At 58.8% G+C, this 57,671-nt stretch carries 47 protein-coding genes and 5 pseudogenes (1 of these 52 running past the window's edge); 34 read left to right on the top strand and 18 right to left on the bottom strand.

The window, feature by feature from the left end; genetic code table 11:
• Window positions 1-753: the 5' portion of a crotonase/enoyl-CoA hydratase family protein gene (locus tag QK293_RS15260; protein ID WP_282378302.1), read on the bottom strand. Its footprint begins 60 nt before the window's first position; only the first 753 of its 813 coding nucleotides appear in the window; the start codon lies at window positions 751-753; its stop codon lies off the left edge, out of view.
• Between the two features lie 562 nt (window positions 754-1,315).
• Here QK293_RS15260 and glgA point away from each other — a divergent pair.
• The 17 genes and pseudogenes from glgA (at window position 1,316) to QK293_RS15175 (ending at window position 23,102) form a co-directional block, all read left to right on the top strand.
• Window positions 1,316-2,902 (top strand): glycogen synthase GlgA, encoded by a 1,587-nt coding sequence (glgA, locus tag QK293_RS15255; protein WP_282378300.1) that lies wholly within the window; start codon window positions 1,316-1,318, stop codon window positions 2,900-2,902.
• A gap of 13 nt (window positions 2,903-2,915) precedes the next feature.
• Window positions 2,916-4,715: a malto-oligosyltrehalose trehalohydrolase gene (gene treZ / locus QK293_RS15250; protein WP_282378297.1), complete on the top strand. Its 1,800-nt coding sequence runs from the start codon at window positions 2,916-2,918 to the stop codon at window positions 4,713-4,715.
• Window positions 4,708-6,786 carry a 4-alpha-glucanotransferase gene (gene malQ, locus QK293_RS15245; RefSeq protein ID WP_282378295.1) on the top strand — a complete coding sequence of 693 codons (2,079 nt, stop codon included), beginning with the start codon at window positions 4,708-4,710 and terminating at the stop codon, window positions 6,784-6,786. Before treZ ends, malQ begins: the two co-directional genes overlap by 8 nt.
• Window positions 6,783-9,569: a malto-oligosyltrehalose synthase gene (locus QK293_RS15240; protein ID WP_282378293.1), complete on the top strand. Its 2,787-nt coding sequence runs from the start codon at window positions 6,783-6,785 to the stop codon at window positions 9,567-9,569. The genes malQ and QK293_RS15240 overlap by 4 nt, the downstream gene beginning before the upstream one ends.
• 21 nt (window positions 9,570-9,590) lie before the next feature.
• A complete protein-coding gene (locus QK293_RS15235) occupies window positions 9,591-9,911 on the top strand; it encodes a DUF2934 domain-containing protein (RefSeq protein ID WP_282378291.1) in 321 nt (106 codons plus the stop codon).
• A 114-nt stretch (window positions 9,912-10,025) separates the two neighbouring features.
• Window positions 10,026-12,185 carry a glycogen debranching protein GlgX gene (gene glgX, locus QK293_RS15230; RefSeq protein WP_282378289.1) on the top strand — a complete coding sequence of 720 codons (2,160 nt, stop codon included), beginning with the start codon at window positions 10,026-10,028 and terminating at the stop codon, window positions 12,183-12,185.
• 1 nt (window position 12,186) lies between these two features.
• Window positions 12,187-13,173 (top strand): acyl-CoA dehydrogenase family protein, encoded by a 987-nt coding sequence (locus tag QK293_RS15225; RefSeq protein WP_282378287.1) that lies wholly within the window; start codon window positions 12,187-12,189, stop codon window positions 13,171-13,173.
• Complete coding sequence (locus QK293_RS15220; RefSeq protein WP_282378284.1) at window positions 13,170-13,928, top strand: PIG-L family deacetylase; 759 nt, start codon at window positions 13,170-13,172, stop codon at window positions 13,926-13,928. Before QK293_RS15225 ends, QK293_RS15220 begins: the two co-directional genes overlap by 4 nt.
• Window positions 13,925-14,524, top strand: a complete 600-nt coding sequence (locus QK293_RS15215) for an SAM-dependent methyltransferase (RefSeq protein ID WP_282378282.1) — start codon at window positions 13,925-13,927, stop codon at window positions 14,522-14,524. The genes QK293_RS15220 and QK293_RS15215 overlap by 4 nt, the downstream gene beginning before the upstream one ends.
• Window positions 14,521-15,180: a glycosyltransferase gene (locus tag QK293_RS15210; protein WP_282378280.1), complete on the top strand. Its 660-nt coding sequence runs from the start codon at window positions 14,521-14,523 to the stop codon at window positions 15,178-15,180. Before QK293_RS15215 ends, QK293_RS15210 begins: the two co-directional genes overlap by 4 nt.
• Window positions 15,181-15,300: 120 nt before the next feature.
• A complete protein-coding gene (locus tag QK293_RS15205; protein WP_282378277.1) occupies window positions 15,301-16,059 on the top strand; it encodes a PIG-L family deacetylase in 759 nt (252 codons plus the stop codon).
• 248 nt (window positions 16,060-16,307) lie between these two features.
• The gene (locus tag QK293_RS15200) at window positions 16,308-17,108 is read left to right on the top strand and encodes an endonuclease/exonuclease/phosphatase family protein (RefSeq protein WP_282378273.1); all 801 of its coding nucleotides are present in this window, start codon (window positions 16,308-16,310) and stop codon (window positions 17,106-17,108) included.
• 203 nt (window positions 17,109-17,311) lie between these two features.
• Complete coding sequence (locus QK293_RS15195; RefSeq protein WP_282378272.1) at window positions 17,312-19,879, top strand: autotransporter outer membrane beta-barrel domain-containing protein; 2,568 nt, start codon at window positions 17,312-17,314, stop codon at window positions 19,877-19,879.
• 323 nt (window positions 19,880-20,202) lie between these two features.
• The gene (locus QK293_RS15190) at window positions 20,203-21,276 is read left to right on the top strand and encodes an autotransporter outer membrane beta-barrel domain-containing protein (RefSeq protein ID WP_282378270.1); all 1,074 of its coding nucleotides are present in this window, start codon (window positions 20,203-20,205) and stop codon (window positions 21,274-21,276) included.
• 264 nt (window positions 21,277-21,540) lie between these two features.
• Window positions 21,541-21,777 (top strand): annotated as a pseudogene (locus tag QK293_RS15185) (hypothetical protein); the annotation flags it as partial.
• A 93-nt stretch (window positions 21,778-21,870) separates the two neighbouring features.
• The gene (locus tag QK293_RS15180) at window positions 21,871-22,329 is read left to right on the top strand and encodes a sigma-70 family RNA polymerase sigma factor (RefSeq protein WP_282378485.1); all 459 of its coding nucleotides are present in this window, start codon (window positions 21,871-21,873) and stop codon (window positions 22,327-22,329) included.
• A complete protein-coding gene (locus QK293_RS15175) occupies window positions 22,326-23,102 on the top strand; it encodes a transcriptional regulator (protein WP_282378268.1) in 777 nt (258 codons plus the stop codon). Before QK293_RS15180 ends, QK293_RS15175 begins: the two co-directional genes overlap by 4 nt.
• A 61-nt stretch (window positions 23,103-23,163) precedes the next feature.
• On the opposite strand, the gene QK293_RS15170 is transcribed toward QK293_RS15175, so the two are convergent.
• Window positions 23,164-24,465 carry an ATP-binding protein gene (locus tag QK293_RS15170; RefSeq protein WP_282378266.1) on the bottom strand — a complete coding sequence of 434 codons (1,302 nt, stop codon included), beginning with the start codon at window positions 24,463-24,465 and terminating at the stop codon, window positions 23,164-23,166.
• Window positions 24,466-24,469: 4 nt separating this feature from the next.
• Window positions 24,470-25,171 (bottom strand): response regulator transcription factor, encoded by a 702-nt coding sequence (locus QK293_RS15165; protein WP_282378264.1) that lies wholly within the window; start codon window positions 25,169-25,171, stop codon window positions 24,470-24,472.
• Between the two features lie 169 nt (window positions 25,172-25,340).
• Here QK293_RS15165 and QK293_RS15160 point away from each other — a divergent pair, with 169 nt between their 5' ends.
• The 5 genes from QK293_RS15160 (at window position 25,341) to QK293_RS15140 (ending at window position 31,073) form a co-directional block, all read left to right on the top strand.
• Window positions 25,341-26,498 (top strand): efflux RND transporter periplasmic adaptor subunit, encoded by a 1,158-nt coding sequence (locus tag QK293_RS15160; RefSeq protein ID WP_282378262.1) that lies wholly within the window; start codon window positions 25,341-25,343, stop codon window positions 26,496-26,498.
• Window positions 26,499-26,513: 15 nt separating this feature from the next.
• Window positions 26,514-29,612 (top strand): efflux RND transporter permease subunit, encoded by a 3,099-nt coding sequence (locus QK293_RS15155; protein ID WP_282378258.1) that lies wholly within the window; start codon window positions 26,514-26,516, stop codon window positions 29,610-29,612.
• A 193-nt stretch (window positions 29,613-29,805) separates the two neighbouring features.
• Window positions 29,806-30,447, top strand: coding sequence for a DUF1345 domain-containing protein (locus QK293_RS15150; protein WP_282378256.1), 642 nt, complete (start codon window positions 29,806-29,808; stop codon window positions 30,445-30,447).
• 147 nt (window positions 30,448-30,594) lie between these two features.
• Complete coding sequence (locus tag QK293_RS15145; protein WP_282378253.1) at window positions 30,595-30,765, top strand: hypothetical protein; 171 nt, start codon at window positions 30,595-30,597, stop codon at window positions 30,763-30,765.
• A 50-nt stretch (window positions 30,766-30,815) separates the two neighbouring features.
• Complete coding sequence (locus tag QK293_RS15140; protein ID WP_282378251.1) at window positions 30,816-31,073, top strand: hypothetical protein; 258 nt, start codon at window positions 30,816-30,818, stop codon at window positions 31,071-31,073.
• A 64-nt stretch (window positions 31,074-31,137) separates the two neighbouring features.
• Here the strand turns inward: QK293_RS15140 and QK293_RS15135 are convergent, their stop codons facing one another.
• From QK293_RS15135 to QK293_RS15125, 3 genes are all read right to left on the bottom strand, one after another.
• Window positions 31,138-33,375 carry an autotransporter outer membrane beta-barrel domain-containing protein gene (locus tag QK293_RS15135; RefSeq protein ID WP_282378249.1) on the bottom strand — a complete coding sequence of 746 codons (2,238 nt, stop codon included), beginning with the start codon at window positions 33,373-33,375 and terminating at the stop codon, window positions 31,138-31,140.
• Window positions 33,376-33,597: 222 nt separating this feature from the next.
• Window positions 33,598-35,616: a hypothetical protein gene (locus QK293_RS15130; protein ID WP_282378247.1), complete on the bottom strand. Its 2,019-nt coding sequence runs from the start codon at window positions 35,614-35,616 to the stop codon at window positions 33,598-33,600.
• A 1-nt stretch (window position 35,617) separates the two neighbouring features.
• Window positions 35,618-36,508 carry a hypothetical protein gene (locus tag QK293_RS15125; protein ID WP_282378245.1) on the bottom strand — a complete coding sequence of 297 codons (891 nt, stop codon included), beginning with the start codon at window positions 36,506-36,508 and terminating at the stop codon, window positions 35,618-35,620.
• A gap of 261 nt (window positions 36,509-36,769) precedes the next feature.
• Between QK293_RS15125 and QK293_RS15120 the strand changes: the two are divergent.
• Together QK293_RS15120 and QK293_RS15115 are read left to right on the top strand one after the other, a co-directional pair.
• A pseudogene (locus tag QK293_RS15120) lies at window positions 36,770-37,239 on the top strand (LacI family DNA-binding transcriptional regulator); the annotation flags it as partial.
• A 313-nt stretch (window positions 37,240-37,552) separates the two neighbouring features.
• Window positions 37,553-37,654, top strand: a pseudogene (locus QK293_RS15115) (AP endonuclease); the annotation flags it as partial.
• Here QK293_RS15115 and tnpB read toward each other — a convergent pair.
• The 5 genes from tnpB to QK293_RS15090 form a co-directional block, all read right to left on the bottom strand.
• Entirely contained in the window at window positions 37,629-37,775 is a 147-nt protein-coding gene (tnpB, locus tag QK293_RS15110) for an IS66 family insertion sequence element accessory protein TnpB (protein ID WP_282378481.1), read from the bottom strand. The pseudogene QK293_RS15115 and the gene tnpB overlap by 26 nt on opposite strands.
• Window positions 37,776-38,086: 311 nt before the next feature.
• Complete coding sequence (locus tag QK293_RS15105; protein ID WP_282378242.1) at window positions 38,087-38,560, bottom strand: DoxX family protein; 474 nt, start codon at window positions 38,558-38,560, stop codon at window positions 38,087-38,089.
• A 34-nt stretch (window positions 38,561-38,594) separates the two neighbouring features.
• Entirely contained in the window at window positions 38,595-39,359 is a 765-nt protein-coding gene (locus QK293_RS15100; RefSeq protein WP_282378239.1) for a DNA-binding domain-containing protein, read from the bottom strand.
• Window positions 39,356-40,210, bottom strand: coding sequence for a DUF692 domain-containing protein (locus tag QK293_RS15095; RefSeq protein ID WP_282378237.1), 855 nt, complete (start codon window positions 40,208-40,210; stop codon window positions 39,356-39,358). Before QK293_RS15095 ends, QK293_RS15100 begins: the two co-directional genes overlap by 4 nt.
• Before the next feature lie 27 nt (window positions 40,211-40,237).
• Window positions 40,238-40,543 (bottom strand): DUF2282 domain-containing protein, encoded by a 306-nt coding sequence (locus QK293_RS15090; RefSeq protein ID WP_282378235.1) that lies wholly within the window; start codon window positions 40,541-40,543, stop codon window positions 40,238-40,240.
• Window positions 40,544-40,774: 231 nt separating this feature from the next.
• Between QK293_RS15090 and QK293_RS15085 the strand changes: the two genes are divergently transcribed.
• From QK293_RS15085 to QK293_RS15075, 3 genes and pseudogenes are all read left to right on the top strand, one after another.
• Entirely contained in the window at window positions 40,775-41,347 is a 573-nt protein-coding gene (locus QK293_RS15085) for a sigma-70 family RNA polymerase sigma factor (protein ID WP_282378233.1), read from the top strand.
• A complete protein-coding gene (locus QK293_RS15080; RefSeq protein ID WP_282378231.1) occupies window positions 41,344-41,985 on the top strand; it encodes a DUF1109 domain-containing protein in 642 nt (213 codons plus the stop codon). The genes QK293_RS15085 and QK293_RS15080 overlap by 4 nt, the downstream gene beginning before the upstream one ends.
• Window positions 41,986-42,105: 120 nt before the next feature.
• Window positions 42,106-42,294, top strand: a pseudogene (locus tag QK293_RS15075) (NAD(P)-dependent oxidoreductase); the annotation flags it as partial.
• A 77-nt stretch (window positions 42,295-42,371) separates the two neighbouring features.
• On the opposite strand, the gene QK293_RS15070 reads toward QK293_RS15075, so the two are convergent.
• From QK293_RS15070 to QK293_RS15055, 4 genes are all read right to left on the bottom strand, one after another.
• Entirely contained in the window at window positions 42,372-43,559 is a 1,188-nt protein-coding gene (locus tag QK293_RS15070; RefSeq protein ID WP_282378229.1) for an aminotransferase class I/II-fold pyridoxal phosphate-dependent enzyme, read from the bottom strand.
• Between the two features lie 41 nt (window positions 43,560-43,600).
• Entirely contained in the window at window positions 43,601-45,226 is a 1,626-nt protein-coding gene (locus QK293_RS15065; protein ID WP_282378226.1) for a methyl-accepting chemotaxis protein, read from the bottom strand.
• A 345-nt stretch (window positions 45,227-45,571) separates the two neighbouring features.
• Entirely contained in the window at window positions 45,572-46,714 is a 1,143-nt protein-coding gene (locus tag QK293_RS15060; RefSeq protein ID WP_282378223.1) for a glycerate kinase, read from the bottom strand.
• Between the two features lie 269 nt (window positions 46,715-46,983).
• A complete protein-coding gene (locus QK293_RS15055; protein WP_282378220.1) occupies window positions 46,984-48,114 on the bottom strand; it encodes a sugar diacid recognition domain-containing protein in 1,131 nt (376 codons plus the stop codon).
• 168 nt (window positions 48,115-48,282) lie between these two features.
• Between QK293_RS15055 and QK293_RS15050 the strand changes: the two genes are divergently transcribed.
• From QK293_RS15050 to rarD, 3 genes are all read left to right on the top strand, one after another.
• Complete coding sequence (locus QK293_RS15050) at window positions 48,283-49,593, top strand: MFS transporter (RefSeq protein WP_282378217.1); 1,311 nt, start codon at window positions 48,283-48,285, stop codon at window positions 49,591-49,593.
• Between the two features lie 95 nt (window positions 49,594-49,688).
• The gene (locus QK293_RS15045; protein WP_282378215.1) at window positions 49,689-50,702 is read left to right on the top strand and encodes an aldo/keto reductase; all 1,014 of its coding nucleotides are present in this window, start codon (window positions 49,689-49,691) and stop codon (window positions 50,700-50,702) included.
• Between the two features lie 125 nt (window positions 50,703-50,827).
• Window positions 50,828-51,715, top strand: a complete 888-nt coding sequence (gene rarD, locus QK293_RS15040) for an EamA family transporter RarD (protein ID WP_282378212.1) — start codon at window positions 50,828-50,830, stop codon at window positions 51,713-51,715.
• Window positions 51,716-51,778: 63 nt separating this feature from the next.
• On the opposite strand, the gene hppD is transcribed toward rarD, so the two are convergent.
• Together hppD and QK293_RS15030 are read right to left on the bottom strand one after the other, a co-directional pair.
• Window positions 51,779-52,855, bottom strand: coding sequence for a 4-hydroxyphenylpyruvate dioxygenase (hppD, locus tag QK293_RS15035; protein ID WP_282378210.1), 1,077 nt, complete (start codon window positions 52,853-52,855; stop codon window positions 51,779-51,781).
• A gap of 252 nt (window positions 52,856-53,107) precedes the next feature.
• Complete coding sequence (locus tag QK293_RS15030; RefSeq protein ID WP_282378208.1) at window positions 53,108-54,052, bottom strand: EamA family transporter; 945 nt, start codon at window positions 54,050-54,052, stop codon at window positions 53,108-53,110.
• A gap of 79 nt (window positions 54,053-54,131) precedes the next feature.
• Here QK293_RS15030 and QK293_RS15025 point away from each other — a divergent pair, with 79 nt between their 5' ends.
• The 3 genes and pseudogenes from QK293_RS15025 to QK293_RS15015 all read left to right on the top strand — a co-directional run bounded on the left by QK293_RS15025 (window position 54,132) and on the right by QK293_RS15015 (window position 56,212).
• The gene (locus tag QK293_RS15025) at window positions 54,132-55,004 is read left to right on the top strand and encodes a LysR family transcriptional regulator (RefSeq protein ID WP_282378206.1); all 873 of its coding nucleotides are present in this window, start codon (window positions 54,132-54,134) and stop codon (window positions 55,002-55,004) included.
• Window positions 55,005-55,116: 112 nt separating this feature from the next.
• Window positions 55,117-55,461 (top strand): annotated as a pseudogene (locus tag QK293_RS15020) (CSS-motif domain-containing protein); the annotation flags it as partial.
• Between the two features lie 385 nt (window positions 55,462-55,846).
• Window positions 55,847-56,212: a histone-like nucleoid-structuring protein, MvaT/MvaU family gene (locus QK293_RS15015; RefSeq protein ID WP_282378204.1), complete on the top strand. Its 366-nt coding sequence runs from the start codon at window positions 55,847-55,849 to the stop codon at window positions 56,210-56,212.
• A gap of 176 nt (window positions 56,213-56,388) precedes the next feature.
• Here QK293_RS15015 and QK293_RS15010 read toward each other — a convergent pair whose 3' ends face one another.
• The gene (locus QK293_RS15010; RefSeq protein ID WP_282378479.1) at window positions 56,389-56,913 is read right to left on the bottom strand and encodes a DUF4946 domain-containing protein; all 525 of its coding nucleotides are present in this window, start codon (window positions 56,911-56,913) and stop codon (window positions 56,389-56,391) included.
• Window positions 56,914-57,058: 145 nt separating this feature from the next.
• Here QK293_RS15010 and gloA point away from each other — a divergent pair, with 145 nt between their 5' ends.
• The gene (gloA, locus tag QK293_RS15005) at window positions 57,059-57,580 is read left to right on the top strand and encodes a lactoylglutathione lyase (RefSeq protein ID WP_282378202.1); all 522 of its coding nucleotides are present in this window, start codon (window positions 57,059-57,061) and stop codon (window positions 57,578-57,580) included.
• Window positions 57,581-57,671: the final 91 nt, after the last annotated feature.

Here is a 57,671-nt window from a genome sequence, read left to right as displayed (position 1 = left end):
AGTGGATTGCAGCATGGCGGCGTTCCAGGTGGCGACGTATTCGAGGCCGTCGTCGATGCGATGGTCGCGCATGTAGCTGATCATCTCTTTGGTGCCGGCGATCGCAATCGGTGACTTGCTAGCGATCTCGCGGGCAATGCCCATGACACCTTCTAGCAGGCTGGCCGTGTCGCTGTAAACGCGATTGACCAAGCCCATACCACGCGCTTCTTCGGCTCCGAAAGTGCGACCAGTGTAAGCCAGCTCACGCAGCATGCCGTCACCGATGATCCGCGGCAAGCGTTGCAGAGTGCCAACGTCGGCCGCCATGCCGATGTCTATTTCCTTGATCGAAAACTGCGCGTCTTCGGCGGCGTAACGCATGTCGCAAGCAGCAACAAGGTCGATGGCGCCGCCCAGGCAATAACCCTGAATCGCCGCCAGAACAGGTTTGCGGCAATGGTCGACCGCATTGAAAGACGCTTGAAGGGCGAGGATCTTCCGGCGCAGCAGGCGCGCGTTGCGACCCACGTCTTTGCCCAGTTCATTGGCCACGCCGGCCAGCATCATCAGGTCGATGCCGGAAGAAAAATGCTTGCCCGCACCACTGAGGACCACCACCCGAACTTCGTCAGTGTCGTCGACCCACTGGAAAATCTCGATGATCTCGCTCCAGAACGCGGCATTCATCGAATTGATTTTTTCCGGCCGGTTGATCTGCACATGGGCGACTTTATCGGCCAGTTCGACGGTGAACGCGGTGTACTGAGACATGGCAGTGATCCTTTTACCGGGCAGAAAATGAGGCCCGAACTATAACAAGGCATCCAGGCCGGCCGTAAGGTAGCGGTTCGGCCAAAAACGGGACTTGCCAGTTGCGCACCATACCAGTGCGCAAGCATCGCCGCGTTTCGCACATTTATGTGACGTTCTGGATATTTCTTGAGGCTGAATCGAAAAAAAACAGGCCCTTCGTCGGTGCGTTTCACCCTCCAAACGGTACGTCCGTACCTCTTTAAACCGATTGTCGAACAATTTTGCCATCCGGCCTCCCCCGCTCTAAGTTCTGGCCTAGACTCACTTCCGCGGGGCGAAACCGGCGGGTCACAAAGCGGAAAAAAGTCGAAACTTTTGCCGCTCGTGACGAGTCAGGTTAAAGGTAGGTGCGTTGCGACTGGTGCAATCCTTGCAGCGTCTACTCCAGCCATTCTGCTTCAACGCATTGGCAGCGCTTGCTCTCCGATGCGTAGCGCGTTTGCGCCCGGCCACAGGAATTGGCCACGAAATACCGTTTGTGCCAGACCTAAGAATTAGATCAACAACACGGGAGATTCATATGATCAGTGCGGCTTTAGATATTCAGGGAGAATGTGCTCATCAGCAGGTCGGCGAAACGAGCACTGTGAGCGCGCCAAGTCACCAATCGGTCAGCGTCCCAGGCACCAGGACGCTGTCACCAGTGGCCAGTCAGAACCCCAACAAGAAGAAAGTGCTGTTCGTCACCTCGGAGATCGCCGACCTGGTGAAAACCGGTGGTCTGGGCGACGTTTCCGCCGCGCTACCGCGAGCCATGGCGCATCTGCATGATGTGCGTGTGCTGATTCCCGGTTACCCGGAAGTGCTGAACAGCGAAAACCCGATTCATATCATTGGTGAGCTCGGTGGTCACGCCGCGTTGCCCCCCTGCAAGATCGGGCGCATGGACATGCCCGACGGTCTGGTGATTTACGTGTTGATCTGCCCCGAACTTTACGAGCGCGAAGGTTCGCCTTACGGTGCCAACAACGGCCGCGACTGGCCGGACAACCACATTCGTTTCGCCCGCCTGGGTCTGGCGGCCGCCGACATTGCCGCCAATCTTGCACAAATTCACTGGTGCCCGGACCTGGTACACGCCCATGACTGGCCTGCCGGTCTGGCGCCCGCTTACATGCACTGGCGTGGACAACGCACGCCGACGCTGTTCACGATTCATAACCTCGCCTATCAGGGCGTGACCAGTCTTGGGTCCTGCCCGGAACTGGGTATTCCCATGCATGCCTTGCAACAGGAAGGCATGGAGTTCTACGGCAAGATGTCATTTCTCAAGGCCGGCATGGCCTATTCGAGCCACATCACCACCGTCAGCGCCACCTATGCCCAGGAAATCACCACCCCGGCCTTCGGCTGCGGTCTCGACGGTTTTCTCGCCGCCAAGACCCAGCAAGGTCTGCTCAGTGGTATTCCCAATGGCATCGATGAGAGTTGGGACGCGGCCACCGACACGCACCTGTTTCGCCCGTTCAGCATCGGCGACTGGGATGGCAAAGCGGTCAACGCTGCCCACGTTCGTGAGCTGTTTGGTCTGGACGATAGCGAAGGTCCGTTGTTCGCCGTGGTGTCGCGACTGGTGTATCAGAAGGGCCTGGACCTGACCGAAGCTGTCTCCGACTACATCGTCAAATCTGGCGGGCAGATCGCAATCATCGGTCGTGGCGAGCCGGAAGAAGAACAAGCCATGCGTGAACTGGCCCTGCGCTTTCCAGGCCAGATCAGCGTGCGCATCGGTTTCAACGAAACCGACGCCCGTCGCATGTTCGCCGGCAGTGACTTCCTGCTGATGCCTTCGCGTTACGAGCCTTGCGGCTTGAGCCAAATGTACGCCCAGCGTTTCGGTTCGTTGCCGGTAGCACGCAACACCGGCGGTTTGGCCGACACCATTGAAAACGGCGTGACCGGTTTCCTGTTCGACGAATCGACGGCCGAGAGCTATCAGGAAGCCCTGAGCCGGGCCTTCAAGGTGTTTGCCTTCCCCGACCTGCTCAACGCCATGCGTTGCCGCGCCATGGCGGCGCCTTTCAACTGGTGCAAAGCAGTCGAACCGTACGCCGAACTCTATGAAAAGCTAGTCACTAAGGCATTGGGTAAATCGAGCAAACATTAAGAGGTTTTCATAGATGCCGTTACGGACCCTTGAGACCTGGCCCCACGGCGCAATCATGCTGGACGCAGAACACACGCGTTTTGCCTTGTGGGCGCCAGATGCGTTTTACGTCAGTGTCGAACTGGAAGATGGACCATCCTTGCCGCTAGTGCCTCAGGCCGATGGCTGGTTCGTGATCAAGACCCGCTGCCCCGCCGGCACGCGTTACCGCTACAACATCGATGGGGAGCTTGCGGTGCCCGACCCGGCCTCACGCGCGCAGGCCGGCGATATCGATCGCCACAGCGTGGTGGTCGATCCACTTGCTTATCAATGGCAACACAGCGACTGGCTCGGTCGGCCGTGGAATGAGGCGGTGATCTACGAATTACACGTCGGTGCGCTCGGCGGCTTCAGTGACGTCGAGCAGCACCTGGCGCGCCTCGCGGAGCTGGGCATCAGCGCAATCGAATTGATGCCGCTGGCGCAGTTCCCCGGTGATCGCAATTGGGGTTACGACGGGGTTCTGCCCTACGCCCCCCAAGCCTCATACGGCACTCCCGAACAACTCAAACACCTGATCGACACCGCCCACGGCCATGGCCTGGCGGTGATTCTCGACGTGGTCTACAACCACTTCGGCCCGGACGGCAACTACCTGCATCGCTACGCCAAGGGCTTCTTCCGCGAAGACAAGCACACGCCTTGGGGTGCGGCGATCGACTTCCGGCGGCGCGAGGTGCGGGACTTCTTCATCGACAATGCGTTGATGTGGTTGCTGGAGTACCGCTTCGACGGTTTGCGCCTGGATGCGGTGCACGCCATCGAAGACCCGGACTTTCTTCAGGAACTGGCGCAGCGGATCCGGCAGCAGACCGATCCGGCGCGGCATGTGTGGCTGACGGTCGAGAACGAACACAACCAGGCCAGCTTGCTGCAAGAAGGGTTCGACGCGCAGTGGAACGATGACGGCCACAATGCCTTGCACGTGCTGCTGACCGGCGAAACCGACGCCTATTACGCCGACTATGCGCAAAACCCCACTGAGCAACTGGCGCGATGCCTGAGCCAGGGCTTTGTGTTTCAGGGCCACGTGACCCGTCACGGTACAACCCGTGGCGAGCCCAGCGGTCATTTGCCGCCCAGTGCTTTCGTGTTGTTTCTGCAAAATCACGACCAGATCGGCAATCGCGCATTTGGCGAACGACTGCACCAACTGGCCAACCCCGACGCGCTAAAGGCAGCCACGGCATTGCTGCTGTTGTCACCGATGATCCCGCTCATGTTCATGGGCGACGAGTTCGCCGCCGAGCAACCGTTCCTGTTCTTCACCAGCCATCACGGTGAACTGGCGGAGTTGGTGCGCGAGGGGCGACGTAACGAGTTTGCCGCGTTCAGCGCCTTTACCGACCCTCATAAACGCGAACAGATCCCCGATCCGAACGCGCAACAGACCTTTGAAGCGTCCCGGCCCAAACTGACAGCCACTCGACAATCGCCCATGCAAGACCTGTATCACCACCTGCTGCGGATTCGCCATGAGCAAATCGTCCCCTATCTGCCCGGTGCTCAGGCCTTGGGTGCCGAGGTACTGGCCGAGGGTGCTGTGACTGCACGGTGGCGACTGGGCAACGGCAGTGAGCTGCGCATTGACCTGAACCTCAGCGACAAGCCTGTGGTCCATTCCCCACAGGCCGGTGCTTCGTTGTTGTATGAACATCCCTCGAAGTCCGCCGACCTGCTGGATCAGGGCACCCTTGCTCCGTATTGCGCGCTAGTCAGCCTCACGGCCGCGGCCCCTATGCTACCCCGGATGGAGAGCGCCAATGAGTGATGCGCAACTGGAAATACTGGCCAGCCGAGCTGGCCTGGCTGTCGACTGGATCGACGCCAATGGCCGCCCACAGAAAGTCGCTCCATCAGTGTTACGCAACGTTCTTACCGGACTCGGCCACCCGGCCGGCACCGCCCAGGAAATCGACGTCAGCCTGCTGGAACTGCAACAGGTGCAACAGACCCGGCATCTACCGCCGCTACTCACCGCAGATTTCGGCGTCGGCCTCAGCCTGGCGCATTACTTTGAGCCTGAAACACCGTGCGAGATCCACCTTGAAGATGGCTCGCGGCTCAACCTGAAACTGGATGCCGAGGCGATTCTGCCCGGCCTGGTCCCGGTCGGTTATCAGCACGTCAACATTGATGGACAATCATTTACCTTGGCCGTCGCGCCGACGCGCTGCTACAGCGTCGGCGATGCCGTCGACAGTCCGATCCCGCGTGCCTGGGGCCTGAGCGTGCAGCTGTACTCACTGCGTCGCACCGGCGATGGTGGGTTCGGCGATACCCAGGCGCTGGAAGACCTGGCCCGTGTGGCCGGCGAACGCGGTGCCGAAGCGTTGGCGATCAGTCCGTTGCATGCGATGTTCAGCAATGACACCCAGCGTTACAGCCCTTATTCGCCGTCCAGCCGTTTGTTTCTCAACAGCCTTTACGCCGCACCGGGCGCCATCCTGGGCGAACGAGCGTTGCGGACCGCGATTGATGCAACTGGCCTGGCGGCAGAACTCCAGCACCTCGAAGCATCGCCGTTGATTGATTGGCCGGTGGCGGCCGAAGCCAAACATCGACTGTTACAGGCGTTGTACGAAGGGTTTGTCCAGGGCGAACACCCGTTGCATGAGGACTTCAGCAGCTTCCGCCATGCTGCTGGCGAAGCCCTGGAAAACCACTGTCGCTTCGAAGCCGTTCAGGAGACCCGCGCCGCCAAGGGCGAAAACCTCGACTGGCGGCAGTGGCCCGAGCAATGGCAAGACCCGCGCAGCGCTGCCCTGGCCGAATTCGCCGAAGAGTACGCCGCACGCATCGGCTTCTTTGCCTTCTGCCAATGGTTGATCACGCGCTGCCTGGAGCGCGCACAAACCGCCGCTCGCAGCAGCGGCATGAGCATTGGTCTGATTGCCGATCTGGCCGTCGGTGCCGATGGCGGTGGCAGCCAGGCCTGGAGTCGCCAGGACGAATTGCTCGTCTCGCTGACCGTGGGGGCACCCCCGGACATCCTCAACCGCACGGGTCAGGGCTGGGGGATTTCCGCGTTCTCGCCCGAAGGCCTGGTACGCAACGGCTTTCGCGCATTCATTGAAATGCTCCGGGCCAACTTCGCCCACGCCGGTGGCCTGCGCATTGATCACGTCATGGGCCTGCAACGGCTGTGGGTGATTCCCAATGGCGCGTCACCCGCCGACGGCGCCTACCTCTATTACCCGGTGGACGACCTGCTGCGTTTGCTGACCCTCGAGTCCCATCGTCATCAGGCCATCGTCCTCGGTGAAGACCTCGGCACCGTGGCGGATGGTCTGCGAGAAAAGCTTGTCGCGCGTTCGATCCTTGGCATGCGCGTGCTGCTGTTCGAACAGAACAACGCGCACTTCAAAACGATTCTCGACTGGCCGGACAACGCCCTCGCGACCACCAGCACCCATGACCTGCCGACGCTCAATGGCTGGTGGCATGGCCGCGATATCGACTGGACCGCCCGACTGGGTCTGGTCGACGCCCCGGCTGAAATCGAATGGCGCCACCACCGCGAACGTGAGCGCGAAGGCCTGCGTCGGGTGTTGAGCGAGGATCCGCAAAATTTTCGCGAAGAGTCCCATGAAACCGATCAGGTGCTCGACGCCGCGATACGTTTCCTCGGTCATACCCGAGCGCCGCTGGTGTTGCTGCCGCTGGAAGATGCCTTGGGCATCGAACAGCAGGCCAATTTGCCCGGCACCACCGACACGCACCCCAACTGGTCCCGACGTTTGCCCGGCAACAGCGAAGCCTTGCTCGACGACCCGGACGCCGCCCGACGCCTGGAACTGCTCGCCTGTGCGCGACTTCAGGCGGCCGAGCGTGACCAATGAATCAAACGGTTATCCAACCGCTGCGGGCGACGCAGCGGCTGCAATTTCATAAAGGCTTCACGCTGGACGATGCGGTGCCGCTGGTGCCGTATTTCGCCAGCCTCGGCATCAGCCATGTCTACGCGTCGCCACTGCTGAGCGCCCGCGCCGGTTCCATGCACGGCTACGACGTCGTCGACCCGACCACCGTCAACCCGGAGCTGGGCGGCGAAGCGGCGTTGCGGCGTTTGGTCAGTGCATTGCGCGAACAGAACATGGGGCTGATCCTCGACATCGTCTCCAACCACATGGCCGTCGGCGGTGGCGACAATCCCTGGTGGCAGGATTTGCTGGAATGGGGACGTCTGAGCCCCTACGGCGAGTTCTTCGATATCCAGTGGCATTCGCCCGATCCGTTGATGACAGGCCAGTTGCTCTTGCCCTTCCTCGGCAGCGACTACGGCATCGCCTTGCAAGACGGCACCCTGCCCTTGCGCTTCGATGCGCAGAAGGGCGCGTTTTATGTCGAGCACTATGAGCATCACTTCCCGATCTGCCCGACCCATTACGGTGAATTGCTCAGGACCGATGACCCACTGACCGCCGAAGCGCTCAAATCGTTGGCAGACCGTTTCAGCACCCTGAGCTACCAGACCGACGCCCATAGTCTGGCGATACCGCTGAAAGCAGAGCTGCGTGAACTGGCCAGTGATCCGGCGATGCTGCAAGCCATCCAGCAAAACCTCAGCGCTTACGACTCGCTCACCGCCGACGGTTTCCACCGTCTGCACGTGTTGCTTGAACACCAAAGCTATCGCCTGGCCAGTTGGCGCACAGCGGCTGATGACATCAACTGGCGGCGTTTCTTCGATATCAACGAACTGGGCGGCCTGCGCGTCGAACGCCCCGCCGTGTTCGAAGCCACTCACGCGAAAATCTTCGAACTGGTGGCCGATGGTTTGGTCGACGGTCTGCGCATCGACCACATCGACGGCCTCGCTGACCCTCGGGGTTACTGCCGCAAACTGCGGCGGCGGGTCGACAGCCTGTCGCCGGATCGGCACCTGCCGATCTACGTCGAGAAGATCCTCGGCGAAGGCGAAACCCTGCACCGTGACTGGTCGGTGGATGGCACCACGGGTTACGAGTTCATGAATCAGTTGTCGCTGCTGCAACATGCTCCCGAAGGTGCCCACACCTTGGGCGAACTGTGGAATCGATACAGCGAACGGCCCGCCGATTTCCGTCAGGAAGCGCAACTGGCCCGCCAGCAGATCCTCAACGGCTCCCTTGCCGGAGATTTCGAAAGCGTCGCCCAGGCCCTGTTGCAAGTGGCCCGTGATGACCTGATGACGCGCGACCTGACCCTCGGTGCGATTCGTCGGGCGTTGCAGGAACTGATCGTGCATTTCCCGGTGTACCGCACCTATATCAGCCCCCGTGGCCGCTCGCCTGAAGACGATGTGTTTTTCCAGCAGGCCATGGACGGTGCCAGGCTTACCCTCAGCGAGGCCGATTGGCCGGTGCTCGATTGCCTGGCCACCTGGCTGGGTGGCGAATCATGGCGCAAACGTCCGTTGGGCGGGCCGCGCAAGATGCTCAAGCATGCCTGTGTACGTTTTCAGCAACTGACGTCGCCGGCGGCGGCGAAGGCCGTGGAAGACACCGCGTTCTATCGCTCAGCGACGTTGCTGTCGCGCAATGACGTGGGGTTCAGCACCGAGCAGTTCAGCGCGCCGGTGGCCGATTTCCATGCGGCTTGCGCCAATCGCCTCGAAGCATTTCCCGATAATTTGCTGACCACTGCGACCCACGACCACAAACGCGGTGAAGACACCCGTGCGCGCCTGGCGGTATTGAGCGAGCGCAGTGCCTGGTACGCCGAGCAAGTACCGCTCTGGCAGGCCCTCGCCCGGCCTCTGCGCGACGACGACCAAATGCCGACGACGGGTGATGAGTTGATCCTCTATCAAGCGATCCTCGGCAGTTGGCCGCTCGATTTGCGCAGTGACGATCAAGCAGCGCTTGAGCACTACACTCAACGTGTGTGGCAGTGGCAACAGAAAGCCTTGCGCGAAGCCAAGTTGCAAAGCAGCTGGAGCGCGCCGAACGAGGCTTACGAACAAGCGGTTCAGCAATTCTTGCAGCGACTATTGCTGAGCCCTGAAGGCGAACTGTTGCGCGCGGCCCTATGCAAAGCGGCCAAAAGCATCGCCGTCCCCGGCGCACTCAATGGATTGGCGCAAACCTTGCTGCGCATGACCGTGCCGGGGGTGCCGGACCTTTATCAGGGGGCCGAGTACTGGGACTTTTCGCTGGTCGATCCGGACAACCGCCGGCCGGTGGATTACGCCAGCCGTCAGCAGTCCATGCGGGCGCCGTGGGAATTGTCTGAGCTGCTGACTGACTGGCGGGACGGGCGCATCAAGCAAACCCTGATCGCTCGTACGTTAAACCTGCGGCTCGAGCACACCGAGCTGTTTCGGCGAGGGACGTATCAAGCCCTTGAAGTCGTCGGCAGCCAGGCTCATCGGGTGCTGGCATTTGCTCGCTCGCTGCAAGGAAAACGAGCCATCGTGATCGTACCGATACGCTGCGCCGAATGGCTGAAAAACAGTGCCAAACCACGGATTGACGCGCCGCTGTGGGGCGATACACGGGTCAAATTACCATTCACCACCCCTAATGAAAGTTTGAAGGGACTTTTTTCCAGCGTGGCAGTCACACCCCACAGGGAGCTGGACATCAGCGCCGCGCTGGGGGATTTCCCGATCAATCTTTTTATCCAAACCACCCCAACTTGAGTTCAGTTCAGGAGCATTGCGATGAGTACCGACGATAAACGCATCCGCGAATTTGCCTATCAGATCTGGGAATCGGAAGGAAAACCCGAGGGTCACGAAGCCCGCCACTGGGAGATGGCCCGCAAACTGGCTGAAGCCGAAGCCCTGGCACCGAGCAAGGCGCCAAAAGCCGCTGGCAGCAAAACCGCCGGCGCCAAGGCCCCAGCCAACAAATCCAGCAATGGCAAGGCTGCCGAGCCAAAAGCCAAAACCAAAGCCGCCGCGGCATCGAAGGTGATCCCGCCGGGCGGAAAAGCCACCGAAAAAAAGCCTCGAGCAGCGCGTAAACCGCCCGCTGTCTGACGCCTTTCACCGTTGACCCGATTGAATTCGTGGTGAGCCCGCTCGCCACCGAGGGCTCGCTCGCCCTCAAAAAAAACCAGAGCCAAGAACTGTCCCCCCTTTGCAGGAGCACCTATGACCAGTCCAAAAATAGCCGCGCCAGAACCTCACGTCGAGGCCTCGCGAATCCGTGAAGGCTTGCCCTTCCCGCTGGGCGCGAACTGGGATGGCCTAGGGGTCAACTTTGCCTTGTTTTCCGCCAACGCCACCAAGGTCGAGCTGTGCATCTTCGATGATGCCGGCGAGGTCGAACTGGAACGTATCGAACTGCCGGAATACACCGACGAGATCTACCACGGCTACCTGCCCGACGCCCATCCCGGGATGATCTACGGCTACCGTGTCTACGGCGCGTACGACCCGGTCAACGGTCATCGCTTCAACCACAACAAACTGCTGATTGACCCCTACGCCAAACAATTGGTTGGCCAGTTGAAATGGTCCGAAGCGTTGTTCGGCTACACCATCGGCCACCCCGACGCCGACCTCAGTTTCGATGAACGCGACAGCGCCCCGTTTGTACCCAAGTGCAAGGTGATCGACCCGGCCCACACCTGGGGCCACGACCATCGGGTCAGCGTGCCGTGGGACAAGACGATCATTTATGAAACTCACGTACGCGGCATCAGCATGCGTCACCCTTCCGTCCCCGAGAATGTGCGTGGCACCTTCGCCGGGTTGATGGTCGATGACGTGCTGGAACACATCCGCAAGCTCGGCGTGTCGACGGTGGAACTGCTGCCGATTCATGCCTTCGTCAACGACCAGCATCTGTTGCACAAAGGCATGACCAATTACTGGGGCTACAACAGCATCGCGTTCTTCGCCCCCGACCCGCGCTACCTGGCCAGCGGCAAGATCGCCGAGTTCAAGGAGATGGTCGCGCACCTGCACGAAGCCAATCTTGAAGTGATCCTCGACGTGGTCTACAACCACACCGCCGAGGGCAATGAGCAAGGCCCGACCCTGTCCATGCGCGGCATCGACAACGCCTCCTATTACCGCTTGATGCCCGACGACAAGCGCTTCTACATCAACGATTCCGGCACCGGCAACACCCTGGACCTGAGTCACCCGTGCGTACTGCAAATGGTCACCGATTCCCTGCGCTACTGGGCTTCGGAAATGCACGTGGACGGTTTCCGCTTCGACCTGGCGACCATTCTCGGGCGCTACCACGATGGCTTTGACGAACGTCACAGCTTCCTCGTCGCCTGCCGCCAGGACCCGGTGCTGCGCCAGGTGAAGATGATTGCAGAAGCCTGGGATTGCGGCCCTGGTGGTTATCAGGTCGGTAACTTTCCGCCGGGCTGGGTTGAGTGGAATGACAAATTCCGTGACACCGTGCGTGCGTTCTGGAAAGGCGACGACGGCCAACTGGCGGACTTCGCCAGTCGCATGACCGCTTCCGGCGAGATGTTCAATCAGCGGGGTCGGCGGCCGTATGCCTCGGTCAACTTCATCACCGCCCACGACGGTTTCACCCTTAACGACCTGGTGTCGTACAACGACAAACACAACGAAGCGAACGACGAGGACAATCAGGACGGCAGCAACAACAACCTGTCCTGGAACCACGGCGTCGAAGGCCCGACCGACGATCCCGAGATCAATGAGCTGCGTCAGCGGCAGATGCGCAACTTCTTCGCCACGCTGCTGCTGTCCCAGGGCACGCCGATGCTGGTGGCCGGCGACGAATTCGCCCGTACCCAGGAGGGCAACAACAACGCCTATTGCCAGGACAGCGAAATCGGTTGGGTCAACTGGGACCTGAGCGAAGACGGCAAGTCCCTGCTCAAGTTCGTTAAGCGCCTGATCAAGTTACGCCTGGCTTACCCGATCCTGCGTCGCGGGCGGTTCCTGGTGGGCAATTACAACGAGGACATCGGCGTCAAGGACGTCACCTGGCTCGCGCCGGATGGCAGCGAAATGTCCATAGAGCAATGGGAGGAAGGCCATGGCCGCTGCCTCGGCATGCTGCTCGATGGCCGCGCCCAGGAAACCGGTATCCGCCGCAAGGGCGCCGACGCCACCCTGCTGCTGGTGGTAAACGCGCATCACGACATCGTCAATTTCCTTCTGCCAGAAGTACCCGACGGCGGTTTCTGGACCTGCATGATCGACACCAATCAACCGTCGATTCGGGGCCAGGAACGCTTCGAGTTCGGTCACGAGTATTCGGTCACCGGCCGTTCGCTGCTGCTGTTCGAATTGCAGCGTGAGGAAGAAGAGTGAAATGGACCTTCAGGGATTTCTCCAGCGTCAGCCAGCGGATTACGCCGACACTCAAGCCTTAGGCCGGTGCCTGCGCGCGCTGGTGAAGGCGGGTCTCGATCAGCTTCCGATGCCCGGTGGTGGCCAGACACTGGAGCGATTTCAGCGTCTGGCCGAGGTCGGGGGTCATGATCTGGGGTTGTGCAAGTTGTACGAGGGCCATACCGACGCCTTGGCGATCATCCAGCAACTCGGCGGTTCGCCGACGCCTTCCAGTACGTGGGGCATGTGGGCGGCAGAACCACCGCAAGCGCGAGTGCGGGTCAGTCAGGGTCAGAGGGTGGCGTTGAATGGGCGCAAAGCCTGGTGTTCGGGTGCTGCGGTGTTGAGTCACGCCTTGCTCACGGCGTGGGATGAACACGACCGACAACAACTGGTCGCGGTGGCGCTGGACCAACCCGGCGTGACGGTCACTGATCAGGGCTGGCAAGCCGTGGGCATGAGCGCCACCGCCAGCGTCGAGGTGCTGTTTGAAGGCGCTGAAGCGCGAGCCATTGGCAACCCTGGCGACTACCTGCAACGGCCAGGCTTCTGGCAAGGCGGGATCGGTATTGCCGCTTGCTGGTACGGCGCAGCGCAGAGCATCGCCGAGCGCCTGCGCCGTCACTGCGCACGCAGTGAAGAACCCCACGCCCTCGCTCACCTGGGCGCGGTCGACAGCGCGTTGCATGCCGCCGCCCAAGTGTTGCGGACCAGCGCACTGACCATCGACGCCGCCCCCCTGGGCGACGCCGAACGTTTGGCCCGCCGCGCCCGCGCGGTGGTTGAACAGTCCGCCGAACAGGTCATCCGGCATGTCGGCCGCGCGCTCGGAGCCGGCCCCTATTGCAAGGACCGACAGTTCGCCCGACTGATCGCCGACCTGCCGGTATTCCTGCGTCAAAGCCATGCCGAACGGGATCTCACCGCGCTTGGGCAGCAGGTTCTGACGGAGACATGGATGTTATGAAAACCAACCCCATCGTCGGCCAGGGAACGCCTCTGCATCTATGGCAAACCTCACACCATCTGGCGCAGTTGCCAGTGACTGACATCCTGACACTGGTACCGCAAGGCTCGCGTGCAGTGATCATCGCCCCCCACCCGGACGACGAAGTGCTGGGGTGCGGCGGCTTCCTGCAGTTACTCGCCGCGGCTGGTCGGCCGCTGCAACTGATCTCCGTCACCGATGGCAGCGCCAGCCATCCCGGTTCCGAGCGCTGGCCGGTGGAACGCTTGAGCGTGGTCCGTCCGCAGGAGTCGGCCCAGGCTCTGCGTCGACTCGGCCTGCCGCTGCACAGCCTGAAATGGCTGCGCGGTGGTTTTGCCGACAGTCAGGTGGCGGCACGGGAAGTCGAGTTGTGCGAGTTCATCGAACGTCATCTGCGGCCCAACGATGTGGTCTTCACCACGTGGCGCGAAGACGGCCATTGTGATCACGAGGCTGTGGGGCGTGCCAGTGCCGAGGCGGCAAAACGGGTGGGTGCGATGCTGCATGAACTGCCCGTCTGGACCTGGCACTGGGCGACCCCCGAAGACAGTTTCGTGCCTTGGCACCGGGCGCGGAAGATTCTGTTGGCCCCAGCGCTGGTGGCGCGCAAACGGCACGCCATTCATGCCTTCGCCAGCCAACTGGAGGGCGACCCGCACATCGGCTTGCCACCGGTGCTGGCGCCCTATGTTTTGGACCGGTTACTGCAACCGTTTGAAGTGGTGTTTCTATGAGCGTCGAGGATCGCTATTTCGACGGTTTGTTCGCCGGCAACGACGACCCCTGGGCTTTCCGTCAGCGCTGGTACGAACAGCGCAAACGCGCCATAACGTTGGCCGCGTTGCCCCGGCCGCATTACCGCGCGATCTTCGAGCCGGGTTGCGCCAACGGGGAGTTGAGCGCTGATCTGGCGACGCGCTGCGATCGCCTGTTGTGTTGCGATACCGCAGCCGCCGCCGTGGCGCTGGCTCGGACGCGGCTGAGCCTGTTCGACCACGCCGAAGTCCGCCAAAGCCGCGTGCCGGGAGATTGGCCAAACGAACAGTTCGACCTGATCCTGCTCAGCGAAGTCGGCTATTACCTAAACGCCGAAGACCTCAAGTGCCTGATCGAATACGCCACCCGGTCACTGACCGCCGACGGCCAACTCCTGGCCTGCCACTGGCGCCCACCGATCGATGGCTGCCCGCTCAATGCCCGGCAGGTCCATGACTTACTCCATGAACAGTTGCACTGGCCGCGCTTGGTCCTGCATCAGGAGTCCGATTTCCTGTTGGAACTCTGGAGCCGGGAACCGCGCTCCGTGGCCGCTCTGGAGGGCTTGCGATGATTGGCATTTTGATCCCGGCGCATAACGAAGAAGACTTGCTCGAAGAGTGTCTGCAAGCCGCTCTGCTCGCAGCGCAACATGAGTTGCTGAACGGTGAAACGGTCGAAGTGCTGGTGGTACTCGACAGTTGCACCGATCGCTCATCAGAGATTGTCGGCAGCTATCCGGTGCACAGCCTCAAGATCGAGGCGCGTAACGTCGGCCAGGCCCGCGCCGCCGGTGCGCGGTTTCTACTGGATCGAGGGGTGCGCTGGATTTCCTGCTCCGATGCGGACAGCCGGGTTGCCCATGACTGGCTGGTGGCTCAATTGGCCCTCGGCGCCGACGCGGTGTGTGGCACGGTCACGGTGGATGCGTGGCACGCGTCATTCGATGAGTCGGCGCAAACTCGCTATCACCAGCACTATCAGGCACGAGAAGGTCATCGGCATATTCACGGTGCCAATCTGGGGATTAGCGCTGACGCTTACCGGCGTGCCGGTGGCTTCGAACCGCTGGCCAGCGACGAAGATGTGCAACTGGTGCGGCAACTCGAACGCTGCGGGGCGAAGATTGCCTGGAGCCAACGTCCACAGGTGCTCACCAGTGCCCGACTGGACAGTCGTGCTCGGGGGGGATTTGGCGATTTCCTGCGAGACAGGGTGCAGGTCGGATAGAAAACGTACTGGATGGAACATCGAGGCGACGAATAGCCCTACATGAGCAATACTCTGCTCGCGGCAATCCAGGGTTTGGAGCGCTGCACATTGCGATCAACGAGAACAAGGACGTCGCCCATGAAATTGGTTTCCATCAGCGAAAGCAGCCTGCCAGCACAGATCTGGAACAGCGCCCCACAACTGGACAACATTCCTGTCATCAGCACTCAGACCCTGGTTCCCGCCGGCGCTCGCGCTGTGGTGATAGCCCCGCATCCCGGCGATGAAGTCGTGACCTGCGGCGGCCTGCTGCAGTTACTCAGCTCCCTGGGTCATCCTCTGCAATTGATCTCGATTACCGACGGCAGCGCCAGCCATCCGGGCTCGCAACAGTGGTCGGAGAAACGCTTGAGCGTGTTCCGCCCCCAGGAAAGCCTCGAAGCCTTGCGCCGGCTCGGGTTGCCGATGCACAGCCTGAAGTGGATTCGCGGCGGCTTCACCGACAACGCCCTGGCCGAACGGGAGTTTCAATTAACTCAATTCATTGCCCGTTATTTACGCCCCGGGGATGTGGTGTTCAGCACCTGGTGCAAGGATGGCAATGTCGACCATGAAGCCGTCGGCCGGGCCAGCGTCAAGGCCGCGGCCATGGTCGGCGCGTCGTTCAACGAAGTACCGGTCTGGGCCTGGCACTGGCCAACTCGTGAACGAGGGCTCATCCCGTGGCATCGTGCGCGCAAGGTGCGCCTGGATACCTGGACCGTCGCGCGTAAAAGCCACGCCACCCACGCCTACGCCAGCCAGCTCGACGGCGAACCGGCCATCGGCCTCGCCCCACTGCTGCCCCCGGTGCTTCTGGAGCGGATGCGGTTGCCTTATGAAATTGTCTTCGTCTGACATAGCCCTGTAGCAGCTGTCGAGCTTGCGAGGCTGCGTTCGGCTGCGCAGCAGTCGTCATCCAGAACATGCAGTTCGCCTGACACACCGCATTGCCGGGTCTTACGACTGCTGCGCAGCCGAACGCAGCCTCGCAAGCTCGACAGCTGCTACAGCTTTCAGTGAACGGTTATTACGACGAATCGCGCTGAACTGCCCGCCCCCGTATCAGTCGCATACATAAGCAGCCCTGATTCAGAGGAGTGAACGTGACCAGTGATTCCAAGTGGCAGGCCGTCGAATCATCTCCATTGAACACGCCCCCGGCGATTGATCGACTGAGAGTGCTGACAGTCAACACCCACAAGGGCTTTACCGCACTTAACCGACGTTTCATTCTCCCGGAACTGCGTGAAGCGGTACGCAGCACGTCGGCGGATCTGGTGTTCCTGCAGGAAGTCGTCGGTGAACACGACCGCCATTCCTCTCGCTACAACGAGTGGCCGCAGACCTCACAGTACGAGTTTCTGGCCGACAGTATGTGGAGCGACTTCGCCTACGGTCGCAACGCGGTCTACCCCAACGGCCACCACGGCAATGCCCTGTTATCGAAATACCCGATCCGCGAACACCGTAACCTAGACGTCTCGATCACCGGCCCCGAACGTCGCGGCCTGCTGCATTGCGTACTGGACGTACCGGGCCACACCGAAGTCCATGCGATCTGCGTTCACTTGAGTCTGCTGGAAAGCCATCGCCAACTGCAGCTCGAGCTACTTTGCCAACTGCTCGAATCGTTACCCGACGATGCGCCAGTGATTATCGCCGGCGACTTCAACGACTGGCAGCTGCAAGGCAACACAGCCCTCGCCCGACGTGACTACCTGCATGAAGCCTTCGAGCGTCACCACGGTCGCCCGGCGAAAACCTATCCAGCACGCTTTCCGCTGCTGCGCCTGGATCGGATCTATCTGCGCAATGCCAGCAGTCATGAGCCGCGAATACTGGGGCACAAGCCGTGGACGCACCTGTCGGATCATTTGCCGTTGGCGGTGGAAGTACACCTCTGAAGTACTTTTTTCGACAGACCACTCGTCAGCAACGCCACCCCGGGCGAAAAACACGTCTACACCTTAAGCAGCTGAAGGAGCAGTTGATTCAACTCGTTAGGATGCAGGTCTCACGCAGTTTATGAACTTCACTTGATGGCTTGATTGAAGATCCGGCGAACGATTCAAGGATGATTTCCCGAAAAATTCGGTAGGGATACACTATGAATCGTTACGCCCGATTGCTGCAGGCATTGCCGCAGATACTCGCTGTACCCACTTCGTTGCTGATGTTCGTCAGCCCTCCCGTTTCCGCCGCTTGCACCTTGATCGCAGGGCCCGGAAACGATGCATTCACCTGTGACAGCGGCACCAGCGCTGCACTCACGGACCTCTCGGGCAGTAACAGCCTGACCTTCCCCGCCAGCGGCACTGGCCGTATCAATGGCAACGTGACGTTCGGCGCGGGCAGCGACACCGTCGAGATGAATTCCGGCACACTCGCCGGCGCACTGGACCAAGGAGCCGGCGCCGACCGCCTGCTTATCACAGGCGGGTTGATTACCGGCGCCGTCAGCCAGGGCAATGGAATCGATGATTTTGTGATGACTGGCGGCACTATTCAGTCCCTCGCTCAAGGCGACAATCGCGATACCTTTCTGATGACCGGCGGTACCATCGTCGGCGCCTTCGAGGATGGTGACGTCGCCCGCATGATGGGCGGGACCATCGGCCGGGTCGACATGAAACTCGACAACAATATTTTTAACCTGTCGGGCGGCCAGATCCAGGGCAATCTGGTCACCGGTTTCGGTACCGACACCATTACCGTTTCTGGCGGACGGATTGGCGGCAACATCAGCGTCAGCGGCGGCAACGACAGCATTACCGTGACGGGCGGCGAAATCATGGGCGAGATCCGCGCCAGTACCGGCAATGACACGCTGGTCTGGGACGGTGGCGGCATCATCCGCTCGGCGATCCTGTTGGCCGAAGGCAACGACCGTGTGACCCTGCGCAATCTGAGCGAAAGCACCCTCGCCCTGACCCCGGGCATCGACGGCGGCAGTGGCAACGATGTGCTGATTTTCGATCATGTCAGCTCAGCCACCCCTGCCCGCTATATCAACTGGGAGACGGTCAATCTGAACAATGGTTCGCAACTGGACCTCGCCGGAAACTTTATTCTGGGCGACGCCGCCAGCGGCACCGGGGTGTTCTCTATTGATAGCAGCAGTACACTGACATCTGCCCAAGGCAGCATCACGCCCGCTGTGGCGGGCCAATTTGCGACCTTGAACAACGCCGGGGTGATCGACCTGAGCAGCGGCAATACCCGCACCAATGACACCCTGACCGTGCAAGGCAATTACGCGGGCAACGGCGGCCAGTTGCTGTTGCAGAGCGTGGTGAGAGACGACAACTCGCCCAGCGACAAACTGGTGGTGAACGATGGGACATTGACTGGTAGCACATTGATCACGGTCACCAATCTGGGCGGAACCGGCGGGTTGACGCAGCAGAACGGTATTGAGTTGGTGCAGGCTCAAGGCACTGCTGTCAGCACCCCCGATGCGTTTGCGCTCAAAGGTCCGATATCTGCGGGTGCCTTCGATTACTACCTGTTCAAGGGTGGCGTTACCGCAGGCAGCGAAAACAGTTGGTATTTGCGCTCTGCCGTTGTGGCCCCCGCGACCGTCACCCTCCCAAACCCGGATCCGGCCTTGCCACCGATTGTCGTCCCGGTCGTCGCATCGCCAGTGGCCGCACTCGCTCCCGCCGGCAGTCCACCGCTACCGGTTTTACCGGCAGCCGTACCGGGCGCGTCACCGATTCCGCTGTACCGCCCCGAGGTCCCGACCTGGTCGGTACTGCCACCCGCTGCCGCGCAACTGACCCTGAATGCACTCGGCACTTTCCATGATCGCCAAGGCGATCAGCGCCTGCTCAACGAAACCGGGGCCTTTGGCGCTGGCTGGGGCCGGGTCTACGGCAAGAACGTCGATCAGACCTGGGCCGGCACCGTAACGCCAAGGCTCGACGGTTCGCTCAGCGGTTTCCAGGTGGGTAACGATGTGTACAGCTCACAGACTTCCAATGGACAGACCCAGCGCATTGGTTTTTTTGTCGGGCATACGCGTTTGCAGGGTGATGTCGACGGTTTCAACCAAGGCTTTGAAGACAAGCGCGCTGGCAAAGTGGAACTTGAAGGCGACAGTTATGGCTTGTACTGGACGTTGACCGATCCCAAGGGCTGGTACGTCGACACCGTCATCATGGGCACCCGGCTCGACGGTGACAGCCACTCCGAACGCGGCCTCAAACTGGATAACCGAGGCCACGCCTTGACTGTTTCGGCGGAAACCGGCTATCCGATTCAAGTGACGGGCAACTGGGTGGTTGAACCCCAGGCGCAGGTCATCCATCAAAAAGTCTCGCTGGACAGCCAGGACGACGGCATTTCCCACGTCTCATTCGACTCCGACGGTGCCTGGACCGGTCGCCTCGGCGCTCGACTCAAAGGCCACTACCAAGTCAGTGGACGACCACTGGAACCTTATATACGAGCCAACCTGTGGCACACCCTTTCCGGGACCGACTCGGTAACGTTCGACGGCGCGGACCGGATCGATACCGAGCAAAAATCGTCATCGGCCGACCTCGGTGTCGGCGTTGTGCTTAGCCTCGCGAAAACCGTGAGCGTGTATGGCGGAGTCGGCTACACCAGTAATATCGACAGTAATCAGCGGCGCGGAACGGCTGCAAATGTCGGTGTCAGGGTGAGTTGGTAGACCGGTAGCCCACTATCAAAACCGCTCTGGAACGCGGTTTTTTTGACGATTTTTCGAACAAACAAGAACTTAGATGTATGGCGTAAATCAGTCACTTGCGAGTCTTAAAAAACACATACCATTTATCGGCCATTTTCTTGACGCGATGTCAAGGGTCTTCTTAGCTACACGTTACTACCCCCGGAAATACACCAGGGGCAAACCCCAAGACACCCGCAAAATCGGGTGGTCAGTGGATTGCCCCACTACATTCGGTCGCCCCTCATTCGGGGTAGGAGAGACGCCAGAGCGAGATACGGCATGCGATTGCAAGGTAGACCCCCATGAGAATTTCATTCACTCAACAAGAGATCAAAGTCACTTTTTGCACTGTCTCGAGTTCACTCCTTCTGTGCTCATCCATGGAAGTACAGGCAGGACCGGCAGAGGATGAAACCACGTCCTGGTACCGCCAGGATGTTCCGGTCATGACCTTGCCCGCCGTCACGATCACCGCCCCCTACCCCGGCCATTTCAGCGCCGCCTCCGATACACGAAGTTCACGCTTGACCATCGAAGAGGTCGCACCTTTGGCCTGGGATCAGGTGTATGGGCAGGCTTCGCGGCAGGCGCAAACCGATGTTCTGGCTCAGGGATTTGCTATCCCTGGCAGTAGCGAATTCAAAGGTCCGGCGATCCTGACCCTGCAAAGCGGTAGCGGTCATACCCAGCGGGTCGGACTGGTCGGCGGCATGACTCAGTTACAAGGCAACAACAACGGGCTGCTGACCAGTCGTGCCCTCGCCGACCCCGCCAATGACACCCTTAACCTCGAAGGCCAGAGCCTCGGCGCCTACTGGAGCCTGATCGGGCCCCAAGGCTGGCACGTGGATTTGACGGCCAGCGGCGGTCGGGTAAACGGCTATACCCGCAATGACCAGGGCGCCCGACTGGCGACCGAGGGCAGCGCGGTGACGCTGTCGGTGGAAGGTGGTTTCCCCATTGGTCTGAGCGATAACTGGGTAGTTGAACCTCAGGCGCAGTTGATCAATCAACGCATTACCCTGGACACCCCCTATGCAGGGTCAGGCAATGCCTCGTCCAGCGAGCTGACGTCCTGGAGCGGTCGGGTCGGTGCACGGTTGAAAGGGAGTTACGACATCAACGGCCTGGGGGTCGAACCCTATGTTCGAACCAACTTGTGGCACACGGTGTACACCGGCAACACCGTGAACCTCGATCAGGTCGAGAAGATCAGCAGCAGCCGCTATTCATCGACCGTCGAAGTGGGCTTGGGCTTGGTGGCCAGAGTGACACCTGCCGTGAGTCTTTACGTCAGCGCCGACTACAGCAGTGCGGTGGATGAAAATGATTTGAACGGGTTGATCGGCAGCTTGGGTGTGCGGATGCGCTGGTGAAGATCCGGCTTGAAGAAATGTTTTATCAGGGCTGATGCCATCGCGAGCAAGCGCGCGATTGGCCTCACCCCCCATCTGACTACCCCTCACCGCCACAAATGCCGCATTTGAGTTTTCCTTGCAAAGACCGCCTGAAAGAAATGAATAATTGTTCACCCTGTGGTGTTCACTTCTCATCGCCCATGAGAATTGCCCATGAACAACCCAAGCCTGAACTCGCCGACACGTTACGACCGCACCGATTACGCGTATCGTCTGGCCAGCGGCTACGCCACGCGTAAACTGGGGCGAACCGACGAAGGCATCGGCTATTACCTGCAATCGGTCAAACTCGACCCGCACTACGCGCAGGTTCGCGAATACCTCGGCGAAGCTTATGTCATCAAAGGTCGACTGGATCTGGCGCAGGAACAGTTGCAGCAGATCAAATCCATCTGCGGCAACACCTGCGAGGAATACCAGGACCTTGCCGAAGCCATCAACGATTCATCGAAAACCTGACACACCGAGCAGACGGAGGTCGCCATCGCCAGCGATCAGGCAATACGGGCAGAACTGGGCCAGCATCTGGCGCGACTATGGCGCTACGGCCTGCTGTTGTCCCGGCAACGGCATGTCGCCGAAGACCTGGTGCAGGCGACCTGCGTGCGGGCACTTGAGCGTGCCGGGCAGTTTGTCCCGGGCACCCGTATGGACCGCTGGTTGCTGAGTATTCTGCATTCGATCTGGCTCAACGAAGTTCGCGCCCGAAGGGTGCGTCATGGACAAGGGCTGGTGGATGCCGACCACGCCTTATCGTTCGACGGCGAATACGCGGCGCAAACCCATGTCCTCGCGGCTCAGTTGATCCGGCGTGTGGATGCCTTGCCCGAAACCCAGCGGGAAACGGTGTTTCTCGCCTACGTCGAGGGCTTGTCTTACCGCGAAGTGGCCGAAGTGCTGGACGTGCCCATCGGCACTGTCATGAGTCGCCTGGCCACTGCACGCGCGAAACTGGCCGAGTACCCGCCCTTGCACACCGTGCCGAACCCTTCCACTGGAGAACGTCGATGAACGACCACGTACGCCCGACGACACCCTCGGATGAGCAACTGGTGGCCTACCTCGACGACCAGCTCGACACCGAACAGCGCACCCGCATCGACACAGCTATCGCCGAGGACCCGACGCTCAACCTGCGCCTGCAATGGCTGGCCCGCAGCAGCCTGCCGTTCAAGGAGGCCTACGATGAATTGGGGCGACAGGCGCCCATGGATCGTTTGCAGTCCATGCTCGACACCTTGCCTTCGCCCGAACGCCCAACCATGAATCGGCGTTGGTTCCTAGCGGCGGCCGCTGGCCTGGTGGTGAGTGGCGTGGTGGCAGATCGGCTATTCCTCGGTTGGCAGGTGAGTCAGCAAAATAACAACTGGCGCGGGTTGGTGGCCGACTACATGTCACTTTACGTGCCGCAAACCCTGGACCACTTGCCCAGTGACGAAGCCGCTCAGCGGGCGCAACTTCGGACCATCGATGCGCGTCTGGGCCTGAACCTTGTACCGGCGCAACTGACCTTGCCACGGTCCGAGTTCAAGCGCGCGCAAATTCTCGAGTACGACGGCGTCGCCATTGCCCAGATCACCTATCTGGACCCGGCGCACGGCCCCATGGCGCTGTGCGTCACCCGCTCCAACAGCGGCAGCCGGCATTTCGCCCAGGAGCGTCGGCACGGGATGAACATTGTCTATTGGGCTGACATGGAACATGCCTGGATGCTGATCGGGCATAACCCGGCGGCGGAATTGGAGGACATGGCGAAATTGCTGAGACGTCGGCTGAGCGCGTGAGCGGAAGGTTTCGATCGCTCCCACGCTCCAGCGTGGGAATGCATCAAGTGATGCCTAGGCGTCAGGTAGGGGCCGGCAACCACAACCGAAACCGTGCGCCGCCCAGCGGCGATGCGTCAACGGTCAGCGTACCGCCCTGAGCCTCCAGCGCCCGCCGACTGATCGCCAACCCCAGGCCAAACCCGCCAGTCGCCCGATCCCGACTGCGATCCAGCCGATAGAACGGTTCGAAAATCCGCTCCCGCTCCTCATCCGGAATACCGATCCCATCGTCTTCGACCCAGATCTCACATCGCTTCGAGCACACCCGCACACCAATCTGAATGCGTTTTCCGCAGTAGCGCATCGCATTGCGCAGCAGGTTCTGGAGTGCGCGGGCAGTCAGGCGTGGGTCGAGACTGAAGCGTTCGAGCTGGCCGTGGAGCAGCACGTCGATGACGATGTCTGGCGACTCCAATTCTTCATCGACACTCCCCAGAATGCTGTCGATGAACTCATCCAGCGACACTTCGACCTGCTCTGGCAGCCGTGCCGGGTTTTGCAGACGGCTGTAGGACAACAGTTCCAGCACCAGTTCGTCCAGCTCGCGAATGTGCGCGACCAGACCTTGCAGACGCTCGCGACTGGCGGCGGGCAAATCGTCGGACAGCGCCAGCGCCAGGCCGAAATCCAGTCGTGTCAGGGGCGTGCGCAGTTCGTGAGAGACGGCATTGAGCAGGTCGCGTTGCTGGTTGAGCAGGTTTTCGATGTCGCCGGCCATGGTGTCGAAGACATTGGCCAGGCTGCCGATGTTGGAGCTTTGGGAAATCTGTGTACGCTCGCTCAAATGCCCCTTGCCGAAACGTTCAGCCGTACCTTTGAGGCGTTCCAGATCACGCCAGTGCGGGCGCAGCCACAGCAACAGGCAGGCGAGCATGGTCGCGCCGATCAGAACGTTGATGCTCCAGTACAACAGGCTGACGTCCATCGGGTCCGGCGGCACGACCATCTCCACCACCGTCTGCCCGTTCAGCGGCGACACCGCCAGGGTGCGCCAGCCCCAGTCGCCTATTCGCACGACATTCTCGCCACGCTGCAACCGTTGCCGTTCATCAGGGGTGAAATCGGCATCGTCGTAACCGGTCAAGACAATGTGCAGCGGCTGGAATTCCTCGTCCATCTCAGCGGCCAGTGCAGGCCATTGTTCCGGGGGCACGGCATGAAACTGTTTGACGATGAGGGTTTGCAACCCGCGGGAGTAATCGAGGTTGTAGGTGACAAAGCGCTCGTGGAAGACCTTGATCACCAGATCCGGCACCAGGTAGATCGCCGCGCTGAACGAGACGATGGTCACCAGGTAGAGGCGAAACAGGATTCTGAACATGACGTCAGCATTCCCACTCGGAACGGCTGAACAGGTAACCCTTGCCCCACACGGTCTTGATCTTGCGCGCCTCGCCGGCGTGGTCGTCAAACTTGCGCCGCAGCTTGGAAATCGCCACGTCCACCGAGCGGTCGGTGCCATTGAATTCGATTCCGCGCAGGCGTTGCAGAATCTGGTCGCGACTCAGCACTTCGCCGGCATGCCGAGCCAGCACCACCAGCAGGTTGTACTCGCCGCTGGACAGCTCGACCAATTGCTCGCGCCAGGTCACGGTGCGCTCGGAAAGGTCGATGCACAGATTGCCCATCAGAATGCGGTCGTTGGCCGTCTGTGGTTCAGCAAGGCTGCTGCGCCGCAGCAAGGTCCGCACCCGGGCCAGCAACACGCGCGGTTCGCAGGGTTTGGTGACGTAGTCGTCAGCGCCCATTTCCAGGCCTAGCACCTGATCGTGACTGTCATCGCGGGCGGTGAGCATCAGAATCGGCAGCGTTGCCGAATCGGCGCGCAGCAAGCGGCAGACTTGCAGGCCGTCGAGCCCCGGCAGCATCAGGTCGAGGATTACCAGGTCCGGCGGATTGACCCGCGCACGTTCGCGCACAGGGTCGCCACGGCTGATCACGCTGACCGAATAGCCGTTGCGTTCCAGATAGCTGGCGATCAGTTCGGAGAGCGCGGTGTCGTCTTCGACCAGGAGAATGTTGGGCATGGGTGTTTCCAGAAGGTGCTGTCGCAAAGTCATCAAGCCGCCAAGGATATACGCCCTCACCCATGCCTGAGTAAAACCCTTACACAATTTCACACAGCGCCTACAAAGCTTCACCGCTACCCTCGTCGCCTCCCCGTAGGATGCCGGGAGTCATTATTGGGGTTTTTACATGTCAAAGAATCTGCTTGCCAGGCTCAGCCTGATTGCACTGGCGCTGACGCTGAGCGCTTGTGACAAGTCCTCCATTGCTGAAGAACAGGCGCCTCTGGCCACGGTTCGCATAGAAACCCTCTCAGCCCGGCCCCTGTCGATCACCAGCGAACTGAGCGGGCGGATTGCTGCGCCACGGATTGCCGAAGTCCGCGCCCGGGTTGCCGGCGTGGTGTTGCAGCGGGCCTTCCGTGAAGGCAGCGATGTGAAAAAAGGCGATGTGCTGTTCCGTATCGACCCGGCGCCGTTCAAGGCAGACCTGGACAGCGCTGAAGCGGCGTTGCGCAAGGCCGAGGCCAATGCGTTCCAGGCACGCTTGCAAGAGCAGCGTTACGCGCAGTTGATCGAAGGCAACGCCGTTAGCGGCCAGGACTATGACAACGCCCGGGCCAGCGCCCGGCAAACCGCTGCCGATGTAGCCGCGAACAAAGCCGCCGTGGAGCGGGCGAAACTCAACCTCGGTTACGCCACCGTCACAGCACCGATTTCCGGACGCATCGGCCGCGCACTGGTGACTGAAGGCGCACTGGTCGGGCAGAACGAAACCACACCACTGGCGTTGATTCAGCAGCTGAACCCGATTCATGCCGACCTTACCCAATCGACCCGCGAACTCAACGACCTGCGCCGGGCGTTCCGTTCCGGCCAGTTGCAGCAGGTCGGTCAAGACCAGGCAAAAGCCACGCTGATCCAGGACGACGGCAGTCTCTATCCATTGCCCGGCAAGTTGCTGTTCGCCGACATCACCGTCGACCCGGGCACCGGCCAGATCATTCTGCGCAGCGAATTCCCCAACCCGGACCTCGACTTGCTGCCGGGCAGCTTCGTTCGCGTGCGTCTGGAGCAGGCGGTCAATCAGCACGGCATCAGCGTGCCGCAACGGGCCATCCAGCGTGACAGCGCCGGTATCGCCCACGTGTTGTTGCTCGACGCCGAACAGCGGGTCGGCCAGCAACCGGTTGAACTGGGCGCCGTGCAGAACGATCGCTGGATCGTCACCGGCGGCCTCAAGCCCGGTGATCGCATCGTCACTGAAGGCCTGCAGCACGCCCGTCCCGGCGAACTGGTGCAGATCGACGACACCCCTCTTCCACTTGCCCAGGCTTCTGGTCAGTAAGCAGGACGCTTATTTATGCCGCAGTTCTTTATCGACCGTCCGGTGTTCGCCTGGGTGGTTGCCCTGTTCATCCTGTTGGCCGGCGCCCTGGCCATTCCACAGTTGCCGGTGGCGCAATACCCCAACGTCGCGCCGCCGAAAGTCGAAATCTACGCCGTGTATCCCGGTGCCTCGGCGCAGACCGTGGACGAAAGCGTGGTCAGCCTGATCGAGGAGGAACTCAACGGCGCTGACCACCTGCTGTATTTCGAATCCCAGAGCAGCCTCGGCAGCGCCATCATCACCGCGACGTTTCAGCCGGGCACTGACCCGGAAATGGCTCAGGTCGATGTACAAAACCGCCTGAAGGTGGTCGAGTCGCGCCTGCCTCAAGCGGTGACGCAGCAGGGTTTGCAGGTAGAAAAAGTCTCCGCCGGTTTCCTGCTGCTGATCACCCTCACGTCCAGCGACGGCAAGCTCGACGACGTGGCGCTCAGCGATTACCTGGCGCGCAACGTGATGAACGAGATCAAGCGTCTGGACGGCGTCGGCAAAGCACAGCTGTACGGTGCCGAGCGGGCAATGCGGATCTGGATCGACCCGCAGAAGCTGATCGGTTTCAACCTGACCCCAGCCGACGTCAACGCCGCCATCGTCGCCCAGAACGCACAAGTCTCGGCGGGTAGCATCGGCGACCTGCCGACCCGCACCACCCAGGAAATCACTGCGACCATTCTGGTCAAAGGTCAGCTGTCGACCCCTGAAGAGTTCGCTGACATCGTGTTGAAAGCCAATCCCGACGGCTCTACCGTGCGCATCGGCGATGTAGCGCGAGTCGAAATCGGCAGTCAGGAATATCAGTTCTCCACCCGCTTGAACGGTAAACCGTCGACCGCCGTCAGCGTGCAGTTGGCGCCGGGCGCCAATGCTTTGAGCACCGCGACCCTGGTGCGGGCAAAGATGGACGAACTGGCGCGCTACTTCCCGGCAGGCGTCGAGTACAAGATCCCGTACGACACCTCGCCCTTCGTCAAAGTCTCGATCACCAAGGTGGTTTACACCCTCGGCGAGGCGATGTTGCTGGTGTTTGCGGTGATGTTCCTGTTCCTGCAAAACATCCGCTACACGCTGATCCCAACCCTGGTGGTGCCGGTGGCGCTGATGGGCACCTTTGCGACCATGTTGGCGCTGGGGTTCTCGATCAACGTGCTGACCATGTTCGGCATGGTGCTGGCGATCGGCATCCTGGTGGATGACGCGATAGTGGTGGTGGAAAACGTCGAGCGGATCATGGCCACCGAGGGCCTGTCGCCCAAGGAGGCGACGCGCAAGGCGATGAAGCAGATTACCGGCGCGATCATCGGCATCACGCTGGTGCTGGTCGCGGTGTTCATTCCGATGGCGTTCATGCAGGGTTCGGTCGGGGTGATTTACCGGCAGTTCTCCTTGTCGATGGCCACTTCGATTCTGTTCTCGGCGTTCCTCGCCCTGACCTTGACCCCGGCGTTGTGCGCGACGCTGCTCAAGCCGATTGCCCAGGGCGAGCATCACGAGAAACGTGGGTTCTTTGGCTGGTTCAACCGGCGTTTCGAGCAACTGACCGCGCGTTATCAGGGCTGGGTCGCCTATGCGTTGAAACGCACGGGCCGTTACCTGTTGATCTACGGCGTGCTGCTGATCGGATTGGGCGTGTGCTTCAGTCGCCTGCCCTCCTCGTTTTTGCCGGTAGAGGATCAGGGCTACACCATCACCGATATCCAATTGCCACCGGGTGCGAGCAAGAACCGCACGGTGCAGGTGGTCGAGCAGATCGAAGCCCACAACGCCACTGAACCCGGCGTTGGCGACAGCACGGTGATTCTCGGCTTCAGTTTCTCCGGTAGCGGGCAGAACGCCGCGTTGGCGTTTACCACGCTCAAAGACTGGTCTGATCGGGGCAGCGACGACTCGGCGAGTTCGATTGCAGACCGCGCCAACATCGCGTTGAGCCAGATCAAGGACGCCGTGGCCTTTGCGGTTCTGCCGCCACCGGTGGATGGCCTCGGCACGTCCAGCGGTTTCGAATTCCGCTTGCAGGACCGTGGCGGCCTTGGCCATGCCACGTTGATGCAGGCGCGCAGCGAGTTGCTGGCAGCCGCCGAGAAAAGCCCAATCCTGATGAACGTGCGCGAAAGCGCCCTGGCTGATGCGCCGCAGGTGCAGCTGGAAGTCGACCGCAAACAGGCCAACGCGCTGGGCGTGTCCTTTGCCGACATCGGTAACGTGCTGTCCACGGCCGTCGGTTCGGCCTATATCAACGACTTCCCCAATCAGGGGCGGATGCAGCGGGTGGTGGTTCAGGCTGAAGGCGATCAGCGCAGTCAGGTCGCCGATCTGCTGAAGATTCACGTGCGCAACAACACCGGGAAAATGGTGCCGCTGTCGGCCTTCGTCCGGGCCAAATGGACCCAGGGCCCGGCGCAATTGACTCGCTACAACGGCTACCCGGCGATCAGCATTTCCGGCGAACCGTCACCCGGTCACAGCACCGGCGAAGCCATGGCCGAAATCGAACGGCTGGTGGCGCAAGGCCCGGCGGGGTTGGGCCAGGAATGGACCGGGTTGTCATTGCAGGAACGCTTGTCAGGCAGTCAGGCGCCGATCCTGCTCGGGCTGTCGCTGTTGATCGTGTTCTTATGTCTGGCGGCGCTGTATGAGAGCTGGTCGATTCCGACCTCGGTGCTGCTGGTGGTGCCGCTCGGCGTCCTCGGCGCGGTACTGGCCGTGACCTTGCGCGGAATGCCCAACGACGTGTTCTTCAAAGTCGGGCTGATTACCATCATCGGTCTGTCGGCGAAGAACGCGATCCTGATCATCGAGTTCGCCAAGAGCCTGTACGACGAAGGCCACGACTTGATCGACGCCACGCTGCAAGCCGCGCGCCTGCGGTTACGGCCGATCGTGATGACGTCGCTGGCATTCATCCTCGGCGTGGTGCCGCTGGCGATTGCCACCGGGGCCAGTTCGGCGAGCCAGCAAGCGATCGGTACTGGAGTGATTGGCGGGATGATTACCGCCACGTTGGCGGTGCTGTTTGTGCCGGTGTTTTTTGTGGTGGTGATGAAGCTGGTGCGCAAGCGGCATAAGGGAATCTAACCTACATGCATCCCTTGTAGGAGCGAGGCTTGCCCGCGAAGAGGGAGTGTCAGGCAACATCAATGCTGAATGTCACGGCCTCTTCGCGGGCAAGCCTCGCTCCTACAACGGTCGATGATCGGTTTCAGTTGTGTGGTCACAACGGACTGCGCTGGGCTAAGGTGCTTGCAAAGCCCTGACGCATCGAGTTCACATGCCCTTCCTCGCCCGCACCCACCCTCGCCTGTCCGCCGCTGCCACGCTCGGCGTCGCAGTAGGCATTCTGGCTCCGGCCGATTCAATCATCAGCAAAATCCTCATCGGCTGGAATGCCGGGGTCTGGACTTATCTGGTCCTGATGCTCTGGCTCACCGCGCGCGCCAAAGCGCCGGACGTGAAGCGCATTGCCGTGGTAGAGGACGAAAACGCCGGGGTGGTGCTATTCGTTGTGTGCATCGCCGCGATTGCCAGCCTGGCAACCATCACCTTCGAACTGGCCGGCAGCAAGGACCTGGAAACCACTCGCAAGCTGCTGCATTACGGTTTTACCGGGTTAACGGTGATCGGTTCGTGGCTGCTGATCGGGATGATTTTCAGCGTGCACTATGCCCGTCTGTTCTACACCTGGGACGGCAAAGATCCCGCACTGCGTTTCGCTGAAGGCCTGACAACGCCCAATTACTGGGACTTCCTGTATTTCTCGTTCACCATCAGCGCGGCGGTACAGACGTCCGATGTCGGTGTAGCGACTCGCGATTTACGCAAGATTGTGCTGGCACAATCGTTGATCGGCTTCTTGTTCAACACGGCGATTCTCGGGCTCTCGATCAATATCGCGGCGGGGTTGTTTGGCTGATGGCAGTCGGTTAAAGATCACATCTTTGCCACCTTGTAAACTGGCATGTATGACAGTTTACAACGCAGACCTATAAGCGCTTTTATACGTCATCCCGGAAGATTTTTTACCAGGATACCTTTCGTCATGACAGTGGAGACCGTATTGATGAACTCGATCAAGAGCAGTAAGAAGCAAACCGCCAGTAGCTGTAACGGAACAATTGACAATGTAACGTTCAACGCAAGCCTGGTAGAACTTACTTCAGGTATTTTTCCGCCAGAACATGGCGAGGCTCATGTGATGCTGCCCGGCATCGCAACCCGGACCACAGCCTAAGACAAATCACGCTGTCGTTTAAAAAACTATTGGCGGCGGGTTCCTACAAGTTGAAGCCGGACTCCGATGAGGTGCGGCTGAAGCTCGCTGAACTCAGCACTTCGTCAACGATTCTATATTCGCAAATCAGTGGAACAGCCGATCTTGCATTCGATCACAGCACGGGCATTTTCTCAGGCACACTGACGAATGCCGTGGTAGAACATGAATATGAAGGCAAAAAAACGTTAACTATCAATATTGAATTCAACGCAAAGAGTGATGTAGCGTTTGCCGGTAAGTCTTACAGTCGTACTCAAGCCGCCTGACAGGCGAGTGAACGGCTGAATTAAAAAAGGAAGCCTTGGCTTCCTTTTTTAATAGATCTTGATTTTAAAAGCCGTATCGAACGCCAACATTCGCACCGACCGGCCGCTCGATATTTTTACCGTTGCTGTAATCAACATCCACGTGCATCTGCAGACTGTCCGTGAGCGCTACTACGACACCGGTAGCCACTTCACCACGCGTTCCTGACAGGTCGTTGTTGAAAACGTTGTTGTTAACGCTGACTTCATTATTTTTGGCGAACTCATGAGCCAGCGCGGCACGCACGTAGGGTTGCACCTGCATGTCGTTTAGCGTGAAATTGCGCCCGACGGTCATCCCCGCTTCCCCCAGCAACGAGCGCGTACGATCGCCGTCGGCTTGCAAGTCATTGTCCAGGGAAAATGTTTTGCCCTGAATAACCACTGCAGACCATTTGGTATACGGTTCGATGAAATAGCCGTTGTCGAGTTTGATGTGTCGACCGACCTCGACAGAGCCGCCCAGTCCGGTATTGTCATAGTCACCTTTGGCTCTGCGACCATCGCTCAAACCGACCTTGGCGTCATTTCGGAAACGGTTGACCTTCACCACGCCATCAAAGTAGTAACCGCTCTGTGCATCAATCCAGGTGGCGTAAGTGCCAAGGTAATAACTGGTGACCGTGCCCGAAGTGCCGCCATGGAGATTCAGGTCGGATTTGCTATGCCCGGCCATCACGCCCACCAACCATTGACCGTCACCGATCGGTAGCGGCGCATCGGCGCCAAGGGTGAAGCCTTGCTGGGTTTGTTGATACCCGACACCCGAACCATCGGCCACATCGTATTTGTTGCCATAGGTGCGGCCCCAGGCGCCAGCCTCAGCGCCATTGAAACGCAACTCCCCCATGCGCGAACGCAACGACGTGAGCTCGCCATACCATACCGTCGGCGCCGTGTTGAACAAGGCCAAAACCGAGCGAGCGCCCGGGCTGACCGTACGGGTACTCGGATCCAGAATCCAGTCGCCGCCACTTTTCGCTAAACTGTAGGAAAAGGTTCCGAGATCCACGTCTCTCTCCAGATAGAATTGCGCATCGCCACCTGCCGTCTGCACCACCCGGACAGGTTGGCCGGCGGCCGGATCAACGCCGCTGCTGCTGATCAACAGCTCATGTCGCCCACTGGCAGACCCTGTCACGTTTAGCAGATCGGTCTGGCCGGTGGCGAAATCCGTGCCCAGCTCGAATCGACCGTTCCCCGAAAGCTGATTCACATTCAGTTGATAGAAAGCGTTATCGGCCCCGAAGCGTACCGTCCCGCCATTCAGGGTCAACTTATCGATCTGACTGTCCCCGACCAGCACCCAGCGGGCGTTGTCGTTGATGGTCGCGCTGGAGACATTTTCCAGACGACCGGTCAACACCGAGTTGTTTTGCAAGGTCAGGTCGAGGGTACTGCCCGCTTCATTGACGATATTGCCAGTCAATGTGCTGTTGTTGACAGCGATCGAGGTGTTGGCACCCCCACGGACATCCAGCAGCGTTTCGTTACCGGCCAACAGTCGAGAATTGTTCAGGCCGATGGTAGCTGTGGAAGTACCTGCATTGGCAAAGTCGACCCGGATGGCCGAGCCGGTGTGTCCCTGAACGGTCGTATTGTCCAGCGTCAGCGTCACCGGTTGAATCGCGGTCGGGTCCAAATCGAGCGTTATGCCATTTTGTCCTCCAATGATGGTGCTGTCAGTGGCGGTGGCTTGAGCACTGCGCAATCTCAACCCATAGCTGGTAGCACCGGTGCCCTGAATCGTTGAGTCGTTGACGTTCAGTCTGCTGAGTGCACTCACCAGAGCCCCACCCGTCACACCGCTGATCGTGCTTTTACCCCTCACGGTCGCCGTGGAGCCGGTTTGCGTATTCACTTCACGCACGACCTGGAGCCCTACGCGATTGCCGGTAATGGTGCTGTTGTCGATATCGGCTCGACTGTTGCTAAGCACAACAGCCGCCAGACCGCCAACACCCGAAACGTTCGCACCGCTTAAATTAACGTTGGAGCCGTTGCGGGCCGTGATCTGCTGGGTGGTACTCCCGGCATTGACGTTGAGAGTCGAACGGTCAGAGTTAATGAACAGCGTTTGTGCACCGTTAACGTTCAATGTGGCGTTCGAACTGAGATCCCAGCTTTCCGGTGTTCCACCAGTAATGGTTACGTTGCCGCCAACAATGGGTGCGGCTGTGGTAATTGGGCTGGAGAATACCAGGATGGGTGAACATAGGAGAGCACAACGAAAGGGGACGTTTAACGAAAACTTGCTTCGCATAGTAGACACCTGCTTCAGGAAACCGGATTGCTGCCACTCGCGGATTGGAAGGCCAGCCAAATAAGGGTCGCTAGGCTAGCGTGTAATTACGCATAGTTATGTAGGATTAATCCTAATTCAAAGGGTGAAAAATCGCCTGACAAGATTACTTTCTCTATAACAAAACAAGAGTGAAACAGTGCGGCGAACACTATTTTCGCCGCACTTTTCCAACAGCTATTTTTATGGAGCTGGAATTGGGTTGACCTCTTCGCAGTACTGCGCCTCACTGTTTGTCAGCAGCACAAAATGTTTGGCTACCACTGAAGGAGGGGTTGGCGCAATACCCGTCCGGGTAATGGTATAGCTGAGGTGACCATTGGCCCGGTTCGCCGGTTTTAAGTGAGTTTCATAAGTACCGATGTAGATCGGTTCGCCTATATCGGGAAACGTGCCGTTGATCTTAAAATCAGCAGTAGTTTCCGTACCAGGAACAAGCTCAGGCTGCTCTGCACTGGTGTACGCTGCCCATGACAAAGTAATGGTTTCACCGTCAACCGTGTAATCACTTTTCGGAATACGCACACTTAAGTTACGTCTGTTCGAGCCATCCCCAGGAGGAACGAAGTTCAATGTAGAACAACCGATCCTTCTAAGTGGACCTGCAAGGTTCAACACCTCGGGCATAGGCGTTTCGATGGGAAATGCGTCTACCGGGATGTCTTTAGGAGGAGCCTTTACCGGATTAGGATTTGCCGCGGTATAGAGCACCCAACGCAACACCTTTGTCCCGCTTTGCTGATCAAAAATCGTTTTCCAGGGAAGTGTTCGTGTAAGCGTTGTGCCTTCTTGCCCACCGGTCAAACGGATGGTTTCGCCTACCTTGACGTCATCATAAAATATATCAATTAACCATCCTTCTTCAGTGGCGGGCGGTGCGAAAAGTTTGATTGAAATCTCTGCATCTTTGCCATAGTCCGCTTCCACAATTTTATCAACCGAGCTGTCTCCGATTTTCAGTACAGCAGGATTTAAAGCATCGTTTACAGGGTCGGGTTCATTCGGGTTTACCGGGCCAATATAAGCAATATTGACCTTGACATCCACGTCATTGCCACCGATAACTCGGGGGCCTCTGAACATCTTATAGCTAATGTTTGTTTCTTCATCACCATCGGTGTTGCCATAAACTTGTTTGATAATCGAAAAATCAACGTTATCCCACGTCAGCTTGCCATCGACACTGGCATCTACTCTCTTTTCGCCGAGCTCCACTGTTCCCCAGTAAGCCATAATGGTGTCCGAAGCTGCGTTCGGCGTGGGTACATCGATGACGATGTCGACACCCTGCTTGCAGTCGGCCAAGTCAATCAAATCATCGCCGTCAACACCATTGGCCAGTGGCACCACAGGTGACGCAAATACGGTAGGGTCATCGATGCGTTTGACGATGCGATAACTGGGATTGGATGTTTTCCCTTTGTTACCTGCAAGATCCGTCACGACATAAATAAGTGTATTCAAGCCTTCACTGGAATTTACAAATACATCAATGGGCACGATGACTTCATACGATGGTGGCAGCAAGCCTTCAAACACGGGCTGGTCGCCAACAGCGGGGGCTATGCCCCAGAAAACCTTGATCACATCAGTGTCGTGATAGTTGCTATAAGTCGCGGCCTTGATCGTGATACCGCCCGGATTATTGCCGATATAGGTTTCATCGATTGGATCGTTTGGCCCAAGATCAGTAGGAAACGAAGCCGCCCCCGGGGATCGGTTAGACGCCGGGGTTTTCACTTTATAGGGCGCGGTACGGTCGATGGCGTACGTAGTAATCTCCGAGTTCCCTTCATTCGTTGCACCGTACCAATAGATATACTGAACTTCATATTCGGTAGGTGTTTCCGGAGTGCTTTCTTCTGCCAGGTACCGCAAGGGAATTTGACACGGCAACGGCCAGACCCGATCAGCAATAGTCCCTAACTCCAAAAATGGTTCAATCTCTTGCCAGTTGGTTTGTCCTTTTTTCCGGATCTTGAACTCGATCAAGTCATCCGGGTCTTCAGGCTCTGTGGGTTTGGGAATCGTATAGAGTAGCGGCGCGGAGAGAGCTGCCACGGGAATCCGCAAATCGTTTTCAAGTGTTTGCGCTGGAATGATGACGGGGCCGGGATTTGCGAGCACACCGCCAGATTTTCCGTAACTTTTTTCAAGTACTACTCTTCGGGACAACTTGGCTTTTTCAACGATTGCGTTCATTTTACCGCCTCCATATGTTAACGATTGATTGCCATACAATTTGAAAAAGGTTGTGGCCTCTTCGTACAACTTTTCCAGCCTCCATACTCATGTTTGCGGGAGGCTCGCATGGAAACTCTTCGCCAGGTTCAATCCTGTCTATTTTTACTGCCGCAGTTTTTGATTTTCCTACACGTTTCGCGTCGCGATAGACGGTATAAACAACGGTGGCGGACGCGTTTTTCACCATCGGTTTTATATGAGTCTCGTAAGGCTCGATAACCACGGAAAATCCTTCACGGATGTCTTGCTCACTTAAAGCCGGACGAATAACAGTTTTTTTAGCACTGATGAACTCTGAGCCACTGCCGTTCAGAGTCGGGAACCCTCGCCATAGCACTTCACAGCGGTCTCCGACGTTAAATCCTGCCAGTGCAGGGATGTTGACCGTGACACCGTCCCACAAGGGAGGAACAGTGTCGCAATTCAGATAGCCCCACTTGGTGGCGTGCACAAAGTCAGCTTCCTCGAGAGTGCCCGGATGATCAATAGTCAGTCGCCGTGGAAATGAATTGGATGGATTGTCGGCAATATTATGAACTTCATACCACAACGCCCCGACATCATTAATCTTTAAATATTCCGGACTGAGATGAATAATGAATTCGGGTTTCATATCGTCCGGCTCGTACGTATTCTGAATGGATACTAGAGGCTCTCCGGGTTGTTCAAAGGAAACTGTCAGAATGTCCCTTTCACCTGGATCTTTCGCTGGTTCGGGCCACAAAGGAACGACTACATCAATTCCTTTGAGCAGTAACTCAATCGGAATATGCCCCTCCGGGTCAACGTCTGGATCAGCGACACCTAGAATTTTCGGCGCATCGAATGTCAGTGGTTTATTGAGCGCCATATTGCAAGTCCTTTGATGGTCGCAGAATTATTCTTTGGTACTGAAAATTAAACGCCGAGTTCAGTGGTGTGGCTACTGTCATATCTGACAGGTATCGCTACCGCTTGTCGGGTTTTTCCTACACGTTGGGCTGTCGCTTGCTTGATGCGTTTTGGTTATGGTTTCTTCTGAAACCGGTTTCAAAGCCAGTCAGCACAAACTTCAATAACAAGGTTAAAAACCGTGAACGACTTCTCCGCCGCCCAGCGCAGCCGCGTGTCCATGCTCGATGTCGCCGAACACGCTGGCGTTTCCAAGGCCAGCGTGTCGCGCTTCATCGGTGACGACCGCGCCCTGCTCTCCGATGCCATTGCCTTGCGCATCGAGCAGGCAATTGCCGAACTGGGCTATCGCCCAAACCAGATGGCCCGTGGTCTGAAACGCGGGCGCACTCGTCTGATCGGCATGCTGGTGGCCGATATCCGTAACCCTTATTCGATTGCCGTGATGCACGGGGTGGAAACCGCCTGCCGTCAGCACGGCTAAAGCCTGGTGGTGTGCAACACCGATCGCGATGATGAGCAGGAGCGTCAGCACCTGGCGTTGTTGCGCTCGTACAACATCGAAGGCTTGATCGTGAACACCCTTGGTCATCACCGCGACGAATTGCGCGAACTGCATCGGGAGATGCCGCTGGTGTGGTGGATCGCAAGGTCGAGCAGCTCGAGAGCGATCTGGTCGGGCTGGACAATCCTGCCACCGTTGAAATGGCCCTCATCCTCGATGATCTGAATTGGTACCCACTGGTAGGCAGCGGCATTACCGCCCTCGCCCAACCGACGGCCGAGATTGGCGCGGGGGCGTTTGAGTGTTTGCTCAAACGACTGCGCGGGGATGTCGGGCCGGTGCGGATACTGGATTTTTCTGCGCGGTTGATTGTGCGTGGGTCGACTCTTGGAAATTGTCGGTGACTGGACTGGCCCGCGAAGAGGCCCGAAAGAACAACACATCAACCACTGATATTATTTTGTACAAAAATGAAACCGGTTTCAGAGGTATACAACAATGAGTAAACCACCCGTTTCCATCAGTCTGTCGAGCTACGGCGCTGACCTTGTTCGCGAGCGCGGCCAGGGATCGTTTATCGACGTGTTGGCCGCCGCCGGGGATCGAACACGGCGACCTTGATATCCAACTCCACCAGGGCTGCGAGGCCGTCGATGGATTTTCGGAAGTCCACTGGCTTGGGGTAGAGGTAGACCTTTTCGACTTTGGCGTCGGGACGCATCATGATTGCGGACTCCTGATGGATATCGGGAGCACAGCATCAGGCTTCAACTGACAGCTTTGAATGTGTACACAGTGGATCGCTTACGGTTTAAACGCTTGCCAGCAAACATCGTGGGTCTTCACCGTATAGGCAACCACTATTATCTTGAAAGTTCGTTGGATGTGTCGGCCTTTTTACCGATGGTGCCGAACTCGATAGGCGCAGAAGTTTCCTCAGCCTCCAGACGTTCAAACAAACGAGCGCGTCCACTTTTTCGACCATCATGTCGCCAAGAGGTGGCTATCCGAGACTGTATAGCAGTCAAAGCATCACTTGATGCCAAGTGGTCGATCCAGCGACATTGCCCCCCCGCCACGTGCGACGATGAGCAGTAGCAGGCCCGCCCAGGAAAAGTGCGTTGGCCAGGCATCAGGGTAGACAAACACCTGGATTACAAAAGTCATGCCCAGTAATGCGAATGCTGATAGTCGTGAGAGCAGTCCCAGCACAAGAAGCAGTGGAAACAAATGCTCACTGTAGGTAGCGAGATGCGCGGCCAGTTCTGGAGAGAGGAATGGCAGTGAGTATTCTGTGCGGAACAGCTCATAGGTACTGGGTTTGACCGTCAAAAATCCACTGACTTTGGTGCGTCCTGACATAAAGAAAATCGCCGCGATGGATAGGCGAGCAACCAGCACCAATAGTGAGTCCCCAATCATTAAGTCAAGTCGGTCTGCAATGCGGTTCCACATGCCACGCAAGGATTTATCGGCGGTGGACGACGTATTTCGTATCACGTCCATGATGTGCTCCGTTGGTTAAGTTGGTGTTGATTCTTCAGGAAGAGCTATGGATGCTTACAGCGACGAATGCGTTAGCTCTGAACAAGCGGACAATGAGGTCTTCTAGATCCAAATCAGGCTGAACTTCAAGGGCTTTTTCTGCGGCCAGTTCAAGCGGCAGGTGTGCCGCGCAGGCGTCTAGAAACGTGCAATCCGCAGCACTGGCGGCCTCCCAACAAACCCGGCCTTGCTTGCGCGTCAGAAGCGCACCTTCGCCGCGCCAGTCGAGTTCGTCGGGCATGTCCCGCTGTTCGCGATTGAAGCGCCAGATGGTGTAGGCCGGGTGGTCTGGGAACCAAGCCCAACGGGAAGCGGCCCTCGGTGTGAGCCGGCTACGCGCCAAGTCCTTTTGGGACAGGCTCGCAAATGCGCGCGGATCAATGTCCGGCTCATCTTTAGCGCAATGGACTTTCGTCCAGAGCAGATCCAGGCGGGCGACGTCGCCCAGATAAGACATTTCTCGCGCATGCTCAAAAGCGTCGAGAAAATCCGGGAAGTCAGCGCCGTAGTGCAGCAATCGGGAATCCGTCGGTGGCGACTGCCGGGCATAGATCGCTGCAGCGGCCTTGAGCCACTCTGTACCGACCAAGCGCTCTATTGTGGGAAAGTTCGCGAGTAATGCGTCCGTCGATCCTTTCAATACAGTATTGCGGTACACCCTAAAACCGGGCTGTTCGATTAGAGCAGTCATTCCGATCGAATTTCGCTCATATAACGCATCGACGAATGCATCCTGAAAGCTTTCGAGTGATGTGTTCATATCGTCACTTCCGATGGTTGCTTCTTCCCGATGCTCAACAGAGTCTGCGCTCTGTCTCGTTCAGCCAGCAAGACGTCGAATCCTGGGATATTGTCGTCGCGCTCGATCAAGGTCGGGCGCATGCCGATCCTTTCGATAACGCGTTGATACAGCAACCAGACGTCGTCAGCGATGGGAGCATCGTGAGTGTCTATCAGCAACCGCGTATCCCCCGGATCCACTGCGTGGCCTGCCAAATGGATTTCCACAATCGCCTTGGCCGGGAAGGCATCCAGATACGTCGCCGCATCGAAGCCTAGGTTATGCGCGCTGATGTGTACGTTATTGACATCCAGTAGTAACCCACAGCCAGTTCTCACGCTCAGCTCGGTCAAAAAGTCGAGTTCGCTAAATTCATGACCATCCAGGCGTAGGTAATGGGTGGGGTTTTCAATTGCGATATGACGTCCTAGGGCGTCTTGTGTACGTTGGATATTGCTTACGATGCGCTGCAATGCCTCGACCGTACGAGGGAATGGCAGTAGGTCAGGATGATACTGACCACGCCATGCTGACCAGGCTAGGTGTTCGGAAATCAATGCGGGCTGAACGTGATCGGCCAGTGCTTTTAGGCGCTTCAGATGCTTTTCGTCCGGCGGACAATCGGCGGCAAGTGAAAGTGAAACACCGTGCAGCGAAAGCGGGTGTTGGCTCCCAATCGCCTCCAACCATGCGAGACGGGGGCCACCACCTACCATGTAGTTCTCCGGATGAACTTCGAACCAGAGACCCTCAGCCGTGCAGTCAAGCGCGTCTGGGTAATGGTTCGGTTTCAGGCCGAGTCCGGCCCCCATCTGGAATTCAGCTTTCATGATTGGTGAGCCCCCGTGGTATTACGATTACATAGGCGCGAGAGAGCCCGTACCTTTTGGTGTTTTGATGGAGGTACAAGTACCCGCAGGAACGTTTTTCCAGGCATTAGGCTGGTAGTCCACTTTGGCGGTGCCTGCACAGGTGGTACCTGCGCCCGCCTTGCAATCGTTCTTACCGGCCAGGGAAACGCCGTAACATTTCTCCATGGTGCCTGCTGCGGCGGGAGTTCCTGCGGTTGTGGCGCCCGCTGCGGCAGGAGTCTCTGCGGCCATAGCACCGGCAGCAAACGAAGAGAAGGCAACGGCGAGGGCGGCAAGTTTGAGATTGTTCATAGTTATGTCTCCGGGTGATGGGGGTTGGTCGCCGCATCAGCGCTTGGGCACTGTGTTTGCGACCCAAAAGGTAGTTCGATGGCTTTTCACATCCGGTTACAGCGACCGCAAAATATTTCTAAGGCCAGCAAAAATGATTCGCCTGTTACCTTATGCCGGGAAACCGCAGATCCACAGCCCGTCATTAGCAGGAACGAGATATTTTTACCCTTCGTGTAACCCGAGCGAACGATGGAACGAACTACACATAACGACGCTTTGCGCAGCCGAGAGCTCCACCTTCAGGCTCTGTTCCTCGCAGGTCTGGACGGAGACGAACGGGCTTATCGCACGTTTTTATCGGAGTTAAGTGGTCATCTTCGCGGCTTTTTACGCTCGAGACTTCAGCAGCGACCTGGTGAAATCGAGGATTTGCTGCAAGAGGTTCTGCTGGCCGTTCATAATGCGCGCCAGACGTATCGGGCAGATCAACCGCTGACGGCGTGGGTTTTTGCCATTGCGCGCTACAAGCTCACCGACTTTTTCCGAGGGAAGTCACGTCATGACGTGTTCAACGATTCCCTTGACGATGCGGCAGAGCTATTTGCCGAGCCGCATCTTGAACCTGCGCAGGCCAGTCGCGACCTCAGCAGGCTGCTTGAGCAGCTACCTGAACGTCAGCGTCTACCTATCGTGCACGTGAAACTAGAGGGGCTGTCTGTTACTGAAACCGCTCGGGTGACGGGGTTATCTGAGTCTGCGGTAAAGATAGGCATACACCGTGGGCTTAAAGCACTGGCGTTAAGAGTTAGAGGTGCACGATGAATACTGATGATTTTGTTTCCATGCTCGCGTCGGGTGTGGCCCCGGTTGACCATAGGACGCTCGCTAAGCGATTCAGCGGCGCGGTGCTGGCCGGCCTCTTGGGCGCCACTTTGCTCGTAATGGTAATAATGGGCGTTCGTCCAGATCTGGATCAGGTCATAGCAACACCGATCTTTTGGGCGAAAATCGCCTTTGCGCTTTGCCTGATGATCGGTGCGCTGAGCATGCTGACGCGGCTGGCAAGACCGGGTATGGCTCCGGGCTCCGGGAAGCTGCTGATCATTGCCGCAGTCGCAGCGGTGGGGGTCGGCTCCATCTATGTACTCATGGTGGCCGCACCTGACGTCCGCGTCGCGATCATCCTCGGCAATACCTGGCAAGTATGCGCACTCAATATAACCTTGCTGTCGATTCCAGGATTTATTGCCGTGTACTGGGCATTAGGCGGTCTCGCACCCACTCACCTGAAACTGGCGGGTGCCTGCGGCGGACTACTCGCCGGTGCAATGGCGACGATTGCATACTGTCTGCACTGCCCCGAGATGGAAGTGCCATTTTGGGGAATATGGTACTCACTGGGTATGTTGGTGCCGACTATGATAGGTGCGTTACTCGGACAGTTCTGGCTGCGCTGGTAGACAGTCAGGATAACGACAACAATAGTTAGGCCGGTTGCCATAAGCACCCCGCAGAAAGTGAGGTGTTGTCTTGACTTTGGTCGCTCTGCCGCCGTCAGAAGTCAGTATCGAGAAGTACCTTCAGCGGGTCTATCACTCCAATCGGCGTTCTTTGCCCTGATGCGCCCGGAGAGCATCTTCATCAACATTTCACGGGGCAAGGTCGTGGACGAGGCGGCGCTGATTCAGGCCTTGCGCGACGGGCAGATTCGCGCTGCGGGACTGGATGTGTTCGAACGTGAACCGCTGAACCTTGACTGGCCGCTGTTGCCTGGTGAACACACAAGCGTGGAATGCCTGAGCCGATGATCGTTCCCACGCGGAGTGAGAACGATCTGTCTCTGGAATCAGGCCCGGCGCGCTTCCAGAAGGTCCGCCGCACACAACGCAATCCGCTCGCACGCATCCGCCAGCTTCAACTGATCCACCACCAACCCCAATCTAATATGCCCCGCCGCACTCGGCCCAAACGCTTCACCGGCCAGCACCGACACGCCGTAACCTTCCAGCAGCCTCTCGGCAAAACTCTGGGCACACAACCCGGTCTGGCGCACATCGACCATCACGAACATCCCGCCATCAGGTCGAATCGGTCGGATGCCCGGGCAATCGCGCAGACTCGCGCACACCAGGTCGCGACGCTGGCGATACTCCTCGCGCATCAGCGCCACTTCCGGCAAGTCCTCATCCAGCGCCAATTGCGCAGCATTCTGAATAAAATCCGGAATGCCAAACAGCATGCACAACGAGAGATGCTCCAGGTGGTCATTCAAGGGCTTCGGGCCGATCACCCAGCCCACTCGCCAACCGCTCATGGCGTGGGACTTGGACAGGCTATTGATGGTCGCCGTGCGCTCGGCCATGCCCGGCAGACTCGCCGGGCTGATGTGCTCGCCTTCGTACAACAGATCGCTGTAAACCTCGTCGCTGATCAGCCACAGGTCGTGACGAACACAGAGCGACGCCAGCTCCTGCCAGATCATCAGCGGCAAACTGGCGCCGGAAGGATTATTCGGACTGTTGAGCAAAATGGCGCGGGTTTTAGGCGTGATCAGCGCCGCGACATCCGCCGGATCGACCCGAAAGCCATTCTCGGGGCGCACCGCCACCGGCACCACTTTGGCTGCGCAGGCACCGAATACACCTTCATAGGTCACGTACATCGGTTCGGCGACGATCACTTCATCGCCCGGATCGAGCAGGCATTGCGCGACCGAATACACCGCACATTGTGCGCCCGGCAGCACAATCACATGGTCGGCATCCACGACTTGACCGCTGCGGCGTCGATGACGGTTGGCGATGCTGTTGCGCAATCCCTGACTGCCGCGTACTGCCGGGTAGTGGGTATCGCCGGCCAGCAAGCTGTCGATGCACGCCTGAATGATGGGCTGCGGCGTATCGAAGTCGGGATCGCCGATCGATAGCAGCAGCACATCAACGCCCTGCTCACGTAATTCCAGTGCTCGGTCATGAATCTGCCAGGCCGCAGCGCCGTCACCGGCGATTCGTTTGGTCAAGGCTGAGTAGCGCATGTACTTCTCCAGTCGCGCGGGTTCCAAGCCTCAACCCTATCTCAAATCACGAAACGCGCCACCATGGCATTTAAATCCACGGCCAGGCGCGACAGTTCGTGAGTAGCGGCGCTGGTCTGGTTGGCGCCGGCGGCGGACTGGGTGGCCAGGTCGCGGATGTTTACCAGATTGCGGTCGACTTCGCGGGAAACCTGGGCCTGTTCTTCCGAAGCGCTGGCGATCACCAGGTTGCGTTCGTTGATCAGTTGGATCGACTGCGTGATTTGCTCCAGCGCGACACCCGCGGCGCGGGCCATTTCAAGGGTGCTTTGGGTGCGTTGATTGCTTTGCTGCATCGACGAAACCGCTTCGCCGGTGCCGTTCTGGATGCCAGCGACCATTTTTTCGATTTCCTGGGTCGATTGCGCGGTGCGATGGGCCAGCGCCCGGACCTCGTCCGCCACCACCGCAAAACCACGCCCGGCTTCGCCGGCACGGGCGGCTTCGATCGCGGCGTTCAGCGCCAACAGGTTGGTCTGTTCGGCGATGGCGCGGATCACGTCCAGCACCTTGCCGATGTCACGCCCCTGAGCGGCCAAGCCTTCAATCATCACTGAGGTGTTTTGCACATCGTGGGTCATGGTCTGGATCGCGCCGACGGTTTCCACCACTCGGTCGCGACCTTCACGGGCCGCCTGGGTCGACTGGTTCGAGGCTTCGGACGTCGACACCGCGTTGCGTGCCACTTCTTCCACGGCGGCGGTCATTTCGTTGACGGCAGTGGCCGCCTGTTCGATTTCGTTGTTCTGCTGTTGCAGACCGCGGGAGGCTTGTTGGGTGACCGTGCTGAGTTCTTCAGCGGCGGCACCCAGTTGGGTGGCGGAGCCAGCGATCTGTTCGATGGTTTTGCGCAGGTTGGTTTGCATCGTGGACAAGGCACCGAGCAAACGGGCCGGTTCGTCCTTGCCGTCGATGTCGATGGTTTTAGTCAGGTTGCCGCCCGCAATGGTTTCGGCCGCCTGGAGCGCACGGTTGAGCGGCGAGACGATGCTGCGGGTCAGCAGCCAGGCCAGCAGCACGGTCATCAGCGCCGCAATCACCGCCACTGCGATGATGCCGGTCACGGCGTTGCTGTAATGCTCGCCCGCTTCGGCCGAGGCGGTTTTCGCATAGGTGTTGTTGAACGCTACCAGTTTGTTCAGCTGCTCGCCCATCTGGTCCGTACCGTCCTTGATCCGGGTGTTGATCAGCGTGCGCGTCTCATCGAGTTTGTTCTGCCGCGACAGCTCCAGCATCTGATTCTGGTCTTGCATATAGCTGTCCAGTGTTGTCGTGAACGTCTCGTACAGCGCGGTTTCTTCCGGGGTGGCCGGCAACGCTGCATAACTGGCTTGTGCGCTGCGAACCTTGTCGACCAGCACGCCGATGCGCGTCTGCGCTTCCTGCAACGCGTTCGGATCACGGTTGACCAACACCCGGAAAGAAAGAATGCGCAGGCGCAGGATGTTTTCTGTCAGGTTGCCGAGAAACACGATGCTGGGCAGCTGCGTGGTTGCCATGTCGATGGAGGCTTGGCGGATCGTCGACATGCGGTTCACGGCAAACACACCCAGCACGATGACGAGCAAGGCAATGAAGGCAAAACCCAGGAAGGCTCGGGGCGCGATATTCAGATTACGCAATGACATAGGATGATTCTCGGGTGATTGAAGCTGCGAGCATCCTTGCCGTGATCGCTGAATGGCGGGCGATGGCGCGCGCGTTTTCAGCTTGGCGCCACTGTTGGAGTTGGTTTGTGTGGGCCTATTGGCTGTATCGGCTGGGGATGAGGTTTCCTGCGGGGATTGGAGAAAAATATTTCACCGAATTACATGTAGCAGCTGCCGAGCCTGCGAGGCTGCGTTCGGCTGCGAAGCAGTCGTGAAGTCATGCAGCGCGGTGTGTCAGGAAAAACCGGTTGCCGGATTTACGACTGCTTCGCAGTCGAACGCAGCCTCGCAGGCTCGGCAGCTGCTACAGGTGATCGTACGGTTTCAGGCTTTGCGGGCGGCCACCCGCCAAACCCGCGCAACATCACTGGCCCGCTCCCGCAACAACCGCGGGGCCTCGGCGCAAGCCTGCTCCAGCGTCATCGGCCCACTGGCCAAGGCAAACGCAGCATCAATGCCATGTTCGTACAGTGCCTGATAACCCTGACCCAGTGTCCCGGCGATGACGATCACCGGTACGCCATGCTGACGAGCGATACGCGCCACACCAAACGGTGTCTTGCCACGCAGGGTTTGCGCATCGAAACGACCTTCGCCGGAGATCACCAAATCGGCGCCCTTGACCGCATCGTCGAGGCCGACCAGTTCAGCGACCACTTCGACGCCGGCCTTGAACTGCGCACCCAGAAACGCTTTGGCGGCAAAGCCCAGCCCTCCCGCCGCTCCGCTGCCCGGTTCGTCACGTACGTCGTTATTCAGGACCTGGGCGCACCGTTCGGCAAAGTGTCCGAGCGCGTTATCCAGTTGCTGGACTTGCTCGGGCGACGCGCCTTTCTGCGGGCCGAAAATCGCTGAGGCACCGTGAGGGCCGCACAGTGGGTTGTTAACATCGGCGGCGATGTCGAATCGCACCTCGGCCAGACGCGGGTCAATTTCACTCATGTCGATTCGCGCTAACTGCGCGAGCGCCAGACCTCCCGGTGCAAGCGTCTGGCCCTGTGCGTCCAGCAGTTTCACACCCAAGGCTTGCATCGCCCCCGCACCGCCGTCGTTGGTGGCGCTGCCGCCAATCGCCAGAATGACCCGTTGCGCTCCCGCGTCCAGCGCGGTGCGGATCAATTCGCCGGTGCCGAACGTGCTGCTGAGGCAGGCATCACGCTGGCCCGGCGGAACCAGCTGCAGGCCACTGGCCTCGGCCATTTCGATGATCGCGGTGTGGCTCTGGGGTAACCAGCCCCAAGCGGCCTCAACCGCTGCGCCGAGCGGCCCGCGGACTTGGGTTCGGCGCAGTTCGCCCTCGCACGCCGCCAGAATCGACTCGACGGTCCCCTCCCCGCCGTCAGCCATGGGGCATTTGACCAGTTGTGCGTCGGGCCAGACCTCCGCCAATCCTTGGGCAATGGCATCAGCCACACCTTGGGCACTCAGGCTGTCCTTGAACGAATCGGGGGCGATGACGATTTTCATTCGAATTCTCCAGTTCCAATGCCCTCATGCTGCCAGCAGGCAAGAACAATAACGCCGGTCCGCTGCACAAGCGGGCATGCCGATTATTGTTCATTCCCACAAAACCCTCGGGTTGCACTGTTTGTTGTAGCAGCTGCCGAGCAGCGCGAGGCTGCGTTCGGCTGCGCAGCAGTCGTGAAATCATGCGGTGCGGAGTATCAGGTAAACCATGCTTGCAGGATTGACGACTGCTGCGCAGCCGAACGCAGCCTCGCGCTGCTCGGCAGCTGCTACGGGTGGGTGTTCGGCAATTCAGTCTGTGGGAGGAGCTGCACGCCCAAATAAAGCGCTCGCATCCCGTCCAGCCTTAGCGGGTCGACGCCGCTGAGCTCGGCAATTCGCTCCATTCGATAACGCAGGCTGTTGCGGTGGATACCCAGTGCATCGGCACAGGCCTGGCTCTGGCCGTCGTGATCGCACCAGCAGCGCAGGGTTGCCAGCAATTGGCCGTTGCCATCCTTGGCGATCACTTGGCGCAGCGGTTTGAGCAACTCGTCCAGCGCGTCGTCGTTGCGGTGACGCCAGAGCATCACCGGCAATCGGTAACGGGTGAGCGTCAGCAAACGGGAGTGCGGCAACACATCTCGTCCATAGGCCAGCAAGTCGCCGACGCGGCGGTAGCAGCGGCGCAGTCCCGACAGCCCATCGGCCTGCCCACCCACGGCGATGCGCAGGATGTTCCAGCCCAGGCCGTCGAGTTTCTCCAGCAGCCGATCATTCTCGATCGCCTGGCTGGCCGGCCGGCACCAGAGCAACGAGGACTTGGCCGAACTCACACACCAACTGTCAGGGTAGCGCGACATCAGCCAGGCGCTGAGCGCTTCGACGGTTTGCCCCGGACCGTGTTCCATCCCTAACTCGAACAGATACGGCACCCGCGTCATCTGCGGCTTGAGCCCAAGCTGTTGCGCTTCATCGATCAGCCGCGGCGATTCCCCGGCCTCAGTGAGCAGCAACGCCAGCAGATCGTCGCAACGCTGACGCCGCCATTGCTGTTCGGCCTGCTGATTGCGCTGGCCGACCAGCATCTCGGCGGTCATCCGCACCAGTTCGGCGTAGGTGCGCAATTGCTCGGGTTCGCCGGTGATGCCCAGCACGCCAATCAAGCGCTGATCGAGCAACAGCGGCAAGTTGATACCCGGCTGCACACCTTTGAGATGAATCGCTGTTTGGGCGTCGATCTCCACCACTCGCCCGTTGGCCAACACCAGTTGCGCGCCTTCATGACGAGTGTTGACGCGCTCCGGTTCGCCGCTGCCGAGAATCAGTCCCTGGCTGTCCATGACGTTAACGTTGTACGGCAGGATGGCCATCGCCCGGTCGACGATGTCCTGGGCCAGGTCGTGATCGAGTTCGAACATAGCGGTGATCCTTGAAAGCGTGATGAGCGGATTGTTCACCCGCACAGGCCTTGGTTGCAAACCCTGTGCTCAGGCACAAAGACAATGACCCAAGGGTTGGCCGAGACTCGTTGGGCGATCAACGTTACCCTTTGCATCGCAAAAAATCATAATAAAGAGAGAGCCGCCATGTCACAGAGCGCCGCCGCTACCCAGGCCATCGTTGACGAGAAAAACGCCGTCTACAAACGCATCACCCTGCGTTTGATTCCCTTCATCTTCATCTGCTACCTGTTCAACTACCTCGACCGGGTGAACGTTGGATTTGCCAAGCTGCAGATGCTCGACGCACTGAAGTTCAGCGAAACCGTGTACGGCCTCGGGGCCGGGATTTTCTTTATCGGCTACGTGCTGTGCGGCGTGCCGAGCAACCTGGCCCTGACCAAATTCGGCCCGCGCCGCTGGATCGCGCTGATGATGATCGTCTGGGGCTCGCTCTCGACCTGTTTGCTGTTCGTCACCACACCGACCGAGTTCTACACCCTGCGCCTGTTCACTGGCGCGGCCGAAGCCGGGTTCTTCCCGGGTGTGGTGCTTTACCTTTCGCAGTGGTTCCCGACCTTCCGCCGTGGCCGCATCATGGCGCTGTTCATGTCGGCGATCCCGGTGTCCGGCCTGCTCGGCAGCCCGTTTTCCGGCTGGATCCTCAACCACTTCGGCGCCGGGCAAGGTGGCTTGGCCGGCTGGCAGTGGATGTTCCTGCTGCAAGGTATCCCGACCATCATCCTCGGCGCGCTGGCGTACTTCCTGCTCAGCGACAGTTACGCAAATGCCAAATGGCTCACGCCGTTCGAGCGCTCGGTGCTGGAAGCCGACCACGCTGAAGACCTGGTCAACAAACCGAAAACCACCACCGACTCGCTGCTGGCGGTGTTCAAGAACCCGGCGATCTGGGCATTTGGCCTGATCTACTTCTGCATCCAGAGCGGCGTTTACGCGATCAATTTCTGGCTGCCGTCGATCATCAAGAACCTGGGCTTCAGCGATAACCTGGTGATCGGCTGGCTCAGTGCGATTCCGTACCTGCTGGCGGCGTTGTTCATGTTGATGGTCGGCCGCTCCGCCGACCTGCGAAAAGAGCGCCGCTGGCACTTGGTGGTGCCGATGCTGATGGGCGCGGTGGGCCTGCTGATCGCCGTGAACTTCGCTGCCAACCCGGCCATCGCCATCCTCGGACTGACCATCGCCACCATGGGCGCCCTCACCGGCCTGCCGATGTTTTGGCCAGTGCCGACTGCGCTGCTCAGCGCCGGTGCGGCGGCGGGTGGTTTGGCGTTGATCAACTCCATGGGGCAGATGGCGGGTTTCCTGAGTCCGTATCTGGTGGGTTGGGTCAAGGACAGCACCGGGTCGACTGATGCAGCGCTTTATTTACTGGCGGGTGTGATTGTATGCGGGAGCTTGTTGGCGTTGCGTATGACGCGGACGTTGCGGGTTTAAGGTTGATCGGCACGGGGTGTTCAATATTTCAGTTTGCCCCGTGCGGTTGTTCTGGTATTTGATTGAGCCTTTCCCACCGGTAAAAGGATTTCGTCATGAGCTATCGCACGCTGGGTCATTCGGGTTTACAAGTGTCGACCCTGACCCTGGGCACCATGATGTTCGGCGAACAGACCAGCACCGAAGATTCCCTGCGGATCATCGACAAGGCCTGGGACCAGGGCATCAATTTCATCGACACCGCAGATGTTTACACCAACGGCCGCTCTGAAGAGATCGTCGGCGAAGCGATCGCCGGTAACCGCCACGAGTGGGTGCTGGCCACCAAGGTCGGTTTCGGCCCGGTGGACGGCGTGCCGAATCGCAGCGGCCTGAGCCGCAAGCACATTTTCAATGGCATCGACGCCAGCCTGACGCGCCTGGGCACCGACTATCTCGACATCTATTACCTGCATCGCGAAGACCACAATACGCCGCTGGAAGTCACGGTGTCGGCCATCGGTGATTTGATCCGCCAGGGCAAAATCCGCTACTGGGGCCTCTCGAACTACCGTGGCTGGCGCATCGCCGAAGTGATTCGTGTGGCCGATCAACTGGGCGTCGACCGGCCGGTCATCAGTCAGCCGCTGTACAACATCGTCAACCGTCAGGTGGAAACCGAGCAGATTACCGCCGCGCAAAACTATGGCCTCGGCGTGGTGCCTTACAGCCCACTGGCGCGCGGCGTACTCAGCGGTAAATACGCGCCGGACGTGAAGCCGGACACCAACAGCCGCGCGGGTCGTCAGGACAAACGCATTCTGGAGACCGAATGGCGCGTCGAATCACTGCGCATTGCTCAGCAGATCCAGCAGTACACGCAAGGGCGTGGCGTGGGCATCGTCGAATTCGCCATCGCCTGGGTGCTGAACAACAGCGCTGTCACCTCAGCCATCGTCGGCCCGCGTACCGAAGAACAATGGGATGCCTACACTAAGGCTCAGGCGGTGAAGATCACGGCGGAGGATGAAGCGTTCATTGATTCGCTGGTGACGCCAGGGCATGCGTCGACGCCGGGGTTTAATGATGTGAGCCACTTTGTGTCAGGACGAAAACCACGCAATAGCTAAATGAATACACGGTCCATGTGGGAGCTCGCTCCCACAGTGGGTCGGTGTTGATCGATCGGACAATATTCAACGAGAAAACCACGTATCCTCCGCCCCCGTTTAACGTTCAACTTCGCGAGGACAGTTTGTCTAAAGGTATCGCTCTATCGGTTTCAGCCTCGGTGCTGTTTGCCGTCATGTATTACTTCACCTCGCTGCTCACGCCTTTGAGCGGCGTGGAAATTTTCGGCTGGCGGATGCTGCTGACCTTACCGTGCATGACCGTGTTCATGGTGGTCTCCGGTGAATGGAAACGCGTAACCGCCCTTTTTCGGCGGCTGGTTGGCCAACCAAAATTGCTCGCCGGCCTGATCCTTTCCGCGACGTTGCTTGGCCTTCAGCTCTGGTTGTTCATGTGGGCGCCGCTCAACGGCTATAGCCTCGACGTGTCACTGGGCTATTTCCTGCTACCGCTGTCCATGGTTCTGACGGGGCGGATCGCTTATGGCGAGCGGTTGTCCTACCTGCAAAAGGTTGCCGTGTTTTTTGCTTCCCTCGGCGTGCTCAACGAGCTGTATCAGGTCGGCGGTTTTTCCTGGGCAACCTTGCTGGTCGTTGTCGGTTATCCGCTCTACTTCATCCTGCGCAAACGACTGACGACCGACAACCTCGGCGGCTTGTGGATGGACATGGCCTTGATGCTGCCGGTGGCTTTCTGGTTCGTTCAGGGCGGTGAACAGGGTTTCGGCGTGTTCGATCAACATCCGTGGCTGTCGCTGCTGATCCCGTCGCTCGGGGTGATTAGTGCTTCGGCGCTGGTGGTCTACATCATCGCCAGCCGGCTGTTGCCGTTCAGCCTGTTCGGGTTGTTGAGCTATGTCGAGCCGGTGCTGTTGCTCGGCGTCGCGTTGCTGCTGGGGGAAAGCATCAAGGCCGGTGAATGGCTGACCTACATCCCGATTTGGTTGGCGGTGGTTGTTCTGGTGTTCGAAGGGTTCAAACACCTGGTCCGGCATCGACGAAAATCAATGTAGGACCGGCACGAAAAAGCCCGGCCAGCATTGCTGCTGACCGGGCTTTTTTACATCCGAAACGGCTTAGTCGGTGGAGAGCACGCCACGACGAACCTGGTCGCGTTCGATGGATTCGAACAACGCCTTGAAGTTGCCTTCGCCGAAACCATCGTCGCCTTTACGCTGGATGAACTCGAAGAACACCGGGCCCATCAGGGCTTCGGAGAAGATCTGCAGCAGCAGACGCTTGTCGCCCGACTCGGACGAACCGTCCAGCAGAATGCCGCGCGACTGCAGTTGATCAACCGGCTCACCGTGATTCGGCAGGCGGCCTTCGAGCATTTCGTAATAGGTTTCAGGCGGCGCGGTCATGAAGCGCATGCCAATGCTTTTCAAATGATCCCAGGTCTTGATCAGGTCATCGGACAGGAAAGCAACGTGCTGGATGCCCTCGCCGTTGAACTGCATCAGGAACTCTTCGATCTGACCGGCACCCTTGGACGACTCTTCGTTCAACGGGATGCGAATCATGCCGTCCGGCGCGGTCATGGCCTTGGAGGTCAGGCCGGTGTATTCGCCTTTGATGTCGAAAAAACGGATCTCGCGGAAGTTGAACAGCTTCTCGTAGAAGTTGGCCCAGTAGGCCATGCGACCGCGATACACGTTGTGGGTCAGGTGGTCGATGATCTTCAGGCCGGCCCCGACAGGGTTGCGGTCAACGCCTTCGATGAACACGAAGTCGATGTCGTAGATCGAACTGCCTTCGCCGAAACGGTCGATCAGGTACAGCGGCGCGCCGCCGATGCCTTTGATCGCCGGCAGGTTTAGCTCCATCGGGCCGGTTTCGATGTGAATCGGCTGGGCGCCCAGTTCCAGGGCCCGGGAAAACGCCTGCTGGGCATTCTTGACGCGGAACGCCATGCCGCACACCGACGGCCCGTGCTCGGCCGCGAAGTACGAAGCGACGCTGTGAGGTTCGTTGTTGAGGATCAGGTTGATCTGGCCCTGGCGATACAGGTGCACGTCTTTGGAACGGTGGGTCGCGACCTTGGTGAAGCCCATGATCTGGAAGATCGGCTCCAGGGTATTCGGGGTCGGCGATGCAAACTCGATGAATTCAAAGCCCATCAGGCCCATTGGGTTTTCGTATAAATCTGCCATGGTTGGCGCCTCATCATTTTCTTATCAATTAACGGATCGTTAGTTGCTAGCAATGCTGAGACCGGCGGGTGGTGCGCAGGAGATGCCCCGCACGCTGCGGGCGAGGAAGTCACCGTAGATTAATTGAAACCCAAAACTCTTCATTGTCGACCCAAGGCTCTTGCGGGCGAGGCTTCTGCTGCCAGAAGACGATTATTCTTATATGCGTAACCCGATTCTACACAGCGTAAATCGGTTTGTCCGCCTTCTGTATCAAATCCCCTTTCTCCCTGCTCGCGCAAGGGGTTTGTTGCACAGGAAAATCCCCGCGAGGATCAGCCCTCCTCCCAGGCACATCGTCAGGGTCAACTGCTCGCTCAACAGCAGCGCACCGAGGATCACCGCGGTCAGCGGGTTCAGGGCGATGAACACGCCTGAGCGCGTCGCGCCGATTTTGCGAAGGCCGTCGTAATAACCGATGTAGGCCAGCGCCGAGCCCACTACGCCTAGGTACATCAGGCTCAACCATTGCTTTGGCCCGAGGCTGGCAACTGCAGCAACACTCAACTCACCGCAAACAGCACTGGTCACCCACAGCATCAGCGTGCCCAACAGAATTGAGTACGTCACCGTTTGTACCGGGCCTAGCGTCTGGTTCAGATCTTTGGAGAACAGCGAATAAACGCCCCAGCCGAGAACACAGCCAAATATCAAAAGATCGCCTATCCAGGCATCGGGATTGCCGGCCAACAATTGCGGGTTACGGCTAACGATCACCAGGCTCGCTCCAGCAATACAGATCGCAATCCCGATGACTTTTGCTCGACTCAAGCGTTCCTTGAATAACAACCATGATGCCAGGCCGATCACCGCTGGATTCAACGCCACAATCAATGACGCCCGTGAGGCATTGATGTATTGCAAACCATAAAAGAAGCACAGGTTGTAGAAGAAGATCCCGAAAAAACCCAGCAGCGCCAATTGCAGCCATTGCCTTGGGCGGGGTCGGGCGAGCGGCACGCGGGCCAGTAGTAGAAACAGCAGCAACGCCACGCTGGCCAGCAAGAATCGCAGGCTGGCGGCAAACAAGGGGCTGAGGCTATCAGACAGAAACCGCCCGGCGACAAAAGTGCCGCCCCAGATCATGGTGACTGCAGCCAGTTTCAGATAAACCGGCACATCCGAAGGGTTGGACAGGCTCTGCTCACAGGTTGTCATAGGTTTCCAGAACGAGATATCGGGGAAGATGACGTATCATCTAGCTAATACCTTGTCATCGTAAAATGAGTAAACAGTCATGACCCTTACCCAACTGGAGATTTTTTCTCTGGTCGCCGAGCTTCACGGTTTTACCGCGGCAGCCAATCGCCTGGGGATTTCCCAATCCGCGGTCTCTCACGCCCTCAAGTCGCTGGAACAGGAATTGGGCGTGGAGCTGCTGCGTCGGCATCAATCCCAGGTCGAACTCAGCGACATCGGCCAACAGCTTTTGCCGCGCGCCCGGGCGATGCTGGGCCTGGCTAACACCTTGCGCCAGGAAGCGGCCGATGCTCGCGGAATGAAACGCGGTACCTTGCGCATCGGCTCATTCGGCCCGACCTCATCAATCAAACTGCTGCCGCTGATCCTGCAGCATTACCGCGCGGCTCATCCGGGCATCGAGGTCCACATAGACGAAGGCCCGGACCGGCAGGTGATCCAGTGGCTGGAGGAGCGGCGTATCGATATCGGCTTCGTGGTGTTGCCTGAGGATCGATTCGACACCTTTGCGCTGATCAAAGACCAGATGGTTGCGCTGCTGCCCGTCAATCACCCGCTGGCCCGTCGAGACAGCCTGAGCTTGAGCGATTTGTGTCACGACCCCTTTGTGTTGACCGAGGCCGGTTCTTCGGAACTGGTGTCGCGACTGTTCAGTGCCGCCCGGCTGACACCGAACGTCCGTTATCGCTGCTCGCAACTCCTGAGTACGCTGGATACCGTTGGCCGAGGCGATGCGCTGACGGTCATCGCCGAAGGCTCATTGCCCCACGACCTCGACAGTCGCTACGTGAAAAAGCCACTGTCGCCTCCGGTCGCACGTCAGGTGGGTCTGGCGGTACTGGACCAGCGCCAGTCATCACCTGCAGCGCTGGCCTTTATCAAATTGGCCGAGGGTCTGAACTACCGCTGAGCGGCACACGCGCCAAGAGCCATCTATCATGGCCTTTACCTGAACTCTTTTTGGAAGGCGTCCCGTCCTGCCAGCATTTGAGAGCCCTATTTCATCGTTACAGGTTTCGCAAATGCCGCTGAACGTCAAAACCCGCCGCAAACGCAGCGTCAGGATGGCTGTGACTTTACTGAGCGGAGTACTCCCGGTGCTGCTGGGGTTCGCCATTCTCTATATGCAGGCTGAACGCGCACTCAAACACAGCACCGAGCAGACCGCCGAAGAAGCCATGCGCCAATTCGAATTGGTGCTCGACAACGCCGCTCAGGCCGCGCACGAATTGCTGCCACTGGCCGGGCAAAATTGCAACGACGTCTAACTGGCCCCGCACCAACAGGTCACCCGCCGTCCATTCGTGCGCTCGACCAATCTGGTGCAGGACAACAACCTTTATTGCAGTTCGCTGTTCGGCGACTATTAGGAAAAGGTCAATCCCGGCGACTACCCCAAGGGGAAACCGCGGAGCAAGGTGATTATCTGACCGCTCACGGCGTGAACTTCCTGCAAGGTTATCTGTTCGGCCGGCCGATGCCCGGCGCAGAGTTCATTAACGCATTAAGTCACCATTAACTAGCGGCTCTAATCGACGAGACAAGGAGACCGCGCACCCATTTGATTCAAAAGACTACTGTTGTTACATGAAGAAAAAGACAGGATTTACTCTTGATCAATTAACTACTACAATTTTTCATGCCTGCGCAAGATTGGCAGGTGAGCCATTATCACCGAGTCGCCTCAAGGCTCTTGGCTTATAGCTTTGTTTGCGGTTGGTATCAGCCAAACACACTATTGGAGTAAAGATATTGTCCAGACTCGCTGAATTTCGTGCAGCTGAAAAGGCCCTTCAAGAGCAGCTTAAACAGCTGGAGTCCCTGAAGAACGATGCCGGGCTCAAGAAAGAAATCGAATTCGAAGAAAAGCTCCAGGGGCTGATGAAGACCTACGGCAAGAGCCTGCGCGACATCGTCTCTATTCTCGATCCGAACCCGGCAAAATCCGGCCTGCTACAGGCAACTGCGCCTAAAACCCGCCGCGCACGCGTGGTCAAGGTTTATCAGAATCCGCACACCGGTGAACTGATTGAAACCAAGGGTGGCAACCACCGCGGCCTGAAAGCCTGGAAGGAACAATACGGTGCGGCTACCGTTGATTCCTGGCTGCGCGGCTAAGCACTCGCGGTGACAAAAAAAAGCCCTGCCACTGCAGGGCTTTTTCATGGACGCCTTCTAAATGCAACGATTGGCGTCGATCAACTCACTACTTGTTGAGTAACTTTGGGTTTAATCCCTTTGGGTATCTAAAAATTTCAGAATGCGCTGAAACCGGCAGCCATTGAAATCCTTAACTAAAGTTTCAAGCTGTTACGGGCGGCCTCTATTTCATCCTGACTTGCCTTATAAGCCTCTGCCTGCCCCGCGTAGGAAAGAACATAGGCCTTATCGGCATCCACGGCGGCAACCAATGTTTGAGAGAGCACATGCCTTCCGTTCTGCGTGATCGTGCAGGTAGTTTCCAGCGCGGATAAGCGGCTCAAGGTCGTCGGGTGAATCTTGTTGCAGACACTTTGATAGCCGCCTTGAAAGAAGTCCTTCTGCACCGACTTGCGCATCTCCAGCAACACGCCTTGCAGATTCACCTGATGACCGCTTTCCACCTGAGTCATGGTCAACTCCATCACCATCACCGGCGTGCCGCCCTCATCGTTTTTCACCGCGCGCTGGCGGAACACCTGAGCGTTGGCGTCATCGTGCGGGACGGCTTCGACCTCCCAGCCGTTGGGCCAGGTCATGATTGGCTCGTCTGCGTGAGCGCAGGCAACCGCTGAGAGCACGCCAATCAGGACGAAGGAGGATTTACAGAATCGAATCATTGCGATGAACACCCACGGATAGAACCGTAAAGTTTGAGCCTCGCCCGTCTGTCAGGCAATAGCCGACGGTTTGGGTTTGGTGATGTCCGAGCCCTTGCGTATGATTATCGCCATTCGTTAGCCCCACTTATTTTCCGGAGGGCCCATGAGCCTGCACGAATTGAACACCTTCCCAGGCGTGACTGCCCAACCTGACACCGCCACCCAGAAGTTCGTCTTCAACCACACCATGCTGCGAGTCAAGGACATCACCAAGTCCCTGGATTTCTACACGCGCATTTTGGGTTTCTCGCTGGTAGAAAAACGCGACTTCCCGGAAGCCGAGTTCAGCCTGTACTTCCTGGCGCTGGTTGATAAAAACCAGATCCCGGCCGACGCCGCTGCTCGCACCGAGTGGATGAAGTCGATCCCCGGCATTCTGGAGTTGACCCACAACCACGGCACTGAGAACGACGCGGATTTCGCCTACCACAACGGCAACACTGACCCGCGCGGTTTTGGCCATATCTGCATCTCGGTGCCAGACATCCGCGTTGCCTGCGAGCGCTTCGAAGCGCTGGGCTGCGATTTCCAGAAACGCCTGAATGACGGTCGCATGAAGAGCCTGGCGTTCATCAAAGACCCGGATGCTTACTGGGTTGAAATCATTCAGCCAGCCCCGATGTAACACTCACCACAAATCTCCTGTGGGAGCGAGCAAGCTCGCTCCCACATCTATGGTTACCCCCTTTTCTGCAATACTGTTTTTGATGCGTGTT

The sequence above is a fragment of the Pseudomonas sp. AL03 genome (assembly GCF_029960815.1).
Taxonomy (GTDB): domain Bacteria; phylum Pseudomonadota; class Gammaproteobacteria; order Pseudomonadales; family Pseudomonadaceae; genus Aquipseudomonas.
This window is presented reverse-complemented; position numbering and strand designations above follow the sequence as displayed.

Bases quoted from the DNA above. Each gene is read 5' to 3' on its own strand.
- glgA (WP_282378300.1), top strand. From the start codon at position 1,316: ATGATCAGTGCGGCTTTAGATATTCAGGGAGAATGTGCTCATCAGCAG.
- treZ (WP_282378297.1), top strand. From the start codon at position 2,916: ATGCCGTTACGGACCCTTGAGACCTGGCCCCACGGCGCAATCATGCTG.
- malQ (WP_282378295.1), top strand. From the start codon at position 4,708: ATGAGTGATGCGCAACTGGAAATACTGGCCAGCCGAGCTGGCCTGGCT.
- QK293_RS15240 (WP_282378293.1), top strand. From the start codon at position 6,783: ATGAATCAAACGGTTATCCAACCGCTGCGGGCGACGCAGCGGCTGCAA.
- QK293_RS15235 (WP_282378291.1), top strand. From the start codon at position 9,591: ATGAGTACCGACGATAAACGCATCCGCGAATTTGCCTATCAGATCTGG.
- glgX (WP_282378289.1), top strand. From the start codon at position 10,026: ATGACCAGTCCAAAAATAGCCGCGCCAGAACCTCACGTCGAGGCCTCG.
- QK293_RS15225 (WP_282378287.1), top strand. From the start codon at position 12,187: ATGGACCTTCAGGGATTTCTCCAGCGTCAGCCAGCGGATTACGCCGAC.
- QK293_RS15220 (WP_282378284.1), top strand. From the start codon at position 13,170: ATGAAAACCAACCCCATCGTCGGCCAGGGAACGCCTCTGCATCTATGG.
- QK293_RS15215 (WP_282378282.1), top strand. From the start codon at position 13,925: ATGAGCGTCGAGGATCGCTATTTCGACGGTTTGTTCGCCGGCAACGAC.
- QK293_RS15210 (WP_282378280.1), top strand. From the start codon at position 14,521: ATGATTGGCATTTTGATCCCGGCGCATAACGAAGAAGACTTGCTCGAA.
- QK293_RS15205 (WP_282378277.1), top strand. From the start codon at position 15,301: ATGAAATTGGTTTCCATCAGCGAAAGCAGCCTGCCAGCACAGATCTGG.
- QK293_RS15195 (WP_282378272.1), top strand. From the start codon at position 17,312: ATGAATCGTTACGCCCGATTGCTGCAGGCATTGCCGCAGATACTCGCT.
- QK293_RS15190 (WP_282378270.1), top strand. From the start codon at position 20,203: ATGAGAATTTCATTCACTCAACAAGAGATCAAAGTCACTTTTTGCACT.
- QK293_RS15175 (WP_282378268.1), top strand. From the start codon at position 22,326: ATGAACGACCACGTACGCCCGACGACACCCTCGGATGAGCAACTGGTG.
- QK293_RS15170 (WP_282378266.1), bottom strand. From the start codon at position 24,465: ATGTTCAGAATCCTGTTTCGCCTCTACCTGGTGACCATCGTCTCGTTC.
- QK293_RS15165 (WP_282378264.1), bottom strand. From the start codon at position 25,171: ATGCCCAACATTCTCCTGGTCGAAGACGACACCGCGCTCTCCGAACTG.
- QK293_RS15160 (WP_282378262.1), top strand. From the start codon at position 25,341: ATGTCAAAGAATCTGCTTGCCAGGCTCAGCCTGATTGCACTGGCGCTG.
- QK293_RS15155 (WP_282378258.1), top strand. From the start codon at position 26,514: ATGCCGCAGTTCTTTATCGACCGTCCGGTGTTCGCCTGGGTGGTTGCC.
- QK293_RS15150 (WP_282378256.1), top strand. From the start codon at position 29,806: ATGCCCTTCCTCGCCCGCACCCACCCTCGCCTGTCCGCCGCTGCCACG.
- QK293_RS15145 (WP_282378253.1), top strand. From the start codon at position 30,595: ATGAACTCGATCAAGAGCAGTAAGAAGCAAACCGCCAGTAGCTGTAAC.
- QK293_RS15135 (WP_282378249.1), bottom strand. From the start codon at position 33,375: ATGCGAAGCAAGTTTTCGTTAAACGTCCCCTTTCGTTGTGCTCTCCTA.
- QK293_RS15130 (WP_282378247.1), bottom strand. From the start codon at position 35,616: ATGAACGCAATCGTTGAAAAAGCCAAGTTGTCCCGAAGAGTAGTACTT.
- QK293_RS15125 (WP_282378245.1), bottom strand. From the start codon at position 36,508: ATGGCGCTCAATAAACCACTGACATTCGATGCGCCGAAAATTCTAGGT.
- tnpB (WP_282378481.1), bottom strand. From the start codon at position 37,775: ATGCGTCCCGACGCCAAAGTCGAAAAGGTCTACCTCTACCCCAAGCCA.
- QK293_RS15105 (WP_282378242.1), bottom strand. From the start codon at position 38,560: ATGGACGTGATACGAAATACGTCGTCCACCGCCGATAAATCCTTGCGT.
- QK293_RS15100 (WP_282378239.1), bottom strand. From the start codon at position 39,359: ATGAACACATCACTCGAAAGCTTTCAGGATGCATTCGTCGATGCGTTA.
- QK293_RS15095 (WP_282378237.1), bottom strand. From the start codon at position 40,210: ATGAAAGCTGAATTCCAGATGGGGGCCGGACTCGGCCTGAAACCGAAC.
- QK293_RS15090 (WP_282378235.1), bottom strand. From the start codon at position 40,543: ATGAACAATCTCAAACTTGCCGCCCTCGCCGTTGCCTTCTCTTCGTTT.
- QK293_RS15085 (WP_282378233.1), top strand. From the start codon at position 40,775: ATGGAACGAACTACACATAACGACGCTTTGCGCAGCCGAGAGCTCCAC.
- QK293_RS15080 (WP_282378231.1), top strand. From the start codon at position 41,344: ATGAATACTGATGATTTTGTTTCCATGCTCGCGTCGGGTGTGGCCCCG.
- QK293_RS15070 (WP_282378229.1), bottom strand. From the start codon at position 43,559: ATGCGCTACTCAGCCTTGACCAAACGAATCGCCGGTGACGGCGCTGCG.
- QK293_RS15065 (WP_282378226.1), bottom strand. From the start codon at position 45,226: ATGTCATTGCGTAATCTGAATATCGCGCCCCGAGCCTTCCTGGGTTTT.
- QK293_RS15060 (WP_282378223.1), bottom strand. From the start codon at position 46,714: ATGAAAATCGTCATCGCCCCCGATTCGTTCAAGGACAGCCTGAGTGCC.
- QK293_RS15055 (WP_282378220.1), bottom strand. From the start codon at position 48,114: ATGTTCGAACTCGATCACGACCTGGCCCAGGACATCGTCGACCGGGCG.
- QK293_RS15050 (WP_282378217.1), top strand. From the start codon at position 48,283: ATGTCACAGAGCGCCGCCGCTACCCAGGCCATCGTTGACGAGAAAAAC.
- QK293_RS15045 (WP_282378215.1), top strand. From the start codon at position 49,689: ATGAGCTATCGCACGCTGGGTCATTCGGGTTTACAAGTGTCGACCCTG.
- hppD (WP_282378210.1), bottom strand. From the start codon at position 52,855: ATGGCAGATTTATACGAAAACCCAATGGGCCTGATGGGCTTTGAATTC.
- QK293_RS15030 (WP_282378208.1), bottom strand. From the start codon at position 54,052: ATGACAACCTGTGAGCAGAGCCTGTCCAACCCTTCGGATGTGCCGGTT.
- QK293_RS15025 (WP_282378206.1), top strand. From the start codon at position 54,132: ATGACCCTTACCCAACTGGAGATTTTTTCTCTGGTCGCCGAGCTTCAC.
- QK293_RS15010 (WP_282378479.1), bottom strand. From the start codon at position 56,913: ATGATTCGATTCTGTAAATCCTCCTTCGTCCTGATTGGCGTGCTCTCA.
- gloA (WP_282378202.1), top strand. From the start codon at position 57,059: ATGAGCCTGCACGAATTGAACACCTTCCCAGGCGTGACTGCCCAACCT.